The sequence below is a fragment of the Bradyrhizobium sp. AZCC 1588 genome (assembly GCF_036924735.1).
Lineage (GTDB): Bacteria > Pseudomonadota > Alphaproteobacteria > Rhizobiales > Xanthobacteraceae > Bradyrhizobium.
Genome location: NZ_JAZHSC010000001.1, coordinates 230686 through 287061, shown reverse-complemented (window position 1 = coordinate 287061; position 56376 = coordinate 230686). Strand labels below are relative to the sequence as shown.

The 56376-nt window shown below is 62.0% G+C and carries 57 protein-coding genes and 1 pseudogene (1 of these 58 only partly in view); 37 read left to right on the top strand and 21 right to left on the bottom strand.

Annotated elements, in window-relative coordinates; translation table 11 throughout:
- From V1277_RS01290 to V1277_RS01250, 9 genes are all read right to left on the bottom strand, one after another.
- Window positions 1-956 carry the 5' portion of an amidase gene (locus tag V1277_RS01290; RefSeq protein WP_334420257.1) on the bottom strand. Its footprint begins 583 nt before the window's first position, so only the first 956 of its 1539 coding nucleotides appear in the window; it begins with the start codon at window positions 954-956; the stop codon falls past the left edge of the window.
- Window positions 957-1458: 502 nt separating this feature from the next.
- Window positions 1459-1710: a hypothetical protein gene (locus tag V1277_RS01285; RefSeq protein WP_334414724.1), complete on the bottom strand. Its 252-nt coding sequence runs from the start codon at window positions 1708-1710 to the stop codon at window positions 1459-1461.
- Window positions 1711-1968: 258 nt separating this feature from the next.
- Window positions 1969-3147: a 4-hydroxybenzoate 3-monooxygenase gene (gene pobA, locus V1277_RS01280; protein ID WP_334414723.1), complete on the bottom strand. Its 1179-nt coding sequence runs from the start codon at window positions 3145-3147 to the stop codon at window positions 1969-1971.
- Entirely contained in the window at window positions 3144-4202 is a 1059-nt protein-coding gene (locus V1277_RS01275) for a methyltransferase (RefSeq protein ID WP_334414722.1), read from the bottom strand. The genes pobA and V1277_RS01275 overlap by 4 nt, the downstream gene beginning before the upstream one ends.
- Window positions 4203-5181: 979 nt before the next feature.
- A complete protein-coding gene (locus V1277_RS01270; protein WP_334414721.1) occupies window positions 5182-6045 on the bottom strand; it encodes an alpha/beta fold hydrolase in 864 nt (287 codons plus the stop codon).
- Window positions 6042-6323, bottom strand: a complete 282-nt coding sequence (locus V1277_RS01265) for a glutathione binding-like protein (RefSeq protein ID WP_334420256.1) — start codon at window positions 6321-6323, stop codon at window positions 6042-6044. The genes V1277_RS01270 and V1277_RS01265 overlap by 4 nt, the downstream gene beginning before the upstream one ends.
- 67 nt (window positions 6324-6390) lie before the next feature.
- Window positions 6391-6840 carry a GFA family protein gene (locus V1277_RS01260; RefSeq protein WP_334414720.1) on the bottom strand — a complete coding sequence of 150 codons (450 nt, stop codon included), beginning with the start codon at window positions 6838-6840 and terminating at the stop codon, window positions 6391-6393.
- Between the two features lie 165 nt (window positions 6841-7005).
- Window positions 7006-8793 (bottom strand): hypothetical protein, encoded by a 1788-nt coding sequence (locus V1277_RS01255; protein WP_334414719.1) that lies wholly within the window; start codon window positions 8791-8793, stop codon window positions 7006-7008.
- A 773-nt stretch (window positions 8794-9566) separates the two neighbouring features.
- Window positions 9567-10736, bottom strand: a complete 1170-nt coding sequence (locus V1277_RS01250; protein WP_334414718.1) for a mannosyltransferase family protein — start codon at window positions 10734-10736, stop codon at window positions 9567-9569.
- Between the two features lie 1316 nt (window positions 10737-12052).
- On the opposite strand from V1277_RS01250, the gene V1277_RS01245 reads away from it, so the two are divergent.
- From V1277_RS01245 to V1277_RS01225, 5 genes are all read left to right on the top strand, one after another.
- Window positions 12053-12772 carry a response regulator gene (locus V1277_RS01245; protein WP_057843627.1) on the top strand — a complete coding sequence of 240 codons (720 nt, stop codon included), beginning with the start codon at window positions 12053-12055 and terminating at the stop codon, window positions 12770-12772.
- Complete coding sequence (locus tag V1277_RS01240) at window positions 12769-14292, top strand: ATP-binding protein (RefSeq protein ID WP_334414717.1); 1524 nt, start codon at window positions 12769-12771, stop codon at window positions 14290-14292. Before V1277_RS01245 ends, V1277_RS01240 begins: the two co-directional genes overlap by 4 nt.
- A gap of 146 nt (window positions 14293-14438) precedes the next feature.
- The gene (locus tag V1277_RS01235; RefSeq protein WP_334414716.1) at window positions 14439-15158 is read left to right on the top strand and encodes a DUF899 family protein; all 720 of its coding nucleotides are present in this window, start codon (window positions 14439-14441) and stop codon (window positions 15156-15158) included.
- Window positions 15159-15195: 37 nt separating this feature from the next.
- Window positions 15196-15783 carry a GNAT family N-acetyltransferase gene (locus tag V1277_RS01230; protein WP_334414715.1) on the top strand — a complete coding sequence of 196 codons (588 nt, stop codon included), beginning with the start codon at window positions 15196-15198 and terminating at the stop codon, window positions 15781-15783.
- A gap of 263 nt (window positions 15784-16046) precedes the next feature.
- On the top strand, window positions 16047-17036 hold the full coding sequence (locus tag V1277_RS01225; protein WP_334414714.1) for a Bug family tripartite tricarboxylate transporter substrate binding protein: 990 nt from the start codon (window positions 16047-16049) through the stop codon (window positions 17034-17036).
- Between the two features lie 108 nt (window positions 17037-17144).
- Here the strand turns inward: V1277_RS01225 and V1277_RS01220 are convergent, their stop codons facing one another.
- Complete coding sequence (locus V1277_RS01220) at window positions 17145-18392, bottom strand: glycerophosphodiester phosphodiesterase family protein (RefSeq protein WP_334414713.1); 1248 nt, start codon at window positions 18390-18392, stop codon at window positions 17145-17147.
- Window positions 18393-18591: 199 nt separating this feature from the next.
- Between V1277_RS01220 and V1277_RS01215 the strand changes: the two genes are divergently transcribed.
- A complete protein-coding gene (locus V1277_RS01215; RefSeq protein WP_334414712.1) occupies window positions 18592-18906 on the top strand; it encodes a hypothetical protein in 315 nt (104 codons plus the stop codon).
- A gap of 224 nt (window positions 18907-19130) precedes the next feature.
- The gene (locus V1277_RS01210; RefSeq protein WP_334414711.1) at window positions 19131-19466 is read left to right on the top strand and encodes a twin-arginine translocation (Tat); all 336 of its coding nucleotides are present in this window, start codon (window positions 19131-19133) and stop codon (window positions 19464-19466) included.
- A gap of 76 nt (window positions 19467-19542) precedes the next feature.
- Here the strand turns inward: V1277_RS01210 and V1277_RS01205 are convergent, their stop codons facing one another.
- The 3 genes from V1277_RS01205 to V1277_RS01195 form a co-directional block, all read right to left on the bottom strand.
- Window positions 19543-19797: a GCG_CRPN prefix-to-repeats domain-containing protein gene (locus tag V1277_RS01205; protein WP_334374649.1), complete on the bottom strand. Its 255-nt coding sequence runs from the start codon at window positions 19795-19797 to the stop codon at window positions 19543-19545.
- A gap of 98 nt (window positions 19798-19895) precedes the next feature.
- Window positions 19896-20912: an alpha/beta fold hydrolase gene (locus V1277_RS01200; RefSeq protein ID WP_334414710.1), complete on the bottom strand. Its 1017-nt coding sequence runs from the start codon at window positions 20910-20912 to the stop codon at window positions 19896-19898.
- A gap of 124 nt (window positions 20913-21036) precedes the next feature.
- Complete coding sequence (locus V1277_RS01195; protein WP_334414709.1) at window positions 21037-21735, bottom strand: ArsR/SmtB family transcription factor; 699 nt, start codon at window positions 21733-21735, stop codon at window positions 21037-21039.
- 194 nt (window positions 21736-21929) lie between these two features.
- Between V1277_RS01195 and V1277_RS01190 the strand changes: the two genes are divergently transcribed.
- Together V1277_RS01190 and V1277_RS01185 are read left to right on the top strand one after the other, a co-directional pair.
- Window positions 21930-22238 carry an NIPSNAP family protein gene (locus V1277_RS01190; protein WP_334414708.1) on the top strand — a complete coding sequence of 103 codons (309 nt, stop codon included), beginning with the start codon at window positions 21930-21932 and terminating at the stop codon, window positions 22236-22238.
- A gap of 66 nt (window positions 22239-22304) precedes the next feature.
- Entirely contained in the window at window positions 22305-23117 is an 813-nt protein-coding gene (locus V1277_RS01185) for an isocitrate lyase/PEP mutase family protein (protein WP_334414707.1), read from the top strand.
- Between the two features lie 125 nt (window positions 23118-23242).
- Here the strand turns inward: V1277_RS01185 and V1277_RS01180 are convergent, their stop codons facing one another.
- The 3 genes from V1277_RS01180 to V1277_RS01170 form a co-directional block, all read right to left on the bottom strand.
- Window positions 23243-23983, bottom strand: a complete 741-nt coding sequence (locus V1277_RS01180; protein ID WP_334414706.1) for a class I SAM-dependent methyltransferase — start codon at window positions 23981-23983, stop codon at window positions 23243-23245.
- Window positions 23984-24183: 200 nt separating this feature from the next.
- On the bottom strand, window positions 24184-24594 hold the full coding sequence (locus V1277_RS01175; RefSeq protein WP_334414705.1) for a hypothetical protein: 411 nt from the start codon (window positions 24592-24594) through the stop codon (window positions 24184-24186).
- Window positions 24595-24991: 397 nt separating this feature from the next.
- The gene (locus tag V1277_RS01170) at window positions 24992-25222 is read right to left on the bottom strand and encodes a hypothetical protein (RefSeq protein WP_442894436.1); all 231 of its coding nucleotides are present in this window, start codon (window positions 25220-25222) and stop codon (window positions 24992-24994) included.
- Window positions 25223-25593: 371 nt separating this feature from the next.
- On the opposite strand from V1277_RS01170, the gene V1277_RS01165 reads away from it, so the two are divergent.
- The 4 genes from V1277_RS01165 to V1277_RS01150 all read left to right on the top strand — a co-directional run bounded on the left by V1277_RS01165 (window position 25594) and on the right by V1277_RS01150 (window position 30856).
- Window positions 25594-29100, top strand: a complete 3507-nt coding sequence (locus V1277_RS01165; protein WP_334414704.1) for an indolepyruvate ferredoxin oxidoreductase family protein — start codon at window positions 25594-25596, stop codon at window positions 29098-29100.
- A 376-nt stretch (window positions 29101-29476) separates the two neighbouring features.
- Window positions 29477-29980, top strand: a complete 504-nt coding sequence (locus V1277_RS01160; RefSeq protein ID WP_334414703.1) for a DUF4262 domain-containing protein — start codon at window positions 29477-29479, stop codon at window positions 29978-29980.
- Between the two features lie 15 nt (window positions 29981-29995).
- A complete protein-coding gene (locus V1277_RS01155; protein ID WP_334414702.1) occupies window positions 29996-30340 on the top strand; it encodes a hypothetical protein in 345 nt (114 codons plus the stop codon).
- Between the two features lie 189 nt (window positions 30341-30529).
- Window positions 30530-30856 (top strand): GcrA family cell cycle regulator, encoded by a 327-nt coding sequence (locus tag V1277_RS01150; RefSeq protein ID WP_334414701.1) that lies wholly within the window; start codon window positions 30530-30532, stop codon window positions 30854-30856.
- Window positions 30857-31091: 235 nt separating this feature from the next.
- Here the strand turns inward: V1277_RS01150 and V1277_RS01145 are convergent, their stop codons facing one another.
- Window positions 31092-33155, bottom strand: a complete 2064-nt coding sequence (locus tag V1277_RS01145) for a prolyl oligopeptidase family serine peptidase (protein ID WP_334414700.1) — start codon at window positions 33153-33155, stop codon at window positions 31092-31094.
- Between the two features lie 403 nt (window positions 33156-33558).
- Between V1277_RS01145 and V1277_RS01140 the strand changes: the two genes are divergently transcribed.
- The 8 genes from V1277_RS01140 (at window position 33559) to V1277_RS01105 (ending at window position 42376) form a co-directional block, all read left to right on the top strand.
- Window positions 33559-34707, top strand: coding sequence for a thiolase domain-containing protein (locus V1277_RS01140; protein ID WP_334414699.1), 1149 nt, complete (start codon window positions 33559-33561; stop codon window positions 34705-34707).
- The gene (locus V1277_RS01135; protein WP_334414698.1) at window positions 34707-35096 is read left to right on the top strand and encodes a Zn-ribbon domain-containing OB-fold protein; all 390 of its coding nucleotides are present in this window, start codon (window positions 34707-34709) and stop codon (window positions 35094-35096) included. The genes V1277_RS01140 and V1277_RS01135 overlap by 1 nt, the downstream gene beginning before the upstream one ends.
- Before the next feature lie 201 nt (window positions 35097-35297).
- Window positions 35298-36158, top strand: coding sequence for a MaoC/PaaZ C-terminal domain-containing protein (locus V1277_RS01130; protein ID WP_334414697.1), 861 nt, complete (start codon window positions 35298-35300; stop codon window positions 36156-36158).
- Between the two features lie 156 nt (window positions 36159-36314).
- On the top strand, window positions 36315-37193 hold the full coding sequence (locus tag V1277_RS01125) for an SDR family oxidoreductase (RefSeq protein ID WP_334414696.1): 879 nt from the start codon (window positions 36315-36317) through the stop codon (window positions 37191-37193).
- Between the two features lie 27 nt (window positions 37194-37220).
- A complete protein-coding gene (locus V1277_RS01120; protein ID WP_334414695.1) occupies window positions 37221-37673 on the top strand; it encodes a GNAT family N-acetyltransferase in 453 nt (150 codons plus the stop codon).
- A 71-nt stretch (window positions 37674-37744) separates the two neighbouring features.
- Complete coding sequence (locus V1277_RS01115; protein WP_334414694.1) at window positions 37745-38698, top strand: dihydrodipicolinate synthase family protein; 954 nt, start codon at window positions 37745-37747, stop codon at window positions 38696-38698.
- A gap of 4 nt (window positions 38699-38702) precedes the next feature.
- On the top strand, window positions 38703-39503 hold the full coding sequence (locus V1277_RS01110) for an NUDIX hydrolase (RefSeq protein WP_334414693.1): 801 nt from the start codon (window positions 38703-38705) through the stop codon (window positions 39501-39503).
- A 194-nt stretch (window positions 39504-39697) separates the two neighbouring features.
- Window positions 39698-42376, top strand: coding sequence for a PAS domain S-box protein (locus tag V1277_RS01105; RefSeq protein ID WP_334414692.1), 2679 nt, complete (start codon window positions 39698-39700; stop codon window positions 42374-42376).
- A 113-nt stretch (window positions 42377-42489) separates the two neighbouring features.
- On the opposite strand, the gene V1277_RS01100 is transcribed toward V1277_RS01105, so the two are convergent.
- Complete coding sequence (locus V1277_RS01100) at window positions 42490-42840, bottom strand: GrlR family regulatory protein (protein ID WP_334377114.1); 351 nt, start codon at window positions 42838-42840, stop codon at window positions 42490-42492.
- Between the two features lie 235 nt (window positions 42841-43075).
- Between V1277_RS01100 and V1277_RS01095 the strand changes: the two genes are divergently transcribed.
- On the top strand, window positions 43076-43507 hold the full coding sequence (locus V1277_RS01095; RefSeq protein ID WP_334414691.1) for a hypothetical protein: 432 nt from the start codon (window positions 43076-43078) through the stop codon (window positions 43505-43507).
- Between the two features lie 154 nt (window positions 43508-43661).
- Here the strand turns inward: V1277_RS01095 and V1277_RS01090 are convergent, their stop codons facing one another.
- Window positions 43662-44045, bottom strand: a complete 384-nt coding sequence (locus tag V1277_RS01090) for a VOC family protein (RefSeq protein WP_334420255.1) — start codon at window positions 44043-44045, stop codon at window positions 43662-43664.
- A gap of 145 nt (window positions 44046-44190) precedes the next feature.
- On the opposite strand from V1277_RS01090, the gene V1277_RS01085 reads away from it, so the two are divergent.
- From V1277_RS01085 to V1277_RS01075, 3 genes are all read left to right on the top strand, one after another.
- Entirely contained in the window at window positions 44191-44328 is a 138-nt protein-coding gene (locus tag V1277_RS01085) for a hypothetical protein (protein ID WP_334414690.1), read from the top strand.
- A gap of 10 nt (window positions 44329-44338) precedes the next feature.
- Window positions 44339-44941 (top strand): hypothetical protein, encoded by a 603-nt coding sequence (locus tag V1277_RS01080; protein WP_334414689.1) that lies wholly within the window; start codon window positions 44339-44341, stop codon window positions 44939-44941.
- A gap of 138 nt (window positions 44942-45079) precedes the next feature.
- Window positions 45080-45568, top strand: coding sequence for a hypothetical protein (locus V1277_RS01075; RefSeq protein WP_334414688.1), 489 nt, complete (start codon window positions 45080-45082; stop codon window positions 45566-45568).
- A gap of 13 nt (window positions 45569-45581) precedes the next feature.
- Here V1277_RS01075 and V1277_RS01070 read toward each other — a convergent pair whose 3' ends face one another.
- The gene (locus V1277_RS01070) at window positions 45582-45956 is read right to left on the bottom strand and encodes a hypothetical protein (protein ID WP_028345462.1); all 375 of its coding nucleotides are present in this window, start codon (window positions 45954-45956) and stop codon (window positions 45582-45584) included.
- Window positions 45957-46190: 234 nt separating this feature from the next.
- Here V1277_RS01070 and V1277_RS34925 point away from each other — a divergent pair, with 234 nt between their 5' ends.
- The 12 genes from V1277_RS34925 (at window position 46191) to V1277_RS01015 (ending at window position 55611) form a co-directional block, all read left to right on the top strand.
- A complete protein-coding gene (locus tag V1277_RS34925; protein ID WP_442894435.1) occupies window positions 46191-46484 on the top strand; it encodes a cupin domain-containing protein in 294 nt (97 codons plus the stop codon).
- A 506-nt stretch (window positions 46485-46990) separates the two neighbouring features.
- The gene (locus V1277_RS01065) at window positions 46991-47947 is read left to right on the top strand and encodes an alpha/beta hydrolase (RefSeq protein ID WP_334414687.1); all 957 of its coding nucleotides are present in this window, start codon (window positions 46991-46993) and stop codon (window positions 47945-47947) included.
- A 303-nt stretch (window positions 47948-48250) separates the two neighbouring features.
- Window positions 48251-48595: a hypothetical protein gene (locus tag V1277_RS01060; protein ID WP_334414686.1), complete on the top strand. Its 345-nt coding sequence runs from the start codon at window positions 48251-48253 to the stop codon at window positions 48593-48595.
- Window positions 48596-49183: 588 nt separating this feature from the next.
- A complete protein-coding gene (locus tag V1277_RS01055) occupies window positions 49184-49687 on the top strand; it encodes a GNAT family N-acetyltransferase (RefSeq protein WP_334414685.1) in 504 nt (167 codons plus the stop codon).
- A gap of 666 nt (window positions 49688-50353) precedes the next feature.
- Complete coding sequence (locus V1277_RS01050; protein ID WP_334414684.1) at window positions 50354-50707, top strand: ArsR/SmtB family transcription factor; 354 nt, start codon at window positions 50354-50356, stop codon at window positions 50705-50707.
- Between the two features lie 110 nt (window positions 50708-50817).
- Window positions 50818-51309, top strand: coding sequence for an SRPBCC family protein (locus V1277_RS01045; RefSeq protein ID WP_334414683.1), 492 nt, complete (start codon window positions 50818-50820; stop codon window positions 51307-51309).
- A gap of 17 nt (window positions 51310-51326) precedes the next feature.
- The gene (locus V1277_RS01040; RefSeq protein ID WP_334414682.1) at window positions 51327-51944 is read left to right on the top strand and encodes a dihydrofolate reductase family protein; all 618 of its coding nucleotides are present in this window, start codon (window positions 51327-51329) and stop codon (window positions 51942-51944) included.
- Window positions 51896-52507: a toxin-activating lysine-acyltransferase gene (locus V1277_RS01035; RefSeq protein ID WP_334414681.1), complete on the top strand. Its 612-nt coding sequence runs from the start codon at window positions 51896-51898 to the stop codon at window positions 52505-52507. The genes V1277_RS01040 and V1277_RS01035 overlap by 49 nt, the downstream gene beginning before the upstream one ends.
- A 46-nt stretch (window positions 52508-52553) precedes the next feature.
- The gene (locus V1277_RS01030; protein ID WP_334414680.1) at window positions 52554-53447 is read left to right on the top strand and encodes a hypothetical protein; all 894 of its coding nucleotides are present in this window, start codon (window positions 52554-52556) and stop codon (window positions 53445-53447) included.
- A complete protein-coding gene (locus tag V1277_RS01025) occupies window positions 53444-54538 on the top strand; it encodes a hypothetical protein (protein ID WP_334414679.1) in 1095 nt (364 codons plus the stop codon). The genes V1277_RS01030 and V1277_RS01025 overlap by 4 nt, the downstream gene beginning before the upstream one ends.
- A 522-nt stretch (window positions 54539-55060) precedes the next feature.
- A complete protein-coding gene (locus V1277_RS01020) occupies window positions 55061-55327 on the top strand; it encodes a CopG family ribbon-helix-helix protein (RefSeq protein WP_334374686.1) in 267 nt (88 codons plus the stop codon).
- Entirely contained in the window at window positions 55324-55611 is a 288-nt protein-coding gene (locus V1277_RS01015) for a type II toxin-antitoxin system RelE/ParE family toxin (protein ID WP_334420254.1), read from the top strand. Before V1277_RS01020 ends, V1277_RS01015 begins: the two co-directional genes overlap by 4 nt.
- Window positions 55612-55655: 44 nt before the next feature.
- Here V1277_RS01015 and V1277_RS01010 read toward each other — a convergent pair.
- Window positions 55656-56261, bottom strand: a pseudogene (locus tag V1277_RS01010) (LysE family translocator); the annotation flags it as partial.
- Window positions 56262-56376 lie beyond the last annotated feature (115 nt).

Here is a 56376-nt window from a genome sequence, read left to right as displayed (position 1 = left end):
CGGGTCAGGCGCTGCGCCGCCTCGCGCACCATGGCGTCGACATCGGGCTCGGAATTAGGCCAGCCAAACCCTTCCTTGACCATCCCGATTCGCAAGCCGCGGGCGTGTCCGCTGAGCTGCTTGGTATAGGCTTCCGTACGCAGTCCCGCCGGTTGGCGTGGGTCGAAGCCATCGAATCCAGCGAGCACCTCGAGAAGCTGGGCGGCATCACCGGCGGTGCGGGCAATGGGCCCGGTATGATCGAGTGTCAATTCAATCGGGAAGACGCCCGTGTATGGTACAAGCCCGTGAGTGGGCTTGTGGCCAACTGCTCCGCAGAAAGAGCTGGGAATTCGGATCGACCCGCCCTGGTCGCCCCCGATGGCCATGTCGCACTCGCCAGCGACGACGAGCGCCGCGCTGCCACTGGAGGAGCCTCCGGCAGATCGCTTCGGGTCGTGCGGGTTAAGCACGGGCCCGGTGTCGGAGGTATGGCTGCCACCGGAGAAGCAAAGATGCTCACACACGGCTTTGCCGACGATCTCCCCACCGGCATCGAGGATGCGGGTCACAATGGTCGCGTCCACATCGGGGACGTAACCCTCCAGCACGTTGGAACCGTTCATCATCGGGATGCCGGCGACGCACACATTGTCTTTGATGGCGATTTTCTTGCCCGCCAGAGGTCCCGACGTTGCGCCCTTGATCGAGCATCTCCAGTACCAGGCGTTGAGCCGATTGTCCGATGCAGGTGGACGGAACCCCGCGTCTCGCGGGTACTTCACCACCAATGCCGGCTCCGCGAACTGGTCCAGGCGACGGTATGACGCGAGCACACCGTCCATAAGGTTGCGGAACGACGTCAGATCGTCGCGGCTGAGATTCAAGTTGTAGGATTTGGCGACGCGCTCCAGTTCAGGCAGCGGTGGCTTGCGCAGAATTCGCGGCGCCGTCGCCGTCGGGGGTGACGCTTGCATGCTCGCCGCGGCGGCCGCTCGAACGGACGTCGTCGCGGCGACGACGGTTGCCGTTACCCCGGCCGTGCCGGCATGAAGGAAGCGACGGCGCGAATAGTTTGGCGATGCTCTCATAGCATATCCCTCCTTCGACCAATGGGTTGACTTCTCGATTCCCCGCTCGCTCTGAAGTGTCGGGACCGACGGGGTCAGTGGCCCCGACGGTCACTAAACGGAGGCTGCCGACGCTGCGGCCGGCGTGCCAAGCTGCAACATCCCAATGAGCTTTTGCATCCGGACAGGGCTGCGGCGCAGCAGCCGCATGAGATCGGGAAGTGAACATGTGCGGAGCTAAGACCGCTACCGGATGCCTCCAGCATCCACGCGCGACTACGGAGCGACGCGCTGTCCGACAGGCAGATTATCGTGCAGCCAGCGGCGATCTTCAAGAGCTTGTGGCTGTCGCCGCACTCGTGAGCCATGTTGCAGAGCACTCGACCGTCGCGACACACGCAAGGTCAAGCTACGCGCGCGATGTCGCTTCCTGGCCCCAAAGCAGACATCGGCACCATCTCGCAAACAACTCGCCGTGCGTTGTAGGCCGATTGTCGGGGTTGAGCTTGAGGTAGAGCTGAAGACCTCGATCGATTTGCTGCGCGTTCTCCGCGCCCACGCCGGTATAAGGCAACTGAACGCCGACCTTCACCTCCTGCGCAGGTGCCCGGGTGCTGGAGAGGATCAAGGCGGTCGAGGCTGCGGCGATCAGTCCGGTCACCAGACTCCTAGATGCGGCCGGCAGTCGCATAAGACGGCTGTTCTTCTGCACGTGGTCAACAGGCTTCGTGTGCATCACTAGTGTGGCGGTTCAGAAGTCCGCACCATTCTCGCGGCGAGTCGGACATACGGACTTCTGAACCAAGCCACACTGGAATCAACGAGTTGCCAGTGTCCTTCGATTCCAGAGTTCGTGCGGGCCCCGCTGCCGATAAGGCGCTGCGAGCGATCGCGGCAGCGAAGCGTAGCGCTCGCGGCATCAGCTCTCAAATGGCAGGCCGACATACTGCTCGGCGAGCGATGCCTGCGCACGCTCCGACGCAAGAAGGTAATCGAACTGGTTCTCGCGCATGCGCCGGTCGAACGGCGCTTCATTAGGGAACTGGTGGATCAACGTGGTCAGCCACCACGACATGCGCTCGGCGCTCCACACCCGGCGCAGCGCCATATCGGAATAGCCGTCGAGATAGTGGGTGCGGCCGGCCTTCAAGGCCTCGGTCAACGCGCGCGAGAGGTAGAACACGTCGGAGACCGCGAGGTTGAGACCTTTCGCTCCTGTGGGAGGGACAATGTGCGCTGCGTCGCCCGCCAGAAACAGGCGACCATAGCGCATCGGCTCGGCGACAAAGCTCCGTAGCGGCGCGATCGATTTCTCGATCGAGGGACCGGTCACGATGCTGTCGGCCATGTCCTTCGGGCAGCGCGCCTTCAATTCCTCCCAGAAGCGGTCGTCCGGCCAGTCCTCGATGCGGGCGTCGAGATCGCACTGGATGTAGTAGCGGCTCAGCATCGGGCTGCGCTGCGAGGCGAGCGCGAAGCCGCGCGAATGATAGCAATAGCAGATCTCCGGATAAGGCGGCGTCTCCGACATGATGCCGAGCCAGCCGAACGGATAGCCGCGCGCGAACGTGCGCAGCACCGACGCCGGGATCGATTGCCGGCTCACGCCATGGTGGCCGTCGCAGCCAGCGACATAGTCGCAATCGATCCGGCGGGTCTGCCCGCCCTTTTCGTAGGTCACGTGCGGGCGGTCCGACGTCAGCTCGTGCAGCGCGACGTTTGCCGCGTCATCGATCACGACGCCGCCAGCCGCGTCGCGCGCGGCATAGAGATCCTCGGTGATCGCGGTCTGGCCATAGCACATCATCGGTCGGCCGGTGAACTTGCGGGTGTCGATGAAGAAGTGCGGCTTGCCTTCCCACGCGATGCCCGAGCCGTCATGGACACGTCCCTCCCGATCCATGCGCGCGCCGAGGCCGACCTCGCGCAAGAGTTCGATCGTTCCCGCTTCCAGCACCCCGGCGCGGATGCGCTCGAGCACATGGCCGCGGCTCTGCCGCTCCAGCACGATGCTGTCGACGCCGTTGCGGGCGAGCATGTGGGAGAGCAGTAGACCGGCGGGACCGCCGCCGATGATGGCAACCTGCGTTCGCGTCATCGCCGCATGAGGCCTCCCTTGCGGCCGATCACGGTGCCATTCGCGGCGGGTGCGTCGGACCAGACCGTCTCGATGTGCCGGAATCCGGCTTCCTCGAGCCACGTCGAATATTCGGCCGGCGTGTAGTTTCGTCCTTCCGTCTCGATCAGCATGTTGAGGCTCATCAGCGCGGCCGGCGCCGGTCCGGTCTTTTCGTCATTGACGAGAAGCTCGCTGATGACGACGGCGCCGCCGCTCGGCAAAGCCTCGAAGGACCGGCGCAGCAGGGCGCGATTCTTCGCCTCGTCCCAATCGTGCAGGATCATCGACAGGAGATGCACGTCGTGATCCCCGGGAAGCTGCTCGAAGAAGCTGCCGCCTGCAGTCTCTATCCGGTCGGTCAAGCCGGCCTCGGCAATCTTTCCCGCGGCGATCGCGGCCACATGCGGCAAGTCAAACACGGTCGCACGCAGCGCCCCATACTGTTTGCAAAGCTCGATGTCGTACGCGCCCGATCCGCCGCCGATGTCCAGGAGGCGGCGGAAATGTCCGAAATCCACCGCTTCGCCGAGCTTGCGCGCGGTCATCGTGGAAAGCGAATGCATCGCCTCCCAGAAGAGTGCCAGCACCGTCGGATCCTCGCCGTCGAACATGGAGGATTGCACTGCCGGGTCCCACGTGGTTGGCCGGTTCGTGCGCAGCGCCTCTGTAAGCCTTCCCCAGCCCGCGTAGAGTCGCTTGTCGGCCATCTGCACGAAGCCACCGAAGTAATACGGCTTCCCGCGCACGAGATAGGCTTCGCTTAACGGCGTATTGCGATAATGGCCGTCCGTCTTCTCCAGAAGCCCGAGTGCAGCGCAACCGGTCAACAGCATCTCGGCCGGACGTGGATGCAGACCGAGCGCTTCCGCCAGCCCGGCAACCGTGATGCCGGCGCCGCCCGCAAGGCGGCTGAAGAGGTCCAACTCGTGCGCAGCGGCCAGAGTCTTGAAGGCCCAGAAACCGGTCGAAAGCGCCATCAGCGGGACGGCGGAAGGAAGCTCCGGCGTGGCGGCAAGAGTTTTTGTTCGAGGCATTTCGGCCTCCCATGTTCCAGACTACGACCGTGGCTTGCATGACCGTGTTGGCGAACATTGCCATCCTAGTATCGTAAGAAATTACGGGGCTGGTAAAAGTGCCAATTCATGGATTCTCGGCCAGTCCAATTCCGCGGACATCTCTCGTCCTCATGTTCGTTCCTGCCTACCTCGGCCGAGCAATAAGGTTCCCTGCCAGCATCCACTCAGCCTCCTCATGAGGGAACTGGCTCTTTCGTCAAGCGTTGGATTGCTCGGTTGATCGAGTGGTTTCTCGCACCATCCCGCGCCAACAGTGACGAGTGCCGATAACGACCAATGCCGGGGGTGACAGGCGTCCGACGGGACCGACGTCTCCACGGCAAAGGGTCCAAAGGTCAGGGTCCAAACGGCCAGTGCAAAGCGAGCATCAACCCTGCGGCAGCCGCCAGTCTGTCCGCAGCTAACTGGCAACGTGAATGCAAGACGAAAGCCTCAAGGCTTTTAGGACCATCGGTTGTTCCGATGGTCCTTTTTTGCAAAGATTTTCCCACGAAAGCTGAGCCGTCGCTCATAGCTGACGGACGTCGGCCTAAGGCCTTGGCAGACAATGGTGACCAGTGTCCGAGGGCCTGTTTTCGAGGGCCAAGCGGACCACCCCGCAACATCGGGGGATCCACGATGCGTAGTGCTGGATGGCAGAGCAACGCAGACTTGCCAATTGGAGCGCATCGCGGGCTGCAGCATCATAGGGGAATCGCGAGGGAGCAGTGCCCATCTTCGTCGGCCGTGGCGCGCCAAATACAGCCGAATCCAAGATTTCCTGCGCGCCGCCCCGCACGACCACGACGGCAGAAATTCGCTGTCGTAGGAGGGGTGGTGTTCGGTGGCCCTTGGCGTTCGCATGAGTGAATTGCTCTTTGGCGGTCAAATGCCGTGACGGCAAACAAGCGCCAAGACCTGCCGTCACACGGCTCGCAATCCCATGGAGGGAATCTTGTCATCGCCGGTCGACCGCTCGCTTCGAACCCGTGTGTTTGGCGATCGCCTCGACGATCCGGTCCCAATGGCCGGGGTGCAGCTCGTGCCCGCCGCCTTCGAGCTTCAAGAGCCGTGCGCCCGCTACGGCCCCGGAAAGCTGCACCCCGTGCTCCATCGGGAAAACCGGGTCGGCCGTGCCGTGGATCACGAGCAGCGGCGCGCGCAGGTCGCCGAGCCGGCCGCGCCACAACTCGCCGCCACGCAGCAGGACGATGTGGTTGGTTGCGTTTAGGTAGCCGCCGGAGCGGTCGAAATCCTTCTCGACGAAGGCCCTCGTTCCCGACTCGTCGAACCCGTATGCCGTGCCTGCGATCAGGCGCGCATCCTCCACCTCATATGCGACCGTCGCCGCCCGATCCGACCAGTCCACCTCCACGGCCATATGTTGCAGCCAGGCCTCGCCGCTCTTCGGGAGATGAGATCTGTCCATCCCGATCGGAGTGCTGCTGATCACCGTCAGGGAAAGCACCCGTTCCGGGCGCGTGAGCGCCGCACCCTGGCCGATCATCCCGCCCATGGAGAAGCCGACGACATGGGCCGCCGACAGGCCGTAGCCGTCCAGCAGGCGGAACACGTCGTCGACCGCGTCCTCGAAGCCGTAGCTCGGGCGACCGGGGGCGAACTTGCTCGAAAGGCCGGTGTCACGCTGGTCGTAGCGGATGACGAAGCGACCCCGCGCGGCGAGCCGGCGGCAGAATCCGTCCGGCCACCACAGCATGGACGCCATCCCGCCCATGATCAGGAGCATCGGCGGATGGGCCGGATTGCCGAAGCTCTGCGTCGCGAGCTCGAGCCCGTCCGCTCGGATCGTCCGCTCGTTCATGCCAGGCCCTCGCGGCGCAGAGCCGCTTGCACGGCCGGCCGCCCTTCGATGCGTGTAATGTAATCGCGAAGCGGCTCGGGCAGTGGAAATCCGAGTTCCGCCGCGCTGCGCGCCAGCTGGAAGAGATAGGGATCCGCGACAGTGAAGGTCTCTCCGAACAGATAGCCCCGATGCAGCCGGTGCGCGGCGAAGCGGAACCATCGCAGTATTTCCTGGGCGATCGGCTCCCTGACGTCGTCAGGAAGCGCAAGGTAGGTGGGAAAGCGCTTTCTGCACATCGCCACGTATTGAACCTCTCATCCATCCAACCGAGACCCGACCCCAACTGGGCCTCGGCACGAAAGATCAATCGAATTTCTTCTTAGGACCGAAGCGGATAGGCGAGGCACCGTCGCGACCGGTCGTTGCAAACCTCGGCAAGTCATCGAGCGCCTCGAACCAAGGTAGCTGTTCATCAACGAAGACGTGGCAGCTCGGCGAGGCATATTTCGCATCGAGCAGCGACACTGCATATAAGTGAATTTCTCCCTCCATTCGTTCATTCTCATATGTGAGGGGTGACCCACAATTCTCACAGAAACCACGCCGAACGCCCGGCGAGGAATGGAAATAGCGGGGCGCGCCCTTCGTGAACGCGAACGCGCTGCGTGGGACTGAAATCCATGTCGTTATTGGGGAGGAGGTTGCTCGTCGACAACTCTCGCAGTGGCAATGCAACGTCCAGTTCGGTTCCCCGGTGTATTGGAAGACAATCGAGCCGCACAAACATTTGCCAGACACTGAACCGGCATCCATTGCCGCACCTTGTTCCTATAGAGGACTGTTCGATTGTGCCGATTGACCATCGTGTGTCAACGATGTCGCCTACTGGCGCTTGCGATCACCATTCGCACCCGCAGTGGGTGTGACCGCCATTTCCCCACTGCCGTCTTGTCGAAGATGCGGTATTCGGACTTCCCTTTACTGATGTGGCCGCCGAATCGTGGCGCCTTCCTTTCCTGCAATACTGGCCTCGGGACTAACGGGGCCTTTCTCGGCTGACATATCGATCGACGGCACCCAGCGGCTTGCAATGATCACGATGGCGCAAACCGCATACGAGCACACCCCCAGCGCATAGGTCCTGGCGATGCCGAACTGGATCGACAACGCCACACCCAGCACCGACGCCAGCATCGACGTAATTCCGTTGGTGCTCCAGAAGAACGGCAGCAGTTCATGATGACGGCGCCAGTTACCGAGCCCGAGCGGAAACATCATCCCCATGCAGAATGCAGGGGGAGCCAGCAGCAGGACGGACACCACAATACGCATGTCGGTTGATAGTGACCGTGCCCAGGTGGTGACCAGCGGCGTCAACAGCCCTGCCACCACGAGTGTGGTGAGGAGGGCGGCAATCCTGAAGACGGTGACGCGTGATCGGGAGGCATCCGCACCGACCGTGGCGCTGCCAATCCCGCTAAAGAGAAGAATTGTGAATAGCACGACACTCAACCCGTAGACGGGATGTCCGAGAAAGACCATCAGGCGCTGCATCTGCGATATCTCGATCAGCATGAAGCCCATCCCGATCGCGCTGAAATAGGCAACGGGCGGCGTCAGCGTCGCCATTGGCATCCGCCTCGCAAGACGAAGGAAGGGCAGCACGATGTAATATCCGCAAGCGCAGAGCGCTACGATGATGAGCGAGCCGGTGACGCCGATCGCTACGTTGTTGCTCATGATGTCCCAACTTTGCGTGCTCACGAAATCGCTGAAGCGGGACGTATAGAAGAAGAACGGATTGTCGTCGGTTGAAGCAGCGATGTTTTCCGGCAGCGAATCGAAGAAAGCCTGATCCGCCTTGTCGGACAGCAACGTTGAGGTGACGGCATCGAAGGTGATGTCCGGCCCCAACAATATCTTGAAGCCCTGCGCCTGAAGTCTCTCACGCGCGCCTTGCCATTCTGCGTCGCTGAACGCGTCAGGCCGGGTGATCACCGTCACGATGCCGCCGACGTTGACCGCGACGACGTGATGCCGTAACTCCCCGGCCGACACTCCCTTGCGCTGCAGCGCGCTCGCGGCAATCGCGATCAGGCGGTATAGCTCGCCACGGTGCTTCTCGGCATCGTACCAGCGTGATACCGACAACAGCCCGCCAGGCTTGAGCGCCCGGTAAAAATCATCCCACGCCTCCACGGTATATAGACGATTTTCGGTGAGCGTCAGGCCACCGGCCGCCGTCGCCGCCCAGGTGTCGATGAGTGAAATCTGTACCAGGTCGTACCGCTCGGGCGAGTGGTTGATGTAGCTTCGCGCCTCGGCATTGACCAAGGATACGCCGGGCTGGCGATCGAGATGGCCGGAGAAATCGGCGAATTTTTCGGTGAGCACTTCGAAGATTGCCGGGTTGATCTCAATTGCGCGAATCCGGCTGGCGCCGAAGAGCAGACCGGAAAGGATGTCACGACCTCCGCCCACGCCAACGACAGCGACGTCGGCCGCCGGCTGCACGAGGTAGGCTGCATTGATGACATCATCTTTCAGGTAGGCGAGCTTTCCGATGTCGCCATCATACCTGGTGATGACCGTGCCTGCATCGGCATCGATGTCGAGGTAGTGTTGGTCGACCCGGGCATCAGGAGTGCCAACCAGACCCCAGCCAAACGGGACCTTCTCGGCCAACTCGCGCACCCTTACCCGCGAATAGGTATTCCAGCGTTCGAACAGCGTGCCGGTCTGTTCAGCGCCCTTGGCCCAGAACACCCCGAGATGGCTTCGACCGGTCAGGTCAAGGCCGGAGTGCACGGTGGCCGCGACGGCCAGCGTTAGCGCGACAGCCCCGCTCAAACGCACACCGCGGACGTCTTCGCTGCGTCTCACGACGATCCAGCCAACGCCAGCAGCAAGGGCTCCGATCCATAGCGTGGCGCTTACGGGGTCAATCACCAGCAGTATGAAGATCACCCCGAGACATCCAACGGCGGCGCCCATGAGGTCGGCTGCATAGAGCCACCCGCCGCCATATGGCAGACGCGTCAGCAACAACGTTATGCAAACTCCGCCTTCCGTGAACGGAGCTACGAAGGCGATGATCGCCAGCGCCAGGGCGAGGGGCACATTTGCTGCGGATACAGCGAGCGGCACGCACAGGAAGACGATCATTGCGCCAACGCTGCTGAGCGCGAACCATGACGCGTGGCGGGCGAATTCGATTCCGACCCGCTCGGCGGCATAACGGGCGGGTTTGCCGTAGACCTTCATCGCTCCGCGCGTGAGCCCGAGCATGGCAAGTGAAATGGCGGCAAATGCGAAATGATGGTGGAGCATAACGCTGAAGAAGCGCGTTATCAGTATCTGGTAGGAAAGCGTCGCAGACGCCAGCACAAAGATTGCCAGATAATAGCGACCGGGAATCCTCGATATGGATTGCAATGAGCTACCCTCTTGGTGGAGCCTTGATGGGCTCTATTGGGTGCGCTTTGACCAACTCGCGCTGTGTCGCTGCTCAAGCATGTCATCGCGAGTATTTGTAGCGATCAGCCAATCCAAATTCTACGAGCAAACAAGGCGGCGTTCATGAACAAGGACGCGCCGAAGAGTCCTATCACTCCTGCCAAAAGCCACTTTGCTCGCAATCCTAAGCCTGCCAACGTCACAAACAGGGGAAATGAAACGAGATTAAATCGACTCATTGAGACGAAGCCTGCTGGCCCACCGCTGAGTGTTAGATATGGCAGCAACAGGACTGCCATGGCGAACAGTGTCCAGCTTGCGCGCAGTCGAGACCAGCCCACAACAATCAGGGTAATGAACAATAATGTAAACCAGCTATCTTGTCCCCATGGATTCCAATCATTGAGCATCATTCGTGTGAACGGCTCAAGCTTTAGTGCCGCAATCAATCTTGTCGCTAGTGTCGTTCCTTGATGGAATGCCACCTGCCCATCCGCAAAAGCAAACGGAGTTCCGAAAGCGCTCCAGAGGTAGATCATGAATAGCCAGATGCCCGACGTCGCAAGAAGGACGCATGGCACGAGGGCAAGAAGGAGCTTGGTCTGATCGCGATTGGCCCACATCTCCCAAAGAAGGACAGGCAATAGGACAACGCCGGTCGATCGGGTAGAGACTGCCAAGCCTGCAAGCAGTGCTGCCGACAAGTAGTATTTTCGTTTCAAAGCAAGAAAAAACGAGACGATTAGTAGCAGTGCCAAGGGCTCGGTATACCCGGCCGATAGCAAGACCGAAGCGGGAAAAAAGCTGAGCAGCGCGGTTGTGGCGAGAGCCAGTTGATTACCAAATTCCTCGCGAACCAGCTTGAAAAGGAAGACAATCGCGAGCAATCCCGCGACGTTCGATACCAACAGCAATGCATCCGCAGGCGTGAGACCGCTAATCGTCGCCAGGCCCCGTGCGAGCATCGGATACAGCGGGTAAAATACGATGTTCTGTTGAACAGTCGGATCGCCGTTATACTGATAGCCATCTGTGACGATCTTGAAATACCATTCCGAATCCCATTGCAACAACTGGTGGTACCAGATCGGTCCCGCAGACCAGACATCAGCCCTCCCGATGGTCAGATATTTTTGAGAGAATACCAGTCCGAGCGCGACCACCACCCGCGAACAAAAAAATATCAAGATGGCCAAACAATAAGGAAGCCAAGAAGGATCTTTCCAGATCGGATAGCGCATGTCCATGTCCATACTGTCGCTCCGTAAGAGCCCAAGATCAATCGCCCAGGTGTACCGCTTTGACATTTGGCGGGCATGACGCGGCGGACTTCCCGAACGTCCTGCGTTGAGATCGATCTCGGCCAGCCTGAAGATCTGCATCGACTCTTGGAGGACGCGGGCTGTGGCAACCGTGATGTCTGCTTCTGGGGGAAGAGCGAACCTGGTTAGGCCGTCTGAATGTCGCCTACCGGCCCTTCTGTCGACTTCATCATTGCTCCGACCGTCCGCTTTGCGCCAACAGCGGACCTCTTTCCGCTCACGAGGAACGATCGCGGTCTGCCGTCCATTGTTTGAGGCGCTTGCAACCTAGCATCGGCTGGGTCGACGCACTCAGGGATCTGGCCAGCAGCGGCGCCGTACCGGCGAAGCGACGCGTCGCGACTTCAAACCGGCTCGGGCAAGACGTCATCTTGTTTGCGTGCGACGGCAGTCAGGCCGATCGGCCCAGAGGATGAGCTTTCGTGACTGATACGAAGACATGGCCCGCAAGAAGTAAAGTCGGGCACCCTGCACACGAATTTAGGATTCTGCTCGGACGTCAAACGGTCGTCCTCCGTCACGAGGCGCGAAACAGCCGCACGATCTCCACAGTACATCAAATCAAGGGGGGTGGTCGAGGCCGAGGTATTCCGCAACACGAAAACGAGCAGCCAACCTATCCGCACTGCGGCTCTACGAAGAAGCAGTCCCTTCGGTGTAGTGTGGTCTTCATCGCCCTCGGCCGATGAGCTTTTCGAGATTTCCGGAACGGCCCCGCGGGAAACGGCGTGCATCGCATCGTACATGTAACGCTCCTGCTTCGTTGAGCGTGCGCACGATGGGGTCCGGATGTCGCAGAACTTTGCCGACGACCGCCGGGAATTGTCGCGATCTGTCTCAGGAATGCTGCATTGGATAGTTCGCGACAGTTGCGGCCATCGGTGATGGCCACTCCTGTCATCCGCTCTTGAATGACCTTGCTCAATGCGGCTTCTTAAGTTGCATCAAGTCTGAACAGGCATACGGGTTTGCGACAAATTGCGACAAAGATGGCTCACCAGGACAACGTTCTGCGACAGCTTGTGCCTAGATTGTTTCAGCCAGATCGGGGAATCATGCACCTGAGGCCGGTTCCCGCTCGGATCGGCCGGCATCGGGATCCTGCGATCCCGATGCCGCGATGCTGTCAGTGAAGCCAGCCACAAGCATTTGATTTCGCTCGATCATACGCGGCCGATACATTCTGTTACACTTTTTCGATGGGGTGGGTGCAGGACTTCAGTATGATCCTGGACGGAGCAAACTAGATGGACTCGGCACCTCACATCGCCGTAGTGGATGATCATCGCGATATTCGCGATCTGGTCGGCAAATACTTGATGCAGCATGGCTACCGCATCAGTCTTGCGGAGAGCGCCGTTGCACTCCGCCGCTTGCTCGAACGAAGTGCTCTGGACCTGGTGGTTCTTGATGTCATGATGCCGGGTGAGGACGGACTGTCCCTCTGCCGCCATCTGCGCAGCACCACGGACCTTCCCGTTATCCTGTTGACTGCGATGGCTGAGGAGACCGATCGAATCGTCGGCCTGGAAGTCGGTGCCGATGACTATGTGAGCAAGCCATTCAATCCCCGCGAACTCCTCGCCCGCATCAAAGCAGTGCTTCGACGAGTCCAAAGCCTGCCACCGCAAAAGGGCCGGCTTGCGACCAAGGTTGTACGTTTTGATCGATGGACCTTTGACGTCAACCGGCGCGAGTTGACGGGAGACGACGGCGTTGCTGTGCCGCTCAGCACGGCGGAGTTCCGCCTGTTGTGTGCATTTCTCGACCATCCCGGCCTGGTGCTCAGCCGCAATCAACTCCTCGACCTGACGGTCGGCCGGGATGCCGATCCGTTCGACCGGAGCATCGACAATCAGGTCAGCCGCTTGCGGAAGAAAATCGAGGCCGATCCGAAAGTACCAGCCTTGATCAAGACTCACTGGGGCGGTGGATACAGCCTCGCCGCGCAGGTCGAGCAGCCATGATGGGCTTGTGGAAGCGTAGTCTTGCGGCCCGTTTCATCTGTTTCACGCTGCTGTCCTTGGTGCTGTCACAAGCAATCGTGTTCTTCATTTCCTGGGATGAGCACGGGCAGGCGATTCGGAAGGCCGCCAAGGGCGAGATATTCAGCCGGAGCGCCTCGCTCGCCCGGGTTCTGGAGGCGACGCCTCCGTCGCTGCAGACCGATATCCTTAATGCCAGCAACACCAGTTCAGCGAGGTATTGGATATCGACCAACGGACTGAAGGATGCCTCCGCGTGGCGAGAGGAGGCATGGGAGCGCTTGGCGCAGCCATTGCCGCGCATGTCCTTTGCCGGCCACAGCGCGCCCGCCGAGGTGAGACCGGATTTCACCCGAAACACTGCCAGCAGTAGCGGCGCCTCCTCACAATGGGTCGACCTAAGGCCGGAAGCTTGGCCGCTGTCCCGACCAGCGAAATTTCTTTATCTCGATGATGCCACCGGCATGGGATTGGCCGTTCAGTTGGCTAACGGAGCATGGCTGAACACTGCATTTGCCAAGCCCGCGCAAGATGGCTTCTGGACCTCCAAATCCACCTTGGCACTCGGCCTCTCCGCGTTGTCGTTGTCGATCATTGCCGTATTCGCCGCTCGAGGCATCGCGCAACCATTGCGCCGCCTGGCGGTAGCGGCCGAAGCCTTCGGCCGTGGTCAGGAGATCGTACCGCTGCCGGAAACCGGCCCCGACGATATCCGGCGTACCGCCGAGGCATTCAATCGCATGCAAGAGCGCCTGCACCGTTTCGTCGACGATCGCACCAGAATGCTGGCCGCCATCGGTCATGATCTGCGCACACCTCTGACCTCGCTCCGTTTGCGTGCGGAATTCGTGTCCGACGAGGACGTTCGCGAGAAAATGCTCTCCACCATTACCGAGATCCAGACGATGACGGAGGCAACCCTCGCATTCGCTCGCGAAGACGCAACCGCAGAAAACACGCGGACCGTGGACCTCTCGGCTCTAGTGGAAAGTCTCTGCGACGATCTCGCCGAACTCGGTTATGACGTCTCTTTCTCCGAGGGACAGAAGATCAGCTATAGCTGCCGGCCAGACGCACTCCGCCGCGCATGCCGCAACCTCGTCGAAAATGCCATTCGTTATGGCGAGCGGGCGCGCGTCAGCGTGGAGAGACGACCAGATAGTATCGAAATCATCGTCTCCGACGATGGACCCGGGATACCCGATACCGCCAAGGAGCAGGTTTTCACGCCGTTTTTCCGCATGGAGAGTTCGCGGAACCGCGAAACTGGCGGCGTAGGTCTCGGCCTGTCCATTGCCCGGACCATTGTCCGCCGCCATGGCGGAGATATCGTCTTGATCAACAAGGAGAAGGGATTACACGCGGCCATTAGCCTGCCACCGCTGGATGGTGGGCCGCCTCCTCCCTTCAGCCGCCCGGTCGCAGGAGCGAAGGACGTTACCAGCGCTCTCGAAAAGGCAGAGCCTTCGTCGGTGGCCACGCCAACGGCGGCCATTCATTGATCAGAGGTGACGCACGGATAACTGACTGCGAAGGTCAAATTTGTGCAGCGCGTTGGTGTGGTGCGGCAAGCGGGTGCAATAGGGAACTCGCTCCTCACGGATGAGTTTGTTTCTGGGTTCACAGACCTTCAATCCGGAGGGAAGCCATGGAGCATCTCCGCTACCCGAACGAAACCGCCGAGTACCGTGCTGCCCGAAACGCGCTTCTAGACGACGAGATCGCGCTGCGTGCCCACATTGAAGCTGTGGCAGCCAAGCGCCGCGCCTTGCCGCTCGGCGGCAAAGTACCGGAAGATTATGTATTCGAGCGGATAGGCAAGAATGCAGCGCCTGAGAAGGTCAGGATGTCCGAGCTGTTCGGTCCGCATGACACGCTCATTCTGTACAGCTTCATGTATGGACCCGAGCGGGAGCTGCCATGTCCCGGCTGCACGCACCTGCTCGATGGGATCGACGGCGCGGCAAGGCACATCGGCCAGCGAGCTGCACTTTACATCGTTGCGAAATCCCCGATTGCACGTCTTGCCGCGTGGGCTCACGAGCGCGGCTGGGACCATCTTCCGCTGGTGTCTACGGCGGGCAATAGCTACGACGCGGATTATTTTGGTGACACGTCGAAGTTTCCCAAGGGCGTGCGTACACAGCATCGCGTTCCGGACGGCGAGAACTGGGACGAAACGATCTTCAACGTGTTCAAGAAGAGTGGCGGAGCAATCCGTCACTTCTGGGGTTCGGAGATGAGTTTCGCGCCAACCGAACCCAATCAACATCATCGCGCCGGGGATCTGGTCGACCCCGTGTGGGGTCTGCTCGATATGACCCCCGAGGGGCGTGGAGACTTTTTCCCCAAGGTAAAGTACGATTGACCTTGGATCGACGGGGAGTGACCGAGGGAGCGACACTATGTCGGCGGTGCCGGAAGTCATATCCGCAGACGCGAACGACCGGGCAAACGCGATCAGCACCATTGTGCTCGGCTTTGCGGCCGACCCGATGGCGCGTTTTGCTTGGCCCGATCCGTCCGTATACCTCAGAATAATGCCTCGGATGGTCAATGCTTTCGGCGGCGGTGCTTTCGAGCATGGCACAGCCTACATCACCGAAGGGGCCCGCGCTGCCGCCTTGTGGCTGCCACCAGGCGTCGAGCCGGACGAAGCAGAAATGAACGCAATCATGGAGGAGTCCCTGCGCCCGGAGATATCCGGGGATATCGGGGCCATCATGAAAGGAATGGCCGAACATCATCCCCATGAACCGCATTGGTATCTGCCTCTTATCGCCGCCGATCCGAAATGGATCGGGCAGGGGCTTGGCTCGTTGCTGATGAAACATGCGCTTCGACGATGCGACGAGGAGGGCATCGCGGCCTACCTCGAAAGCTCAAACCCGCGTAACATTTCGCTCTATGAACGCCACGGCTTCAAGATCACCGGCAAAATCCAAAGCGGCTCTTCTCCAGTGGTGACGCCGATGCTGCGGCCCGCATCCTGAACGTTAGAGTTGACCGAACCCCGTTGCAGTCAGCGCAGATCGGCCCAACCGCGTGATGCGCGTTACGGGCAATCGCTAGTCGCACATATTTTCCATCTCTCGGAAAATCGCGGGTGCAAATACCATCATCGAGTTAGCGCGCCCGCGCCTCGTGTGCCGAAATCCGCCGAATTTTGTTAAGTGCGCCAATCTGTCCCTCTTTCGCGCGTGGCAGAGGCCGGACGATGCGATACCCTTGTTGAAAAATCAGGGAGGGAAGGAATATGTCAGTGAAATTCAATCGCCGTCACTTCATCGCCGCCGGGACGGCCGCCGCAGCAACGCCTTTCCTCGTGCGTGGCGCTTCCGCGCAAGCCGCGTGGCCGTCGCGGAATATCCGCATGGTCTGCAGCTACCCGGCGGGCGGGCAGACGGATCTGCTCGCGCGCGCCTTCGGCGATTTCATCTCCAGGCAGGTGGGTCAGACCGTCGTCATCGAAAACAAGGCGGGCGCTTCCGGCTCGATCGGCGCGGCGGAAGTCGCGCGCGCGGCGCCGGACGGCCACACCATCCTGTGCTCGATTTCGACCACCTATGTGATGAACCGGGTGATGATGAAGAACCCTGGCTACGACATGGACAGAGACTTGACGCTCGTCAGCATCATCCCGGGCGCCGGGCTGCTGCTGGTCGCGAGCCTGGCGTCCGGCGTCAAAACGCTGGACGATTTCGTCGCGTTCGCACGCAAGAAAGGCCAGGTGAACTTCGGCACCTACAGCGCGGGCTCGGCCCCGCACATGACGATCAACGAACTCAACAAGCAGTACGGCCTCAAGATAGAGCCGATCCACTACCGGGGCGAAGCGCCGATGTGGACGGGTCTGATGGACGGCACGCTTGACGTCGCGATGGGCAGCTACACGGCCGCTCAACCCGTCCTGCAAGGCAACCACGGCGTAGTGTTCGCGGTGCACTCGAAGAGGGTCGCTGCGATCCCGAGCGTCAAGACCCTTCCCGAACAAGGCGCGACATCGAAGTTCTTCACCGTCAGCGGCTTCACAGGCTGGGCGGTACCGAAGGCGACGCCGCAGCCGATCGTCGATCGGCTTTCGGAACTCTGCGTGGCCGCCAACAACGATCCGAAAGTGAAGGAAGTTCTCGCCACGTTCGTGCTCGAGCCTGCGCTCGGCTTCAAGGAAAGCAATGCGTTGTATCAGCGCGAATTGCCGACCTGGATCGAGAGCGCGCAGGCCCTCGGCCTGGAGCCGGCGTAAGCGTTAGGATGTAGGGTGGGCAAAGGCGCATCGCGCCGTGCCCACCATTACCCGCGGAGTGCTGATGGTGGGCACGGCGCAAGAGCGCCTTTGCCCACCCTACAAGCCTCACTTCATCCCCGTACAACTCGCATAAAACGTCGTCGTCGCGGGCCAATCGGAGAACATGCCGCGGATGCCGACCTGCTTGGCCAATATATCCAGCACCGTCAGCGTGTCGCCGTCGCGGTCGATCGCGCTCCTGATCGACTTGTGATAGAAGCCGCCGCCCTTGTTGAGCGGGCCGTCGCGTTCCAGCGACCAGCCGATCAGGTCGAGGCCGGCGGCCTTGGCGGCCTTGGCGTATTCGGAGGGGACGATTTCTTGTCTGTCGTTCAGCGTCAGCATGGTCCAGATCGGCGGACCGAGGATCGCGACGCCTTGCGACTTCAATTCCGCCATCGACGGCTTCCACGTCTCCGGCTTATTGGGATCGAGACCCTGTTTTTCGTAACGCTCTTCAAGATAGACCGCCTGTTTCGCGAATTCCGGTTCGGTCTTCACCCAGTGGAGCACGTCGGCGAGATTAAAGCTTTGCGCAAAGACATCGCTCGGCGGAATTCGGGCCTTCTTGTAGGCCTCCAGCATCTGCGACGCGTATTTCTCCTGGGTGTAATCGCCGTCGAACGGCATCGGCACCTCGGGCGCCTTGAGCTCAGGCGTGAACTTGGCGCCGAGACTTCTGATCAGCGCGATGCTCTCGTCATGGGTCATCAGCGTGCCGGAATTGGCGTAGAGGTCGGTGCGCCAGCGCGGCGTGCCGTTCTGATATTCCTCAGGCGTCTTCGCGTCGGGATTGAAACCGTCCATCTTCGCGCGCAGCCGCCGGAATTCGGCGAGCGTGATGTCTGACGTGCAGCACTTTGCGGAGGCTTTCCTGCCGGTCGCGGAATCAGCCGGGCTGAAGGCTTGCGTGCATTTTGCGGCAAGCTCCGGCACGGTCAGAATGTTGGTGGTGGTGTGCAGGTCGCACTGCGAATGGCGGCACACGAGCTGGCGGTCTTTCGTAAACGTCACGTCGCATTCGATGATGCCGGCGCCCATCCGGGCGGCGGCAATATAGGACTCCCTGGTATGCTCGGGAAATTCCAGCGCGGCGCCGCGGTGGCCGATGGAAAAATCGGTCTTGCGAAAGGGCCCAGTGCACTGCGCAAGCTGCGTCTTCAGCGGTCCGTCCTTCATCTTGTCGACGAGATAGAACGGCCGCGGCCCGATCTGCGGCTCGCGCGGCAGCAGGATGTCCTCGGCCGCGGCGGGAAGGATCGCGGTCAACAGCCAGAGCGCTGAGAGGAGGGCGGAGCGATAGCGGACGGACATGGGTGGCACCTCGGATAACGCATTGCGCGCAGGCTTGATATCACAGAGCATGTGACAGTTGCGTGTTGAAGAGGTTTCGTAGGGTGGGCAAAGGCGCACTTGCGCCGTGCCCACCCTTCTTGCACCGTTGTTGATGGATGGTGGGCACGGCGCTGCGCGCCTTTGCCCACCCTACAAGAGCCGAAGCAGGGAGGATGAAATGCCCGCAGCCTTTTTCGTCGTCCGCGCCACTGTGTCCGATCCCACCAGGCGTCAGGCCTTCGACACCTGGTATTCGCGCGAGCATCTGCCGGACGCGATGAAATCGTTCGGCGCGGTGAAGGCGTGGCGCTACTGGAGCGCGACCGATCCATCACTGCACGAGGCGATGTACCAGTTCACGGACAAGGCTGCGCTCGATCGCGCGATCGAGGGGCCAGAGATGAAACGCCTGGTCGCAGACTTCAACCGCGATTGGCCGGACGTGACGCGGACGCGCGAGGTGCTGGTGCTTGCCGAGGAGCGCGTGGCGTAAGACGCGAGGCGACGTGTCCGCCGTAGAGAAGACGCGTCGTCACAGATGCGGGCAACGCAGAAATACCGCAAAGACGACAAAAGTTCCGCTGCAAACAACAGCACGCGAAAATAATTCTCGATCGACTCCGTTCGCACCAAAGCTGAACACGCAATTCAGCGCGTGTTCATCTCGGCGCCGTGAAACTCTCTTTCTTGCACACAGCAAACGGAGGAAGGGATGTGATGGAACGCCGCCACTTTCTGAAGCTCGCCTTTGGATTTGTCGCGGGCGGTGTCGCGCTCGCAGCGAGCGCGCAGGCCGCGCCGCTGATGCCGGCACCGCTCGCCGACGACGACAAACTGCCCGCCGACAAGGATGCTCAACCCGCCGTCACGTCAGGCGATGAGGTCGATCGCCTCACGCCCGAAGAAGTGGGCTGGGGCCGGGGCCGTCGTCGCGGTTGGGGCCGAAGGCACTGGGGTTGGCGCCGCCGCCGTTGGCGCCGCAGGCACTGGGGCTGGCACCGCCGCCGTCGTTGGCGCCGCCGCTATTGGCGCCGCCGTCGTTACTACTGGTAGGACTTCGCCGCGGATTGTTTAGAAAGCAATAAAAAAAGCCCCGCGTGAGCGGGGCTTTTGTCATGCCTGGGAATTCTCAGTAAGCGCGGCAGCGTCCGTAGCGCCACACGGTGCCGTAGGGGCACACGCGGCCGGGCCGCACCACGACGGTCCGAGCTGGAGGCCGCACCACGACGACCGGAGCCGCCGGCCGAACAACGACCCGGCGATTGGGTTGGCAGCCGCCATAGGGGCCGCGATGCCAGCCGGGGCCGCATCCGCCTGCGGCTTCCGCCGCGCTGAAGCTGGCAACGGTGCCCAGGGCCAAAACTGCTGCGAAAAGGTACTTCATGTTTTCTCCCGTTCTTGGCCGCAAGGCGGCACGTTCGGAACCTAGTCACGAACACCTGAATGGAACATGAATGTCGTGATTTGTAATGTCGTGATTTGTCATGGGGCTACGGCCAAAAATCCGAGCAACAACTCGCCGTATTTCTCCGGCGCTTCCAAAAAGACCAGGTGTCCGGTGTTCGGGATCACCTCGGCCCGGCCGCGCGCCATCTTGGCGGCGAGCGCCTTGGCCAGCTCGGCGTTCTGCCCCATCTTCGGGCGCAGCGCTTCTGGCGCATTGGCTTTTCCCGGCGCGTTATGATCGTCGGCGCCCATCACGAACAGCGTCGGCTGCGTGATCAGCGGAATCTCGTGCGCGACAGGCTCGCGATAGATCATCTGTGCCGAGCTGACGAACGCGCGCAGCCAGCGCGGATATTCGGCGCTGTCCTTGATGTTGAAGCGCGCGTCGATGAAGGGCGTCACCTGTTCGGGCGGCAGTTTGAGGGCGTAGTTGGTTTCGAGCTGTTTGCGATAGGCGTCCGCGGTGAGTTTATCTTCGTTCTCCAAAATCTTCTCGGTCGGCGTGGGCGGGACGTAGAGCCGGTAATCCTCCAGTCCGATCGGAGCCGTCAGCACCAGATGCGCGATCCGGTCAGGGTAGGCGCGTGCGATCCGCACTCCGAGCATGCTGCCGAGCGAATGGGCCACGATGTCGGCCTTTGCGATTTGCAAGTGATCGAGCAGCGCGATCGTGTTGCGCGCCAGCGTATCGAAATGCAAATCGCCTTGCGGCTTCGATGATTTTCCAAAACCGATCTGGTCCGGCACGATCACGCGGTAACCGGCATCGCTCAAGGTCTTGATGACCGGCGCCCAGTAGCTCGATGGAAAATTACGGCCGTGCAGCAACACCACGCTGCGTCCGTTGGGCTGCGCGGGAGCAATGTCCATGTAGGCCATCCGCACCTGCTCGCCGTCGTTGACCAGCGGCAGCAGATGGACCGGGTAGGGATAGGCAAAACCCTCGAGACCAATGCCGTAGGGTTCGCGTTGCGCGGCTTCCGCGGCTCTAGCCGGCAGCAAGGGCTGAATGCAAAGGGCGGCAGTGAGCACGCCGGCAAGAATTGGTCGCATCGCAAACTCCATCTGAAGATGAAGCTGAATTGATGCCGATATCAGGTGCCGTAAAGGCCGCGCAGCTTCACATTTTGCGGAGATCAGCCAGCCTCATTTGGCCTTCAGGTTCAAGCCATCACGACTAAGCTTCGCTGCTGCCAAACAGCGCCGCGAACCGCTTTTCGCCGGTGCGCGTGAAGTTCACGACGCGGCTGCCGGGCGCGGGATCGCGCGCCGCCCAGTTCAATTCGGTGAAGCGGTTCATCACCGCAGCTCCCAGCGTGCCGGCGAGATGGTGCCGCCGTTCGCTCCAGTCGAGACAGGCCTTGCACACGGGTCGACGCGGGTGAGCGAGCATATCCGCGTCGATCTGCAGCGCCTCGGCGATGAAGCGCTTGCCTTCGCCGGTGAGTTCGATCGCCTGTTTGGTTTGCCGGACCAGCTTTTGCTTTCGCATGCTGTCGAGCATCTGCACGCCGAGATCGCCGGCCAGATGATCGTAGCAGATCCGGGCGCGCCGCAGCGCCGGCTCCTTCGGTCCGGTGCGCACGCGCGTGTGTCCGGCGCGCTCGGCAAGGCCCGCCAGCCCTTCGAGCACGCCTGCAACATCGGGGCCGGTGAGGCGGTAATAGCGATGACGGCCCTGCTTCTCCGGCTCGATCAGGCCGCCGGTCTCGAGTTTGGAAAGATGCGAACTCGCGGTCTGCGGCGTGATGCCGGCCTGGTGCGCCAGCTCGCTCGCGGTCAGCGCGCGGCCGTCCATCAGCGCGGTCAACATGTTGGCGCGGGCGGGATCGCCGACCAGGGAGGCGACCATGGCGATGTCAGGACCTGCTTTCATAGTTCGATGATAGCCGAAGCATCGCGGTAGGGCAAGCGGGTAGTCTCGCCTCGAACGTCATTGCGAGGAGCCAACGGGTCGCGCGAATGCGCGCCCGATGACAGGCTCCGCGACGAAGCAATCCATTCCTACGCTTGTGGAGCTATGGATTGCTTCGCTGCGCTCGCAATGACGGGGAAACCTTGGAGAGCATCATGACCGTCACCGTCTTCATCCGCTATCAGCTCGACCCGTTCAAGCCCGCCTTGTTCGAGCAGTACTCGAAAAACTGGCTCACCATCATTCCGAAATGCGGCGGCGACCTGATCGGCTACTGGATGCCGCACGAGGGCACCAACAACATCGCATTCGCGCTGATTTCGTTCGACAGCCTTGCGTCTTACGAAAGCTACCGCGCGCGGTTGCGGGCAGACAGCGAAGGCAAGGCCAATTTTGATTTCGCCGAGGAGAACAAGTTCATCCTCGCCGAGGAGCGGACGTTCCTGCGCAAGGTCGTGGCGTGAGACGTCTGGCGGAGCAGACGCAGCGTTACTATGTAGGCGGCGCCAACAAACCGAGGGGAGCGACCCATGCTGACATCTGCTGACAAACGCGCCGCATTCAGGAAGTTGCACGAGAGCGGATGCTTCATCATCCCCAATCCGTTTGACGTCGGCAGCGCGAAAGCGTTGCAGCATCTCGGCTTCAAGGCATTGGCTTCGACCAGCGCCGGCTTCGCCTGGACGCTGGGCAAGGCCGACAATCACGTCACCGTCGACGACGTCTGCGCCCATCTCGCCGCGATCTGCGCAGCGGTCGATATTCCGGTCAACGCCGATTTCGAGGACGGCTTTGCGCACGAGCCGGACAAGGTCGGCGCCAATGTCGCGCGCGCGGTTAAGACCGGCGTGGCCGGCCTGTCGATCGAGGATTTTACCGGCGACAGCGTAAAGCCGCTGTTCGATCGCGCGTTGGCGGTCGATCGCATCAAGGCGGCGCGTCAGGCGATTGATGCCGACAATAGCGGCGTGCTGCTCACCGGCCGCTGCGAGGCGTTCCTGCGCGGGCAGAAGGATTTGAAGCTCGTGATCGACCGGCTCACCGCCTATGCCGAAGCCGGCGCCGACTGCCTCTATGCGCCCGGCATCGCGACGCCGGAAGAGATTTCGGCGGTCGTGAAAGCGGTGCATCCAAAGCCGGTCAATCTCCTGGTCGGCGCGGCCGGCCCGGCGCTGCAGGCGGCGTCCGATCTCGGCGTGCGCCGCATTAGCGTCGGCGCTTCGCTGGCGCGGATGGCATGGGCCGGCTTCATGAAGGCGTCAAAGGAGATGGCGGAGAAGGGCACCTTCGGCGAATTCGCCAACGGCTATCCCGGCGGCGAGATCAACAAGATGTTCAGCTAACGTCAGGTCCCAAAAGTGGCCGAAGGCGTTAGATGACTGCTGCTTCTCGCGCATAGCGGCCATCGATCCTAGGGTGGTAGTCAATCGCGAGCCGTCCGTGTCGTGCGGCGCGGGTGGCTCTACTCTCAACGCGTTTCTGTCTTTCGCGCTGAGACCAGGAGCATCATCGGCCGCTCCAGCTCTTCGGCCAGTTCGGGCATGCGCTCGATCTGTTCGCGCGTCGGGGCGAATTCCTCGACCCGGCGCAACTCGAAGCCCGCATCAATCAGCGTGTTGAGCGTCGTGCCGAGGGTCCGGTGATACTTCAGCACGCCCTTGGCGAACCAGTCCGCGCGGCGCTCGCCCTCGATCGAGTAGCCGTTGACCGGCCAGGTTTTGCGGCCGTCTTCATCGGCGATCCAATGCGGATGCGCCGCAGCCATGAAGATCGGATGCTCGATCGTGAAGACCAGATCTCCGCCTCCGACCAGCGCCTTGTCGATTATGCGCGCGAGGCGCCGGAAATCCTCGACATAGTGGAAGGTCAGGGCGCTATGGACGAGGTCGAAAGCCGCTTCGGGCAGCTCCAATGTCTCGAGATCGGCGAGCAGATATTCAATGGCCGGGTCCGAGGTATCGACCTTGGCGCGTGCGATCATGTTCTGCGACAGATCGAGGCCAAGCACCGAGACCGCGCCCTGCGCGCGCATCCAGCGCGAGGCCCAGCCGAAGCCGCAGCCCAGATCGGCCACGCGCTTGCCGGTTAGCGCGGGCAGCATAGCCCGGACAGCCGGCCATTCGGGCGCGCCGTCCAGCCCCTGCACCTGGCGAGGTAATCGGCTGTAGCCGGCGAAGAAATCGGGATTGTCGTAGATATTCTGCGCCACGTTTATCTCCATAATGGAGGGAGGGCGAGGCACGTTTCAAAAGCCGAAAGACCTCGTCCGCGAGGGGCGAGGCCAGGGTTGGCCGGTGTGCATGCGCAACCGTTATCCTCTGGCTTTGATCGATCAGTCCTCAGCCTGGACAACGCAAAAAAACAGCGGGCCATTTTGCCCGCTGTACGTAGTTTGGGATTGATCAACCGCTACTGCTTGGAGCGATCGACCTCGGTGCCGGTCGGTTCCTGCGATGGCGGCGTCGGGCGATTGGTCGCGGCGCCCGTGGTCGTGCCAGGATCGGTGTTGGTGCGCGGCGTTACGTCACGCATGCCCGGAGGCGCCGACGGGTTGGCCGGTTGCTGCTGCGCGGCCTGGTTGGTCGACGAGGTACCGGCCTGCTGCACGGTCGTGTTGTTCAGGCCATAGAACAGCGCGCCCAGTACGAGCGCGATGGCAACGGCGAACATCGCGACCTTGGCGCCACTCGGCGGACCCTCGGACAGCGCAGGATCGGGCTGCAGCTCATTGTCGAGACTGTTGAAGCGGGCCTGACGGCGGACTTCTTCATCGCTCAGGCCGGCGCGGTAAGGATCGTTCGGATCGGGTTGGTGTGCCATGAATGGGTTCCTCCGTTAGCATCCCGAAGTCAAGCGCAAGGATAATAGTTGGCCTGCACGGATGTTCCGCGCCAACATTGCAACCCCGTAATGTTGGAACCCGTGATTCTTCCGAATTCCTGAGTGAGGTTTGTGTCTGCGGTAGCCGACGTTCCCCGGATGCTGCGCAGCGCGCCGCTCTTGCGGCGTGATGCGCTGCTGATCCGGGGTCCATTTGTTGCCGCAGCTTGGGTCCCGGCTCTGCGGAGCAGCGTTTCACGCTGCACCGCGTCCGGGACACGATCATTTACGCCGCGCGTTCGCGACTTCCGCCGCCGTCACCAGCGGCGCGGCATTGCCCCAGGCATTGCGGATATAGTTCGTCGCGTCGGCGATCTCCGAAGCGGTAGTTGAACGGCTAGCGCAACCCCGGCGCACGCGGTGCGTTCGTGACCGGTGCCAGCGTCGCCAGATAGGCGTGGATTACCAAAATGTCCTGCCGCGTCAGTTTCGTAAAATTCGGATAGGGGAAGGCGGGATAGTAGCGATCCATTGCGCGCCACGCCGAAGCGGAGCGCGCGGTAGAAGTCGTCATCGCTCCAGGCGCCGAGTCGCCGGCGTCCGTCAGCGCCTTGCCGCGCGATGTCATCGGCCATCGCCGGTTCGCCCTTGGGCTGGGCATGACCTTCGCCGGCCATGAACGCAGTGCACAAAAGCAAGTGCCGCGAGAATCGCCCGCATGGTCGTCCCTGCACCGATTGACCTTCCGGAGCGTTATAGCGCGAAAGTGCACACAGCGGGGGCGTCATGCCATTTCGCGCCGAGGCTTCCGGACGACACAAACCGAAATGCGGCGCCGATTTTCCCGGCACGAAATTGCGAAGTTTGAGGGCGCGGCTTTCTTGCCGAGATTTGTGGTGCGCGGCCCGGAAAAACCGACATAGACTGGTTCTAACGAGTTCAGATGCTTAGCTAAAAAAGCGTCGTCACGATCAAGGCTTACCGCCAAAGAGGGCTGCAATGGGAATTAACCAGGGTCCGATCAGTCTCGATCAGAAGTACACGCAAGGGTCCGGCCACATCTTCCTGACCGGTATCCAGGCGCTGGTCCGCCTGCCGATGGCGCAAATCCGCCGCGACCGCGCCGCAGGGCTCAACACCGCGGGCTTCATCTCCGGTTATCGCGGCTCCCCCTTGGGCGGTTACGACCAGCAGCTCTTCGCCGCGCGCAAGCACCTCGAACAGTACAATGTCAAGTTCCAGCCCGGCGTGAACGAGGATCTCGCGGCCACCGCGATCTGGGGCTCGCAGCAACTCAATCTCTCGCCCGGCGCCGAGTACGACGGCGTGGTCGGCATCTGGTACGGCAAAGGCCCCGGCGTTGACCGCTGCGGCGACGTGTTCCGCCACGGCAACACGGCAGGATCGGCTAAACATGGCGGCGTGCTGTGTCTCGCCGGCGACGATCACGGTGCAAAATCTTCCACCGTCCCGCATCAGTCCGACCACGCCTTCATCTCCGCGCTGATGCCGTATCTCTATCCCTCCAGCATCCATGAAATGATCGAGATGGGCCTGTTGGGTATCGCGATGTCGCGCTACTCCGGCTGCTGGGTCGGCATGAAGGTGATCACCGAGACGGTGGAAACCACCGCCGAGATCGACCTCACCGACGAGATGACGCCGTTCGCGATCCCGACCGATTTCGAGATGCCGCCGGGCGGCCTCAACCTGCGCTGGCCCGACGATCGCTATGCGCAGGACCTGCGCCTGCAGGACTACAAGGGCTATGCGGCGATCGCTTTCGCCCGCGCCAACAAGATCAACCGCATCACCATGGATTCGCCGAATGCCCGCTACGGCATCATGGCATCCGGCAAGAGCTACGAGGACATTCGTCAGGCGCTGCGCGAACTCGGGATCACCGAGGAGGTCGCGGCCAAGATCGGCTTGCGGCTTTACAAGATCGGCATGCCCTGGCCGCTCGAACCGGAAGGCGTGCGCAACTTCGCCATCGGCCTCGAGGAGATCTTCATCGTCGAGGAGCGCCGCGAGATCGTCGAGAACCAGGTCAAGCAGGAGCTGTTCAACTGGCGCGACGACGTCCGCCCGCGGATCGTCGGCAAGATGGACGACCACGACAAACGTTTTCTCACCTTCGCCGCGGAGCTTTCCGTTGCGTCGCTAGCGAGCTCGCTGACCGAGCGCCTGCTTCGACTTAATCTCAACCCCGAAATCGCCGCGATGCTGCGCGCCAAAGCGGACTGGTTCAATGGCCGACAGGCGACCCAGATGCAGGCGGTGGCGCCAGTCACCCGCACGCCGTATTTCTGCTCGGGCTGCCCGCACAACACTTCGACCAAGGTGCCGGAAGGCAGCCGTGCCTTTGCCGGCATCGGCTGTCACTTCATGGCCCTTTGGATGGACCGCAACACCGAGACCTACACCCATATGGGGGGTGAGGGCGTGCCGTGGGTCGGCGTCGCACCCTTCACCAAGGAAGAGCATGTGTTCGCCAATCTCGGCGACGGCACCTACTTCCACTCCGGTAGCCTCGCGATCCGCCAGGCGATCGCCTCGGGCGCCAACATCACCTACAAGATCCTCTATAACGATGCGACCGCGATGACCGGCGGTCAGCATGTCGATGGCGAATTATCGCCACAGCAGATCACCTTCCAGCTTCACAGCGAGGGCATCCGCAACATCTATCTGGTCTCGGAAAATCCCGACGCCTATCCGGCATCCGAGATCGCGCCCGGCGTCAAGACCGCGCATCGCGACGAGCTTCAGGACGTCATGAAGATCTGTCGCACGCTGAAGGGCACTTCGGCGATCGTCTTCGTGCAGACCTGCGCCGCCGAGAAGCGCCGCCGCCGCAAGCGCGGCCTGATGGAAGACCCGGCGCGCCGCGTCATGATCAATCCGGCCGTGTGCGAAGGCTGCGGCGATTGCTCGGTGCAGTCGAACTGCATCTCGGTCGAGCCGCTGGAAACCGAGATGGGCCGCAAGCGCACCATCAACCAGTCGACCTGCAACAAGGACTATTCCTGCCTCAAGGGCTTTTGCCCGTCCTTCGTCACCATCGACGGCGGCAAGCCGCGCCGTCGCGCGCCGGCCAGCCTTGATGGTACAGGCCTTGGCGACATCGGCGATCTGCCGGAGCCGTCCTCATTCCCGTCGCTGGAGCGGCCCTACAATATCGCGGTCGGAGGCGTCGGCGGCACCGGCGTCTTGACCATTGGCGCGCTGCTCGGCATGGCCGCCCATATCGAGGGCAAGGCCAGCATGATCCTCGACATGTCCGGCCTGGCGCAGAAGGGCGGCGCGGTGCTGAGCCATGTCCGGCTCTCGGAGCACACCGCCGACGTCACCTGTTCGCGCATCGTCACCGGCACCGCCGATCTCGTGATGGCTGCGGACGAGGTGGTCGCCGCCGCCAAGGACACGATTACGCTCTGCGAAGCCAGTCGCACCGTCGGCGTAATCAACACCCACGTCATTCCGACCGCCGACTTCATCCTCAACCGCGACTTCAACTTCCAGAGCCGCAAGGTCAACCACGTGCTGGAGACCGAGCTGCGCAAGGATTCCTCGTTCTACGATTTCACCAAGCCGGCCGAAGCGTTGCTCGGCGATTCCATCGCCACCAACATCATGATGCTGGGCTATGCTTATCAGAAGGGCCTGCTGCCGCTGTCGGCAAAGGCGATTCTGCAGGCGATCGAGGTCAACGGCGTTTCGATCAAGATGAACACGCAGGCCTTCCAGCTCGGCCGCCTCGCCGCGGCCGATCCGGCGCGGCTCGAGGCCATGATGAAGGGCCAGGACGAGCCGGTGGTGGCGAAGACGTTGGATGCGATGACGCTGGACGAGATCATCGCCCATCGCAGCGCGCACCTCGCCGACTACCAAAATACCGCGCTCGCCGAGCGCTATCGGGCTCTCGTGAAGCGCGTGCGCGATGCGGCGATCGATGGCGGCTATGGTGAGGCGCTGCCGCGGGCGGTCGCGATCAACTACGCCAAACTGCTCGCCTACAAGGATGAGTACGAAGTTGCCCGGCTGTTCACCGATGGCCGCTTCGAAAAGCAGCTCCGCGACCAGTTCGAAGGCGAGTTCAAGTTCAATTTCAATCTGGCGCCGCCGATCCTCGGCGGAGGAAAGGATGCGCTGGGACGGCCGAAGAAGCGCGCCTTCGGCGCATGGATGATGCCCGTGTTCCGGACGCTGGCGAACTTGCGCTTCCTGCGCGGCACGCCGCTCGACATCTTCGGCTACTCGGCCGACCGCAAGCTCGAACGCGACCTGATCGTGGCTTACGAGAAGGACGTCGAAACCGCACTCGGCCTGCTGTCGCCGATCACGCACGACACCGCCGTCGAGTTGTTGTCCTTGCCCGACCGCATCCGCGGCTATGGCCCGATCAAGGAGAAGGCGGTAGCGGACGCCAAAGCCCGCCACGCGCAGCTAACCGCCGATCTCGCCAGCCCACCGCCCGCGCCGCGGCAGTTGGCGGCGGAGTAAGCCCCGTGTCCCGGACGCGGCGCAACGCTCCCGGCGATACGAAGCATCGTCCGGTGCCGTTGCGCCGCAGAGCCGGGACCCATCTCACCGCATAGGCCCCGGCTCAGCAGCGCACCGCTAGCGCGCTGCGCTGCGTCCGGGGCACGAGAGCCGGGTAGGGTGGGCAAAGGCGCAAAGCGCCGTGCCTGCCTTGCAAAGCTTAAAACCTCATGGTGAGGAGCGCGTCTCGAACCATGCGGCCCCGATCCCACCCGCGGTCATCCATCGAGACGACCGCTTCGCGGTCTCCTCAGGATGAGGTATCTAGATGTGGCTGCGTACGGTGGGTTAGCGAAGCGTAACCCACGGTGTCGCCTATCACACCCGATGTGCATGCATGTTCACTGCCCTTGATGCCGACCCCGAACGGCTTGACCAACACGAACAGAACTTCGTTCGGCGGATTCGCGAACATGGCTGGTTTGGCATGCACGTCATGCCGGACGATAAAGGGCCTGGTTTCTCCTACACAACCGGCTTCTGGCTGAAGTTCAGGTTTCCAGAGGTGTTGTTGTTCTCGATGTCGAAAGAGAACGCCCAGGATACGTTCTGGCACATCTATCGCGAACTCGAAGCCGGGCGACGTTTTCCGGTTGGTGAGCCAACAGGCGAGATATTTGAGAATGCCGCCGCCGTGCTGCTTCCAGTGTCACCCGAGCAGTATCCATCGCACCTCGGGTGGAGCAGGTGGTTTTATGGAAACGACCGTTTTGAATGTCTTCAATTGGTGTTCCCGGACCGAGGCGGAGAGTTTCCGTGGACACAGGGATCGTCAGTGGATTTCCGAGAGGCTCAGCCTGATTTAACCGCCGGCAATTGGGCCGGCCGGCGCGATCGATAGCGCGAGGTAGGCAGCATGGATATGGCTCAGAGGATCGTCGCACAGACGCCGCTCACAGAACTCTGGAACAGCGACGGTCCGCTGGGTGCACGTCGCGTTGCCAATCTGGGAGAGACAGATGTTAAGCGCCTTCTGCAGGATGGTTCGAGCTTCGTGGTCGCCGAGGTAGGGCTGCCCCTGCGGTGGATATCCGAGACTGATCGCTTTGCATTTTGGAAGACCGAGGTGAAGTCTCGGCTGATAGCTCCAGATGCCGATGGCTTCTATCTCGACGATCATCCGGGCAACTACTGCTATGCCGCGTCGATGTGGACGTGCGCGTCCTCCCCACCGATCATTGTTCTGGAAAAGCATCACTGATCCAGTCCGTGGGGTGGGCAATGGCGCAAAGCGCCATGCCTACCGTCTCGCACTCCGCTCGTGATGGTGGGCACGCTTTGCTTTGCCCACCCTACCAACTGCGCGGCATTAACGACGAGACTATCTGCTCGCTCGATCAACGTGAGCAACGACTAGCTTGTTGCTCGCAGTCGATGTATAATCATCTCTATGGGTTGGGATGCGAAAGACGTAGCACTGCTCAAAAAGCTCTGGGCCGATGGCCACAGTGCCGGTCAGATCGCAACTCGGCTAGGCCTGAGCCGCAATGCCGTGAGCGCCAAGTTGCAGCGGATGGGCCAGAAGCGCGGTCGTAAGCCGCCAACCGCGAACCCCAGGATCGTGTCGGTGCCGAAGCGAAGCGTGGCGCCGTTGGCCTGTGCCCGCCCGGCGGACAAGGTCATGTCTCCGCGCAAGCCGACAGCAACAGAGCCCAAGGAATTCACCAAGCGCCAGCTTTACGCCATGCTGGTTGATGCGGTCAGGAATACCGGCTGACGCTTGCTGATTGGTCCGTCGGCAAATCAGCGTGCGCCGACCGTGCGGCGGGCTCTAAAACCCCGTTAGGACCCGCTGCGCCAAAACCAGCCGAAATGCGTGAACCCGCGAATAAGAGCTTGTTGACCGACGGGTTGGGCTGCAGCAAAAGCGGGTGGACGGGTCCGCCTTGCATCCGTTGGCTGACGTATGGTTGCATCGAAGCCATACGTCGCGATGTACCGGTAACGGACTCTCACCGCTCCCAGCCAATTGCGCGTCGGAGAAAGGAAAGTTCGAGCGCCATGAGGGCAGCCTGCTCGCTGTGGTCCTTGCCAGAACTGTGGCCGCCTGTGGCAGGCTCGTAGAAGTGGGCCTCATAGCCCATCGCCTGCAGCTTGGCCGCCATTTTGCGGGCATGTCCCGGATGAACCCGATCGTCACGGCGGCTGGTGACGAGCAGGATCGGTGGGTAGTGCTTGCCGGGGGACGCGACGTGATAGGCCGACATCTGGGCCAGGAACTGCCAGTCTTCGGGTTTGTCGGGATCGCCATATTCATCGATGCACGCCGCGCCAATGAGCAGCTTTGCATACCGGCGCATATCGATGACCGGCACGCTGCAGAGCAGTGCGCCAAAGCGATCCGGATAGCGCGTGAGCATATTGGCGATCAGCAAGCCGCCGTTCGATCCGCCCTCGGCCGCAATGCGGCCGGCGCGCGTGACGCCTCGACGTACGAGATCGGCAGCCACGGCTGCGAAATCGTCATGGGCAAGGCGCCGGCCTTCTCGACGTGCGGCCTCGTGCCAGTCGTTGCCGAATTCACGGCCACCTCGGAGATGCGCAATCACGCTGGTGCCGCCACGTTCGAGCCAGAGCTTCCCGACCGTCGGGTTGTAGAATGGCGGCAACGAGATGTTGAAGCCGCCGTAGCCGTAGAGATGCACGGGCGCATCCCCGGTCTCGGCCGGCGGCCCGACCTGCACATAGGGGACGCGCGTGCCGTCGCTTGATCCCGCTTCGTGGCGTGTAGTCACAAGACCTGTCGGATCGAAAGCCCGCGGGGCCTGCTTGAGCAGGACCGGTGCTGCCGAAGGCTCGACGACGAACAGCGATGGCGGCGTCAGCGGGTCCTGAGCGCTCGCGAGCAAATCCCCGTTCGACTCTTCCGACTCGCGGTCGAAAGGCCAGACATACACGGTGCCGAGATCGGGCAGCCCCGCGACACACTCTCGTGACCAGGCCCCGTCGACAGGGCTGAACACCTCGAAGACGGGCTTGAGGTCATCGAGGATCGACAGGACCAAGCGGCCGCCGCACCAAAAGAAGCCTTGCAACGCGCGCCGGCCACGCGGTTCGAATAGCGTCGTGAAGCGCCGGTCGCCGGCCAGGAAGGCTGCAAAGGAAATGCCTATGACGGCGTCCGTCCCGTAGGTCTTGTCCGCGATGTTCCAAGGGGTGCGCGGCTTCACCGCGAGCCAACCCCGCTGCCAGGACAGCCAAGCGTCGCTGGGGACGTCGAGCCGCGTCTTCGGCCCCGTACGATCGCCAATCCAGATGTTGGACTCGATGATGCCCGGCTTGTCGACGAACCATAAGCGCTGTTGTGAGCTATCCCGGTCAACCCCGGCGTAGACATACACGGAATCGCGCCGCGTTTCGAAAATGACTGGGGCTGACAGCGGGTCGCTTCCCCTGCGCCAAAGTCGAACTGTGCGCGGATAGCCCGACGTGGTTGCCATATCCGGTCCCACCGCCGATATCAGCAAGAGAGTGTCGCGGTCGAGCCAGACGGACGAACTGTGGCCCTCGGGAAGATGGAAGCCATTCGGCACGAAGTCGCGCTTGGCAATGTCGAATTCGCGCAGCACGACGGCGTCGGCTCCGCCGCGCGACAAGCTGAGGATGGCGCGGTCATGCGTGTCGGGTAAGATCGAAGTGCTCGTCAGAATCCAGTCTTCGTTTTCCTGGCGAGCGAGCACGTCGAGATCGAGCAGAACATCCCAAGCGGGAGCTTCACCGCGGAAGCTTTCCAACGTGCATGTCCGCCAAAGGCCACGCTGATTACCGGCGTCTCGCCACAAGTTGAACAACTGTCCGCCGACGCGGGTTGGATAGGGAATGTTGTCGGGGCGATCGAAGATCGACTTGAGCAGATCCCGGTCGGCCGCAGTCTGCCCTTGACCGAAGAGCTTCAGCGTCGCCGTATTCTGCTCCTCAACCCACTCGAGCGCCCGAGAACCCTCGATGTCTTCTAGCCAGAGGTAGGGATCTTCGTCCGGCGCATCGAGCGTTGGACGTGGATCAGGTCTCGACATGGGCGTCGTCTCCAATTCTTTTTGAGCGAAAAGTTCACAAGACAGTCAACGTCCCGAGCGCACAGTATCACCCTACGGAGTATGCTCGTGTGCGCATCTCTTAGCGCTTATTGCACACGAGACCGCGGGTGCTAGCCGTCATCCGGCATTCCCTGCGCCCTCATCATGGAGGGCAGGCGACCATGCACAACTCGGGCGCGTCGCGCCGCGAGAACGCAGCGTTGTGAAATGTGAAGCCGAACGGCGGACGCACGTTCCGGCCTGATAAGATTTCTGCCGATAATCATCCCGACTTGAGTCTAGTCGCTACCCTCTCGCCCGGCGGAATATTTCCGCGCTTGCCAAGGCGGCGGCGACAGGCCAGAAAAACTTTCGGAAAGAAGAAACGCCAACGGAGAACGATTTGACCATCAAAGGCAAAGCCTACATTGCCGGGATCTACGAGCATCCCACCCGGCACGCACCCGATAAATCAACGGCACAGTTGCACGCCGAAGTCGCCAGGGGCGCGATCGAGGATGCCGGGCTCACCAAAGCCGATATCGATGGCTATTTCTGCGCCGGTGACGCTCCCGGCGGCGCCTGGCCGATGGTCGATTACCTCGGATTGAAGGTGCGCCACGTCGATTCCACCGAGACCGGCGGCTGTTCCTATTTGATCCATCTCGGCCACGCCGCCGAAGCGATTGCGGCGGGCAAATGCTCGATCGCGCTGGTGACGCTCGCCGGCAAGCCGCGCACCGGCCCGATGCCGCCGCGTGCCGCCGGCGCAGAGGCTGATTTCGAGGCGGCCTATGGCGCCACCACCCACAATGCGTACGGCATGTGTGCCATGCGCCATATGCACGACTACGGCACCACCAGCGAGCAGCTCGCCTGGATCAAGGTCGCAGCCTCCCATCACGCCCAGTACAACCCGCACGCCATGCTGAAGGACGTCGTCACTGTCGAGGACGTCATCAACTCGCCGATGATCTCGGACCCGCTGCACCGGATGGATTGCTGCGTCGTCACCGATGGCGGCGGCGCGATGGTCGTGACCACGCCGGAAATCGCCAAAAGCCTGAAGAAGCCCTTGGTGCGCCTGATCGGCCATGGCGAGGCGATGAAGGGCCCGCGCGGCGGCAAGGATCTCGATCTTACGTATTCCGCCGGTGTCTGGTCCGGCCCGCGCGCGTTCGAGGAAGCAGGCGTGACGCCGAAGGATATCAAGTACGCCTCGATCTACGACAGCTTCACCATCACCGTGCTGATGCAGCTCGAAGACCTCGGCTTCTGCAAGAAGGGCGAGGGCGGCAAGTTCGTCGCCGACGGCAATCTCATTTCGGGCGTCGGCAAGCTGCCGTTCAACACCGATGGCGGCGGCCTCTGCAGCAATCACCCGGTCAACCGCGGCGGCATGACGAAAATTTTGGAAGCCGTCCGCCAATTGCGCGGCGAAGCGCATCCGAAGGTGCAGGTCAAGAATTGCGACCTCGCGATCGCCCACGGCACTGGCGGTCTTCTCGGCGTGCGTCACGCCGCCTCAACCTGCATTCTGGAGCGCGTGTGATGGCTGAAACGAAAAAATATCCGGCGCCGGTGACCAATCCCGAGACCGCGCCGTTCTGGGAAGCCGCCAAGGCCGGCAAGTTCATGATCAAGCGCTGCACCGCTTGCGGCGAAGCGCACTACTTCCCACGCTCGATCTGCCCGTTCTGTTTCTCGGACAAGACGGTGTGGGAGGAAAGCTCGGGTGAGGCGACGGTCTACACCTACAGCCTGATGCGGAAGTCGCCGACCGGTCCATATGCGATCGCTTATGTGACGCTGAAGGAAGGCCCCTCGCTGCAGACCAACATCGTCGATTGCGATCTAACGAGCCTGAAGATCGGCCAGAAGGTGAAGCTGGTGTGGAAGCCAACCGATGGCGCCCCGCTGCCGTTCTTCACGGCGGCCTAGCCTAGAAAGTACCTTCCCCCCTTGCGGGGGAAGGTGGCGCGAAGCGCCGGAAGAGGGGTTCTCTCCACGAGTGAGATGGATTCGTGGAGGCAACCCCTCTCGCAAGCGAGTTTGTGTTCGACGCCGGTGTAGCCCTCTCCCGCAAGGGGAGAGGGCGCTGTAACGGGCGCCAGCAAAAGAGGTTCGGGGAGAAGAAACGAAATGCCGATCAACTACGAACAGCTCATGGCCCTGAAAAATCTCGGCCAGAAATACGCCTATACCGACCGCGAGGTGATGCTCTACGCCTACGGCATCGGCATGGGCGCCGATCCGATGGACGAGAGCGAACTCGCCTTCGTCAACGAGGGCACGCTGACGCCGCGTCCGCTCAAGGTCGTGCCGACCTTCGCCTCGGTAGCGGCCTGGGGCTCAAGCCCCGGTGAAATGAACCTCAACCGCGTCATGGTGGTCGACGGCGAGCGCGACATCACCTTCCACAAGCCGCTGCCGAGCGCGGCCAAGATCACGGCCGACTCCACCGTGCTCGACGTCTTCGACAAGGGCAAGGACAAGGGCGCCGTCATCCGGCACCAGACCGTGCTGAAGGATGAGAACGGCGACAAGCTCGCAACGCTGGTCGCCTCGCGTTTCGCCCGCGGCGACGGCGGCTTTGGCGGACCTTCCGAAGGCCAGCCCGAACCGCACCAGGTGCCGAGCCGGGCGCCCGACAAGATCGTCGACATCACGACGCGGCCGGACCAGGCGCTGGTCTATCGTCTGTGCGGCGATCGCAATCCGCTGCACTCCGATCCCGAGTTTGCGAAGAAGGCCGGCTTTCCGCGGCCGATCCTGCACGGCATGTGCACCTACGGCATCACCTGCCGCGGCGTGCTGCAGACCTACGCCGACTACGATCCGTCCGCCTTCAAGCAGCACGTCGCGCGGTTTTCCTCGCCGGTCTATCCCGGCGAGACCGTGACGATGGAGATGTGGAAGGACGGCAACATCGTCTCGTTCGAAGCCAAGGTGAAGGCGAGGGGCGTCACGGTGATCAAGAGCGGCAAGACGGTGCTGGGTTAGATCTCGTGCCCCGGACGCAGCGCAGCGCGTAGCGGTGCGCTGCAGAGCCGGGGCCCATTGGCCGGGTGGTACCGGGTCCCGGCTCTGCGACGCAGCGTTGCACGCTGCATCGCGTCCGGGACACGAGAACGGAAAAACAAAGCGGGAGAACACACCATGGGATTGCTCGACGGCAAGGTAGCCATCATCACCGGTGCAGGCGGCGGGCTCGGTGAGGCCTACGCCAAACTGTTCGCGCGCGAGGGCGCAGCGGTCGTGGTCAACGACCTAGGCGGTCCCCGCGACGGTTCCGGCGCCGACGTCTCCATGGCGCAGAAGGTGGTCAATTCCATCAAGGAAGAGGGCGGCCGCGCCGTCGCCAATGGCGCCGACATCTCGACCATGGCCGGCGGGCAATCGGTATTCGACGACGCCATCAAGAATTTCGGCCGCGCCGACATCCTGGTCAACAACGCCGGCATCCTGCTCGACGAGACGTTTGCCAAGGCCAAGGAGGCCAATTGGGACAAGGTGATCAGGGTGCATCTTAAAGGCACGTTCTGCTGCACCCAGCCGGTGTTCAAATGGATGCGCGAGAACGGCGGCGGCGTCATCGTCAACACCTCCTCGACATCGGGCCTGATCGGTAATTTCGGCCAGACCAACTATGGCGCCGCCAAGGGCGGTATCTGGGGACTGTCGAACGTGCTGGCCATCGAAGGCCGCAAGTACAACATCCGCGTCTGGACCCTGGCCCCGGGCGCGCTGACCCGCATGACCGCAGACCTGCCGCGCTATAAGGAGAACCCCGGCGCCGCGCTCGGCCCGGACGGCATCGCGCCGGCCGTGCTGTACATGGTCAGCGATTTGTCGGGCGACCAGACCGGCAAGGTGCTCGGCGTCTCCGGCCCGCGCGGGGTTCGCGAGATGCGGATGATGGAAATGGAAGGCTGGAAGCCGCCGTTCACGGGCTGGAAGGCCGAGGACATCGTGACCCATGCCAAGGAGATCTTCTTCTCCGAGGAGCAGATCAAGATGGGCGCACGCCGGTTCTAGTTCTTCCCGGTAGAGGAGAGGTCCGCCATGCTCGCGTTGCGGCCTGCACGTCCGGAAGAAGGGCCTGCTCTCACCGAGCTGTGCCTGCGCTCCAAAGCCGTGTGGGGATATGACGACACGTTCATGCAAGCCTGCCGCAAGGAGCTCACGCTGACACCGGCGACCATTCTGGCGTCCCAGGTGCAGGTCGCCGAGCTGGACGGCCGTCTCGCGGGCGTCGCGGAGGTGAAGTCCAGCGGCGACACGGCCCAGCTTGAGAAACTGTTTGTCGAACCGGCCTTGCTGCGCACTGGTGCGGGCCGAAAGCTGCTCGATTGGGCCAAAGCCACCGCCCGCGCGGCCGGCGCTACGGCGCTGGTCATCGAGGCTGATCCTGACGCGGCCGACTTTTACCGCCGCATGGGAGCCGTCGACGACGGCCTTGTTCCATCGGGCTCCATCCCGGGCAGGCTCATTCCGAGGCTCAATCTGCCGCTTTGAGGCATAGGTTAGTTGGTGGTATCCATGCCGCAGATGTTCCGTTCCGTTAGCCCCTGCCAAAGAAGGTAATCATGAAACTCACCGCCCAGGCCGCAGGCACCTTCGCGATTGCGCCGACGCCGTTCCACGATGACGGCCGCATTGACGAGAAGTCCATCGACCGGCTGACCGACTTCTACGCCGAAGTCGGCTGCGACGGCGTCACCGTGCTCGGCATTTTGGGCGAGGCACCGAAACTCGATGCTGATGAGGCCGAGCAGGTGGCGATCCGCTTCGTCAAGCGCGCCAAAAACATGCAGATTATCGTCGGCGTCTCGGCGCCGGGTTTTGCCTCGATGCGTTCGCTGGCGAAGGCGTCGATGGATGCCGGCGCCGCTGGCGTGATGATCGCTCCGCCGCCGCATCTGCGCACCGACGAACAGATCACAGGCTATTTCAAGCAGGCGCAGGAAGCGATCGGCGACGACATTCCCTGGGTGCTGCAGGACTATCCGCTGACGCTCAACGTCATCTTCACGCCCGCCGTGATCCGCAAAATCGTGATGGATTCGCCGTCCTGCGTGATGCTCAAGCACGAGGACTGGCCAGGCCTGGAGAAGATCTCCACGCTTCGTAATTTCCAGAAGGACGGCTCGCTGCGGCCACTGTCGATCCTGGTCGGCAATGGCGGACTGTTCCTTGACTTCGAAATGGAGCGCGGCGCCGACGGCGCCATGACCGGCTACGCTTTCCCGGAACTGTTGATCGACGTTGTGAAGCTGTCGAAGGCCGGCAAGCGCGACGCCGCGCACGATCTGTTCGATGCGCATCTGCCGCTGATCCGCTACGAGCAGCAGCCAGGCGCGGGCCTGTCGGTGCGCAAATACGTGCTGCAGAAGCGCGGCATCATCTCCTCCAGCGCGCAGCGCAAGCCGGGCGCGGCGATTACGGCAACAGCAAAGGCCGAAGTCGATTATCTGCTGTCGCGGGTGGCGCGCGTCGACCGCCGCGCCAATCTGCAACCGCAATCCAGCGCGGCGGGCTAGTCATATGGCCGAAGCCGTCGCCCCGCGTCCTGCATCCACGATCCTGCTGCTGCGCGACAGTGCAGACGCCAGGGAAATCGAGGTCTTCATGATGGTTCGCCATTATGAGATCGACTTCAATTCCGGCGCGCTGGTATTTCCGGGCGGCAGTGTCGACAAGGGCGACAAGGCGATCATCGCGCGGCCCGAACTCTATTCGGGCGGCGAGGGGCTCGATGAGGCGACGCTGAGCTTTCGGATTGCTGCGATCCGCGAAACGTTTGAGGAAAGCGGCATCCTGCTGGCGCGGCCCAAGGGGGCGACGGCGCTGATCGATGCCAAGCGCGCCAGTGAGATCGAGGCGGCACATCGCGCCGACCTCTGTGACAGCAAGATCACGTTCCTCAACGTACTGGCCGACAACGGCATGGTGCTGGCGCTCGACGAGCTCGTGCCCTATGCCCACTGGATCACCCCGGAGGGCATGCCCAAGCGGTTCGACACCTGGTTCTTCCTTGCCGCCGCGCCACCCGAGCAGGTCGGCGCCCATGACGGCAGGGAATCCACCGACTCGATCTGGGTGTCGCCGCGCGAGGCGCTGGAGGGCGGCGAGAGCGGGCGCTTCAAGCTGCCGTTCCCGACCACCCGCAACCTGATCAAGCTGGGCAAGCAGGCCAGCGTGAAAGCTGCGCTCGACGACTCCAGAGGCAAATCGGTCGTCACCGTGACACCGGTGATGACCCGGAACAATGGCGGCCGGCAGCTCCGCATTCCCCCCGAGGCCGGCTATGACGGCGAGGTGTTCGAGGTCGGCTCGGTCGGCTGACGGTCCCAAATCGCCTCGGTATATCCGCGGGCGGTCCTGCCGGCCGTCTCCATCGGGAAAGGTTAACGGCCGTTCGCCTTGGCTGGCGCCGCCTCTTTTGGGTCCGGATGGCGAATCCGGCCGATTCCGGCGTGTTCCCTACGGCCCGAAATACATCGTATATTGGCGCCGATTGGAGCCCGGCCCCGACCCACATGACCGCTGAAACGCCGCCGAATTCGCCGCCGCGATCGTTCTCGCTTTCGATCGGCCAACTGACATTCGGCAGTTTCATGCTGGTGCTGGCGGTGATCATCATCACCTCGACCGCCAGCGTCATCGCCATCCGCCACATCGATTCGACCTTTGCCGAGCTGCAGCGGCTGCAGAGCGTCGGCGATCTGGCCGAGGATATCGACCGCCGCATGAACGAATTGCGGCTCGCGGCGCGGGATTTCGTCACCGATCGCGGCAACCAGTCGCTCCAGGTTGGCGAAGCCGCCAACGCGCTGGGCGAGATCCTGAAGAAGACACGGCTGGAGCTGGCGCCAGAACAGCAGGACATGATCGACGGCGTCACCGAGCGCCTGGCGACCTACCGCACCGGCATCGAGCGGATTTCCGCGCTGATCAACCGCCGCGCCGAGATGATCGTCGCGTTGCCGCCCTTGCGCGAGCAATTCGATACGGCGATCGCCGAGGCATCCGATCCCCGCCTTGCGACGGCCCTGGCTCAGACCCAGAGCCGGATCGCCTCGGCGTTGCTGGCGCATAACCCTTCGGCGGCTGAACAGGCTGCGGAAAGCATGCGCTCGATGACGATCACGGACTCAAAGCTGCGTGCGATCGTCGACGATTATGCGCTGGCGATCGTCAACATATCGATCCGCGAACGGCAGATATCTGACATCGACAGGGAAGTGCTCGGAGCGGAGGGCCGCCTGATCCAGCGCGTCACCGAATTGTTGCGCGACGTCAGCGATCGGCGGGGGCGCGTCCTCTCACGCGATTTTGCGCGGACCCTGACGGAAGCGAAATGGCAGAGCATCGTTCTCGGCACGGCCGGCGTCCTGATCGGACTGTTTGCGTCGCTGCTGGTGGTTCGGCGCACCGTGCGTCCGCTTGCCGCGATCGCAACCTCGATCCGCGCGGTGGCCGGCGGCGAGAAGAACGCCTCGATCCCGGCGACCGACGTGGACAACGAGATCGGCGACATCGCCCGCGCCGCTGAAATATTCCGGCAGACGCTGGTCGATGCCGACACCGCACGCGAGGCAGCGGTGCGTGCGCTCGCCGAACAACGGCTTGCGGAGGAAAGTTACCGCAAGCTGTTCGAGTCCTCGGTCGACGGAATTTACGTCACGACGCCCGGCGGCGCGCTGCTGAACGCCAACCCGGCGCTGGCGCGGATGATGGGCTATGCCACGCCGCAGGATCTGATCAACGGCATCGGCGACATCGCGGATACCGTTTACGTTCAACCCGAAGCGCGGGCGGAATACGCGCGGCTGATGCAGCGCGACGGCATGATCCGCGAATATGAGTACCAGGTTCGCACCCGCACTGGCGCGGTCCTCTGGCTCTCCGACAGCGCCAGCGCGGTGCGCAACGAAGCGGGGGAGATCATCCGCTACGAAGGAACGGTGCGCGACATCACCGACCAGAAGCGGGCCGAGGATGCGATCGCCGAAGGCCGCCGCCTGCTGCAAATGGTGATCGACACCGTGCCTGCGGTCATCAACGTCAAGGACAAGCAGCTCCGCTACGTCCTGATGAACCGCTATATGGCCGGCATTTTCGGGGTTGAGCCGGGGTATGCGATCGGCCGCACCACGGCCGAGTTGATGTCGCGCTACGGCGCGGAAAAGACCGACGAGCCCGACAAGCGGGTGCTGGCGGTCGGCAAGGAACTGGGCTTCTACGAGGAAGAATACAAGGACGCGTCCGGCCATATGCGGCAATGGCTGGTCAACAAGCTGCCGATCCTGGATGCGGCCGGCGAGATCGAGAACATCGTGACGGTTGCGCTCGACATCGGGGAGCGCAAGCGTGTCGAATCCGAGATGCGCAAGGCCAAGGATGCGGCGGAGGGAGCGCTACGGAACCTGCGTGAGACGCAGAATTCGCTGATCGAGGCGGAAAAGCTCGCCGCGTTGGGACGGCTGGTGGCCGGCGTAGCCCACGAGGTCAACAATCCCGTCGGCATCAGCCTGACGGTGGCGTCCGCGTTGGAGCGAAAGACGTCGAACTTTGCAGCGGAGGTCGCCCGCGGCGAGTTGCGGCGTTCCAGCCTGAACGATTTTCTCGATACAAGCCGCTCGGCGTCGTCGCAGCTCGTCGCCAATCTCAACCGCGCCGCCGAGCTGATCCAGTCGTTCAAGCAGGTCGCCGCCGACCGCAACTATTCGGACCAGCGCACCTTCGATCTCGGCGATCTCACCGAGCAGGTGGTGATGTCGTTGCGGCCGGGCCTGCGCAAGCACAATCTGACGCTCAACGTCGAGTGTCAGCCGAACCTGATGATGAACAGCTATCCCGGGCCGTACGGACAGGTGCTCACCAACCTGTTCCTCAATTCGGTGGCTCATGCCTTCCCGGACGGCAAGCCGGGCACGGTCGATATCCAGGTGCGGGAGTCCGGCAAGGACAATGTCGAGATCATCTTTTCAGATAACGGCATCGGCATGAGCCTCGATGTCCGCCGCCGCGCCTTCGATCCGTTCTTCACCACGCGGCGCGATCAGGGCGGCACCGGGCTCGGCCTGCACATCGTCTACAGCATCGTGACGACCCGCCTTGGCGGCCGGCTCGACCTCGATTCCGAGCCGGGCGGCGGCACGCGCATCCAGATGATCCTGCCGCGCACGGCGCCGCTGGAGCAGGCGGCGGAATAAGGGCGCGCCCGGCCGCTAAAGCGTTTTCAAGCGAAGTGGACACCGGTTCGCGTCAAGAAAACGCGTCAAAACAAGAATCTAGAGCCCGATTCTGATTCAATCAGAACCGGGCTCTAGTCGATATCAGCCAATTTGTGCAAGGTGGCGCCGAAGATCTGGCTCGCTTTGCCGACGAGCGCGGTTCCATTCATGCTGCCGCGGGTGTCGGTGAAGGTTCCGGACACGCCGATGCCAACCGGGCTGGGGCCGCCGAACAGCGGATTGTCGTTGTCGCGCGGGGTGGTGTGACGCTGCACCAGGACCTCGCCCTTGAAGGTGTCGCCCTTCACGGTGTAGCTGCCGGTGTAAAACAGATAGGCGTCGCCGCCGAGAATCTGGCCATCCCGGAACAGAATAACGCCGCTGCCCTTGCCGGTGCGCCCATCCAGCAGGGTGACGTGGATCGAATAGAGCCCGTTCTTCATGGCGTCCCAGATGCCGGCGTCCGCGCCCACGGAAAGCCGGTCAAGGAGTTATGCCAAAGCGTGGCCTGCACCGTCAACGCGTCAGGTTGCCTGCCAATTCCCGTACAGGATGCAAATCTGGAGCATGCTGCTCGGAGGTGACACGAGAATGACGTGCGGAGGACCGACTCGAGTTGGCCCGCGAAATGCATAGTTGCCTTGCACCGGCCGGCGGGTGCTGGAGCAAGAGAAACAGGTGACCAACTGGATGAATTCAGGCGGCCACGTGCCGCATCGATACGCAGCGAATAGCCGCCATCGTCTGGACCGCTGGAGAGAGTCGCTGATCATCGGCAGCGTGTTGCTGATGTCGCCGTTGGCTTCGGCTCCCAGCGAAGCCCGCGATCTTGACGGCCGTTATGCCAACTCACCGCTGAAGCAGTGGTTCGACAGCCTAAGGAGCGGAAAGGGACCGTGCTGTTCCGACGCCGACGGCAGCGCCGTCAGCGACGTGGATTGGGAATCAAAAGGCGGGCACTACCGCGTTCGCATCGTCGGCCAGTGGCACGACGTGCCTGAAGATGCCGTCATCACCGAGCCGAACCGGGTAGGGCGAACCATGGTCTGGCCGATCCGCGGCTATCAGGGATTGAGCATTCGCTGCTTCATGCCAGGATCGATGACGTGAGCGACTATCAGTCCCTCATCCTTGTGAGGCGCGCCAGCGGCATCTCGAAGGATGTAGGCCCGCCTGTGGCCTCATGGTTCGCCTGGCGATGCGCAGCATCGTCCGGAGACGCGCGTGCCGCGCTCCTCGCCATGAGGATCAAATCAAATGGCGCTCATGTATATTTCTTGTCGCGTTCGAGCAGTTCGATCGAAATGCCCTGCGGCCCACGGATGAAGCAGATGCGAACGCCAGGACGTATGGTGGTCGGCTCCTTCGTGAACTCGACGCCCTTGGCCTTGATCTCGGCGGCGACCGCGTCGATGTCTTTCACCGTCAGGCCAAAATGATCGAGCCCCTGATAGGGCGTCACCGGTGGCGGGTTGACGCCGTCGCTGGCGGCAACGGGTGCGATGAATACGTTGGCGCCGCCGAGTTTGACGTCGAGCCGCCCCGGGGCGCGGACGATCTCGCCGCCCAGAATGTCTTCCAGCCAGGCGGCAGTCGCTTCGGGATCGGGGCTGCGCAAGTGCACATGGTCCCAGGTAACGGTCGGCATCTCGATCGGTCTCCCATTATTGTTGTTGCGGCGCTGAAGGTCGGTTGCGTCGCGCGGCAATGAAGCCGCCAGCCAATCCACAACTCTATCCTGCAAGCCTTACCCTGCAAGCCTTGCACCGCCGCCGCAATATTGTCGAGGTGGCATGAAACCATTCCTGCCCTGGATGATTGTTGACGGCGGCGGGATCCGTACAGCGGCGGTCGTGATAGAAGCCGTACGGGAAAACGCCCGTATGGCTTTTTTCATGCGCGGCACGGCAATCGCCGACGCTGCCGGGTGAGGGCGAGGATATGAGAATCGCCGGGTGGTCGTTCGGAAAAATCGAAGCGCGGCTTGCCGTGCTGCCGGCGATCGCTATCGTTGGATGCGCCATATGGTTGATGCTCCCGCAAGCGAGCGATGCCGAAAGCCATTTGGCGCCGACGCCGTCTGAAGTTGCCGGCGTCACGCAAGGCATTTCCCGCACGGATGATCCGGCCGCGACTCAAGCGCCCCTGCTGAGCCCGGGGCTGGCAGCAGTTTCTACCGATCCCAACCAGGCGGTTGGCGCCGCGGCGCCTCTCGACATCGCGCCGCCAGAGACGGTTGTCTCTGCCACGTCGCCGCTCGACGGCCTGAAAATCATCTCGCAGTCATGGCGAAGGGGCGGGCTCGGCTCGAAGGCGCTGGTGACCTTCACGCTTCGCAACACCAATGACTACGCGGTGAGGGATATCGAGATCGCCTGCAATTTCATCCGCCGGGACGGCAGCCATCTGACCGCCCGCAGGCGGATCATTCCCGATACCGTGAACATGAAGAGCCGGAAGCGATACGCAGGCATGCTGGTTGGGTTCGTCAACGTCCACGCGAATAAGGCGAAATGTTCGCTGGTGACGGCCAGCCGCGCTTAGCCCTGTGCGGCCGAACTCACCTTTCATCTCCAAAATGTGACCTGCGCCTTTGAACCTTGCAAGTTGAGCAGGAACTAAACGCTATATGGCCCGTTGGGCGATTGAACCGCGCGCCGTTCGCGCGGGGGAGTAAGACCTATGCCTGTGGCGCGTTATTTCCTGTTTGTCGGCGGAGTGCTGCTCGCGCTGTTGTTGGCGATCGATGCGTTTGTCCCACAACAGGCGGTCGTGGCCAGCCAGGCCGTTTCTTCGGTCGACAAGACCGTTTCTTCGGCCGACAAGACCATAGTGCGCATTCGTTCCGACCAGAAGCTGCCGGAGCGGGTGGTCTTTGACACCAACATTCCGACCATTGTTCCGCCGCCGTCCGTGACCGCCCAAGCCGTTGCGCCGTCCGCGCCTGCCGCAGCGCCTGCCTCGGCCGACGCCGCTCAGGCCCGAGCGCGGGAGACGTTTGCCCAGTACGTCCCGGCGGAGGCGAAGAAGCCGGAGCCGCCGGTCCAGCGCAAGCGCAAGGTGGCAAGAAGCCGTCCGCCGTCGATGCAGTTCGCGCAGCCGCCGCAAATGCGGGTCGCGCAGCAGTCACAATTTGGCTTCTTCGGCGGCCCGAGCTGGAACACCTGGTAAGCGCCCGCCTGATTTAGCGCGGTAGCTTCGGAATCTTGTCCGCAAAGCCATTGTAGCAGGTCAACCGTTCGTCTTCCTCCTTGACGAAGCGGCAGTCATTGACGCCCTTCGCCGCCGGCGCCTTTGGTTTGGGCTGTGGCGCATAAATGGCGTCGTAGCAATTCAGGCGTTCCTTGGTCGCGTCGTCGATGTCCTGGCAGGCCTGCAACTTTTGGGCGACCGACAACGGCTTTTCTTTCTTGCCCGCCGTCGGATTCTTCGCCCCGACCACAACCAGCGGTTTGCCGCCAATGGTGGGAGGATTGGCCGGGCCGGCCGGGGTACTCGTTCCCTGAGCCAGCGCCGCCGCCGGATACAGGATCGCCAGCGTCAGGATGATCTTTCTCATATGAAATGTCCGAATAGCCGTAAGCTGAACCAGCGCCGCTGGGGAGACCACAACTCCCGACCCTCGGAATCGAAAGTCCCGCTGGGCGCCTGCGTTCTCTAGCATCATCCCCGAGCGTCTGTCTAACCCGTTGATTTAATAGCCATTCAATTGAGACCTGCGACGGTCTGGCGGGAGCAGCCGGGCCCTGACGTTTGTTGCAGGTGCGCTGCGGACGCTGCATTGGCGTCGTCCATGGCGAGGCGGCGCTACCAGACCGAGCGATTGCAGAAGGGCGACGTCGGCTACATTCCGCGCGGCTATGGCCACTCGATCGAGAATGTCGGCAGCGGACCCGCGCGCATCCTGATCGGATTCAATGCGGCATCTACGAGACCATCTGTCGCAATGGATCGCGGCAAATCCCAAGGATGTCCTCGCCACGAATCTCGGCCAGCGGTGGGACTGTTCGGAAAATTCCCCGACCGCGACGTGATCATCGTCCCAAAGGATGGGGCCCGTTGGGGAGAGCGCGTTTTGCGTCCCTGAAAACCCCGCCTGATCTCGCGAACAATCGCATCAGTGGGGTTCAGGTGCAGGTCTAGCGTAGGCGATAGGCGTCAAATGCGTGGGCCAGGAATATGCCGATGCTGACGAAGACGAGGAATGCCGTCACGACCTCGGTCATGGCCTTCCTCCCTGTATTGCCATGCCGGGAAGGGCACGCTTGAGAAATTCGCGATAGATGAGGTTGAGGACCGATACCAACATGATCTAACCCCTTGTTTGATCTTGGGACCCTAGCGGCTCTTTGTTTCCGGAGCGCTTCGCGGCGGAGCAGAATGGTTTCGTCGCGCCGGCCCGCGATCACAGAATCGCGACGGAACCGGAACCATCCGTGTCAGCGATCGGCCCGCCCTTTTCTCGCCATCCTAATTCAGGAGACGTGCGGGGGCGGTGCTACGGGGCAATGTTCCCAAAGGTCCTACGTGATCATCCGACATTTGCAGCAAAACGAGACTTTTAGGTCGCGCCGCGCATTCCTGCGCGGAATTGTGTCTTCGGCCAGCGCGCTTGCGCTCGGCGGATGCGCCAGCCTTGGCGCGACGGGCGCGCGTTACGACGCTTCGTCGCTCTCGGTGGAGCCGACATTGCTCGTCGCAACCACGCGCAAGCCGGTGAGTGGCGGGCGCGCGAAACCGTGGTTCGGGCCGGAGCGGGCTTCGAAGATGATCGTGGCACGGGCGAAGCTGGTGCCGCCCGACGAGAATCGTTTCTCGCTCGCCGCAGCCGGACTTGGCGATTGGCGTCTCGATACGGTGGAGCCGGTATCGGGAGAGGTCGGTGATCTTCTCGGGCAAACCAGCGGCGGCTCGGACGTGCTGATCTACGTGCACGGTTTCAAGCAGACGTTCGAAACGGCGGCGCTCGATGCCGCGCACCTCGCCGACGGCATCAGATTCCGCGGTCAGACGATGGTGTTCTCCTGGCCGTCCAAGGCGGGACTGTTCGATTACGCCTATGACCGCGATAGCGCGATGTACTCCCGCGATGCCTTCGAGCGCGTGCTGCATTCCCTCGCCACTGCCCCGAGCGTCGGCCGCGTTCACATCGTCGCGCACAGCATGGGCACCATGCTGACCCTCGAAGGGCTGCGTCAGCTCTATGCGCGATATGGCGACAGCGTTGCCGGCAAGATCGGGGCCGTGGTGTTCGCCTCACCGGACATCGATATGGATGTGTTCTCTTCGGCGACCCAGAACATCGGACCGCTCACCCGCAAGATCACCGTCGTCGCCTCGACGAATGATCGCGCGCTTGCGTTGTCGGGACGATTGGCCGGTGGAATGACGCGGGTCGGCGCCGCCGAGAAGGCCACCATCGAGCAACTCGGCGTGCGCGTCATCGATGCCTCCGATTCAGGCTGGGGCATCATCAACCACGATCTGTTTCTATCCAATGCCGAGGTACGCAAGGTGATACGCCGCTCGATCGATACCTCGGCCGCGTGAGCTCGGCTTCGGCGCAGCGGCATCGCACGACAACATGATAGCGCCCGTCCATCGCCGGCAAGCGGCCATCACAACGTCACCGTGTTGTCACCCATAATCTCGCCAAATTGACGGAACATTTATTCGTGGCCGGCACCGTGGTGCCCGTCTCGCCTCGAACTACTCAACGCTTGAATTGCTCAACGTGCGCAACGCCGACCGGTTGTCGGCGCACGATGCTTTGCGAGTCGATCGGGGAGATCTGGGCGACAGCAGGCCTTGCCGGTGATCCAATTGTTCAGTTGTTACAGAGGAATAAAAATCATGCGTCAAGCAACATCCAAGGCCGAGGCAGGTTCGAGCGCGAACCGTCGACAGGTGCTATCACTCGCGGCGGGCGTCGCCTTGCTCGCGGGCGTCACTACGGCTCACGCGCAGAGCACGGGCATCGCTTCCTGCGACGACTTCCTGACCAAATACGACGCCTGCGTCGTCTCCAAGGTCCCCGAGGCACAGCGCGCGATGTACAAGACGCAGATCGACCAGACGCGCAAGGCGTGGGTCGACATGGCCAAGAATCCGTCGACCAAGGCGACCATGGAAGCGACCTGCAAGCAGACCCTGGACGCAACGAAGGCATCGCTCACGGCCTATGGCTGCTCGTTCTGATCGGCGCATGCGCCGCTGAAAGGAGTGGCGTCGAATGGGCGCCACTCCTTGAAGGCGGGCGGTACCAGACCGGGAGCAGCCGACGATGCCGGCGAGGCGCTCTTTCGGAATTTGGTCAAAGCGACGTGGGCAGCGCCGGCACACGATTCACGATCAAGCGGCGCGCCTTCAAGGCGCGGTCTGCAAACTTATCCTTGTCTCGATTAACCACTTGTTAACCATAACGCCCCAGCATTGCCGCTTCATAGAGAGTCGCCAAGGACCGTAATCCGAAGGCGCAATTGACCGTTCATCTTGGGGGCGAGCAGAGGCTCGCGGGGCTCCAAGGAGCAACGTCATGTCATCATCTGGCGCACGCCTGCTGTCCGATTTCGTCCCGGCGATTTTCGGCGCACTTGGTTTGGGTATTCCGATTGCGGTCGCGATCATCTGGATTTGTTCCTGATCGCGGTATGCCGCTTGGCTTATTACGGCGCCCGTCTGAGCGGGTGTGGTGCAGCATGGGGTGAGGTCAGTTGGCAGTCCTTGCGACTGGCCGCCCCATCCCCGTGATGCTATCTTCCGGAACCGATCAACAGAGGAGGCAAATTGCTTCCAGAGGTTCTCGACCTTCATGGTCCCCGTTCGCCACGTAACGCATTGCTTTGTCTGAACAATGCAAGCGCCCGCGAGACATCATTACTATCGGCGGAGCGGTTCGAACGAATGATTGGCTCCGCGAGCATCGCGACGTTCATTGAGCCTGGTCAGGCGTTCCTTCTGGCGTTCGAGCAGACAGACGACTACGACGGCATCCACTTCAAATGGTTTCGGAGCCGCTACGACCGGTTTCTGTACGTCGACCGTGTCGTCGTCGCCAAGGAGCGCCGAGGCCAGGGTCTGGCTCGGATACTGTACGCCGACCTGTTCACGCGAGCTGAGGAGCGTGGCCACAACTGCATTGTCTGCGAGGTCAACGTGCAACCGCCGAATCCCGAGTCAGATAGATTTCATTCAGCGCAAGGTTTTCGAGAAGTCGGAAGGGCAACTATCGACGATGGAACGAAGACCGTCCGCTATCTCCTGTGGCGCCGTAATGGCGACCGCAAATGACAATCCGCGGCTCTCGCGCCAGGAATAGAAGCATATGGTCCTGTCCTGCTACGTCGCAAAGGTCGCAACGCGAACTGCCGCTTTACCTGGCTTTCCCGATATGAGGGAAAAATGACGGCGCCTTACAAAATCGTGGTCGCTGGCGGTCGTGGACATACAGGCAGCGCCATCGTTTCGGCGCTTAGCGTTGATCCCGCATTTGTTCACGTTGGCAATCTAGGCCAGCACACCAGTCCTTAGCGCCAAGAGGCGGTTTGCTCCAGCGCGTCGTGGCGTGCTCTGGCCTAGAAATGGCGCTCCAGCGTTGATGAAAGTGATAACTACGTTTCCGCTTCCGCACTCTGATATTCTCGCCAACGACGCGCAATTCCGACCGCGAATATCCAGGCACGCCAAAACCATTACGACCATCTGCTGAGCACGGCGGCTTCGTCGGCCCCAGTTCGTTCGGTCCGTGACCGGCGAATGCTCGTCGTCCAGCGGTCCCGCGTAGCAGCGATGCTACCGTCATCGAGCATATGATTGGGCTGCGGCTTCCAAAAAAACCGAGCGTTCGGCAATTCGCTAGCTTACGTCGTCACAGGCGGCGCCTCCTTCCGCACAATTAGTAAGCCAGACGGATAACTATTATTGACAGCCCCTCGGCGCGCAAATATAGTTAGCCGTATGGATAACTTATCATCGAGTCTCGACCTTGTGTTCGGCGCGCTTGCGGACCCAACCAGAAGAGCGCTCCTTGAGCGTCTGGGCGAGGGCGAGGCCTCGATCGGGGAGCTCGCCGAACCATTCGACATGGCGCTGCCGAGCCTTATGAAGCACGTCCGGGTGCTTGAGGCCGTCGGTCTCGTGGAATCTCAGAAGAGTGGGCGCGTTCGCACCTGCCGGTTGAAGCCGGCCGCCATGATCGATGCTGAACGTTGGCTGGCCGAGCAGCGTGCGGTTTGGGAGGCACGCCTGGATCGGCTCGAGGCCTATGTGAAGACAATTGAGAAGAAGTCCCGGAAGCGAAGGTTGAAATAATTGAATTCCGCAAACGGCGGGCGCCCCCTCGCTGCGGCCACGATCTCCGGGAGTTCGAAAGCGTCGTTGACACCACCGTCACATGCCCATCCCAATCAAAGGATTTGATCATGACCTCTTCCACCAACGCCGCGCTTTCGCAATGGGCGCTCGATCGCGAAATCGTTCTCTCGCGGGTAATTGATGCGCGACGCGACGTTGTGTTTTCTGCCTGGACTGACTCGAAACATCTGCCGAGCTGGTTCGGGCCAACCGGTTATAAAATCGAGACCAAGGAGATCGACATATGTGTCGGCGGTCTGTGGCGCTTCGACATGATCGCGCCTGATGGTCAGCTCTTCCCCAGCCGGATGCAATTTCGTCGTATTGAACCACCGACATTGATCGAGTTCGATCACGGAGCGGACAGCGATGACGATCCGGGGCGGTTCCGGACAACCATCACGTTCGACGAACAGGGCGATAGCAAGACCGTGATCACATTGCGTCAGTTGCATCCAACCAAAGCGCAGCGCGACGCGGGCATCGGCTTCGGTGCAGTCGAATATGGTTACCAGACGCTCGAAAAGCTCGCGCGCCATGTCGATGCCCTGAAGGGCTGAAGCAGAGGAGAGACGCAATGAGACGTTTGGTGGTTTGGAACGTGATGACGCTCGACGGCTATTTCGAGGGTAAGAGCCCGTGGGACCTCGGCTTCCTTGAGACGATCTGGGGAGACGAGTTGGAGGCGTTCTCGCTCGAGCAGGGCAGGGAGATCGGCACGCTGCTTTTCGGACGGCGGACCTATGAGGGCATGGCCAGCCACTGGGCCACAGCGACCGGGGTGGTGGCCGACATGATGAACTCGGTCGAAAAGGCGGTAGCGACCCGCACGCTCGACAAGGCGACGTGGAACACCACGCGACTCCTGAAGGGCGATGCGGTCGAGGCGGTCAGGGGTCTCAAGGCGGAGGACGGCAGTGGGGCTGTTTCCGACACCTACGACAGGAACAATACGCCTGTTTTCCCGTTTCGGCCGGTCAGGTCGAATGGGGAGGGCGAGGCGCGTGGAACCATGCGGGTGAACGGTTTTCTCGTGCCGGCACATCGGCGGCCCGGACGGGCCGCAGGCCGCTGCGGCAGGCTCACATCCCCAATGATCACGACACGCCCCGTTGGGCGGATTGAAACTTGCGGGAGGACAGGCCTGTGGCGAAGAATGCGAACGAGAAGGCGGCAGCCGGCAAGCCGGCGCTGAACGGGATCAACGGCGGGGCTGCGGCCGAGCAGGCGAGCCCGACGGATCGCGCGCTCGATCCGGAGTTGCTGGCGCAGATCAGCGCGTTCAAGACGAAGATTCAGGCTGGCGTCGGCGAGGTGGTCCTCGCGATGCTGAACCTGCCGCGCTACCGCAACCAGACCCTGGCCGACGTCATGCATCTCGTCGTCGAGCCGATGACTCGCGACCGCATCGCCATCGCCAAGGCGGGCGGCGAGGGCAAGGTCGAGGAGACCGCCGGCATCGCGATCTGGGCCAGCGTGTCCGAAGAGGTCGACGCCAAGATCCGCGAACAGATCCAGGCCCGCGTGTTTCCGATCCGCCTCAAGGCCGATGACTGGACCAGCGGCGAGACCACTTGGCTGCTCGACGTCATCGCCCCCTCGCAAAAGGTCGCCACCGCCGTGCTCGCCAACTTCAAGCAGGTGGTGAAGGACAAGCCTGTGCGGATCCACCCGATCGTCAGCCAGCTCGTCGATCCGGCAGTGCTGGAGAAGATGAAGGTGCGGCCGGTGGGGGAGGCAGGGGGCAAGGGAGCGTGATCGGTGACTTCGTGGGCATCAGTTCAAATGAGATGATGGCAACAGCATGAGCCAGCACACCGACGATACTTTGGTTCGAGATATCACCGACGCGGTGAGCGCCATTCTGAACGATCCTGCAATGAGCAGGATTGTCCGAGGCGCGGGCGAGACCGCACCGCTTTCCGACGAGGACGAGGGCGCTCTTTTTGATTTCGTCAGCGCACAACCGTTTATGGAGCGTTTCAAGGCGAAGTATTTCGAGTCAGAATCCGAATTTGATCGAACGATACTCGAACCATCAAATCGGCGGCATCTGGCGAGGCTCTGCAACACCTGCCTTACAATTGCGATGGCGCGTCGGATAGCTGGCGGGATCTATCGGAGCGTCGACGACGAGGGCGTGCAAAGGGAAATCGCCAGGAACGCGGTTCCCAGCGAAATTCGGCACGACATAGTCAGGCATCAGGATAGCTGGGTATCCCCCAAGATAACATTCCAAGAGTACTATCAAATTCTCAAGGAAGCCTCCTCGGAGCCGAATTTCAATCACGCCGCGCGAAGAGCGATCGACGCAATGAAAGAGGTCGGCGGCGACTACCATGATCGTACCGTGTGGGGCCCGGCCCGGGATGCGCTTGAGCACATTCCCTACAAGTATTTGCGAAGACTATTTGCGAAGACGAGGGCTGTCTTCGAAGCCACGGTTCTGGGAGCCGATCATGGCCCTGGTGGAGAACGGAATAGACATCAGCGACGAAGAGCAGGTGCGTCGGTTTCTAACCAGGTTCGACTTTGCTGGCTTCTGGGAGACGGAATCGTGAGCGCTGCACCTAGTACGGTTCTTGTTGATGCCGGCGTGATCGAGAATCTGTTCACGGCCGGAATGACACGATCAATGGCGGCGATGGCACGGATACGGCCTATTACAACGGCGTCGGGTCGACCTACTCGATCGTGACGACGGCCGGTACCATCCAGGTCACCGACAACCAGACGACGGCGAACGGCAACGATGGGGTCGATACGCTATCGAGCATCGAGAAGCTCATCTTCCGCAACGGCGAGACCGTGACCCTCGCCGCGCCGATCATCCTCGATCTGGATGGCATGGGCGTCGAGACGAAGACCGCTACCCAGTCCTCGGCGATGTTCGACATCGACGGTGACGGGATTGCCGACGACACCAGCTGGATCGGTGCTACGGAAGCCTTCCTGTTCCTCGACCGCGACCGCAATGGCACCGTGAGCGGCATTGCGGAGCTGAGCTTCATCGACGACGTCGCGGGCGCCCACTCCGATCTTGAGGGCCTGCGCGCGTTCGACAGGAATGGAGACGGTGTCCTCGCGACCAATGATGTCAGGTTCTCGGACTTCCGGGTGTGGCAGGACCGCAATGGCGATGGCATTGCCCAAAACGCGGAGATCCTGTCGCTGCTGGAAGCGAATGTGCGCTCGATCAACCTTGTGGCATCCGCAACGGAAGCTGCATGGGCATTCGGCAGCACGGCGATCGTCAATCGTGGGCTGTACACCCGCACCGATGGCACCACGATGGAATATGTGGATGCAGCGCTGACCCACGCGTCCGCCCCGCAGCCGCCGGCGGCCGCCGTACCGCGCTTCCCAGAGGCACCGGTCAACAGCCTGGCTTCGGCGCTTGAAACTCTGGCCGCGGGCCTCCCGGGTTCGATCGGCGATTGGCTCGGGCAGACCGCGCATGGGCGGGCGCTTGCGGACATGCCCGGAGGAGCGATTACCGCAGGTGATCGGGCACCCCCTTCATATGCTGGCGCTAGCGACAATGGCTCGACGACTGCTGGTCGTGCCGACACCCGGGGCGCGCATCCGCCCACCATAGGCGATGCGGACCAACTCCTCGCACTGATGCGCCAGGATATGTCCGCGTTCGGTTCCAAGGTTGGTGAGGCCGATCTCAACTGGCGGCAAGGCCGAAACATCGCGGCCGATGGACTTCTTCGCCTGATGAGCCTCAGGACGAACCGCAATTGCAGGGCCGCAGAAACGCGACCTTGCGATTGCCCGGTCTGATCTTCCAGCGCTCCGGCAACTTGAGGCGTGACCTCAACCGGGCAATGCAGGCCCTCAGATTCTCGCCTGTACGCGCGACAACCATGGGACGCAGAAGATCGTTCGCATCTCATTTCTGTCGAATCATGAAGGTGCCTGCGCCGGACGCGCGGTTTGATCTAAACGCGCCGGATCCATCGTCGGTGCGTTTTGATCAATGCGAACACCGTCGCGAAGGCTGGTTCTTATTTCGATTGAGTGCAAATTGTTCTCGGCGTTTCATCGCGCCGCTCACGCTGCGATGTGACTGGCGCACCACGGCCGATGAAGATGGGCACTATTGCTTCGCCGTGGCGCTATGAAGGAGTAGCCGATCATGCGCTCAAGCCGGCGAGACTGCGATGGACCGCGATCTCGTGCTCCGCTTCGCGCCCGGTTCCCTTCATGATTTTCGCAGGAAGTCCGTGAGGTCTCGATTGTGCATCTCCGATGTCAGTACTATATTGTACACAACCGTACACAACCACTCACACAGGGTCTCTCATGAAGTCGACAACCTTTACGGTGCGCGTCGATACGGGCGTGAAGAAGCGGCTGGAGCGATTGGCCAAGAGTACTGGTCGCAGTCGTTCCTTTCTCGCCGCCGAGGCCATCAACGAATATCTCGAAATCAATGAATGGCAGGTGGCCGGTATCAAGCGCGCTATCGCCTCGCTCGATCGCGGCGAGGGGATTCCGCACGACCAGGTTAAGGATTGGGTCGCTTCTTGGGGAAGCGTAAGCGAGAAACCGGCGCCCAAGAGTTCATGAACCCCATCTGGTCGCCAGAGGCGATTGCCGACCTCGCGGCGTTGCGGGCTTACATCGCGCAGGACGATCCTGCGGCGGCGCAACGAGTTGCGCTCCATATCATCCGCAATGTTGAGACGTTACTTCCCAATAGCCCCGAAATGGGGCGGCCGGGTCGAGTTCCGGGGACGCGGGAGTTCGTGATCCCGAGGACGCCATACATCGTGCCGTACCGTCTGGTCGGCAACACGATCCAAGTCCTGCGGGTCTTCCACAGTGCACGCCGGTGGCCCGACGCTTTTTGAGACGTGTCAGCACACCGCCGCGCTTGGATACCGGCACCGAGGCCGATGAGAACTACGCCCATCACTGCATCAATCCATCGGCGCGCGCGCTTGTAGGCTTGGCGGATCGGGTTCGACGCGAAGAATAGAACTACGCTCATCCACCAGATTGCCGACACCCCGAGCGCCGTTCCAACCGCCGCGGCGAAAAGCCAGCACGACGCATCGGACGGCAGCATCACGACAAAGATGCTGGAGTAGTACGCCATCGATTTGGGGTTCAGGATATTCGCCAGGAAACCGGATCGCACAGCTTCCCGCGCCGACACCGGTAGATATTGATGATTCGCCAGGGTCTCCCGCTGGCGCAGCGCGGTCATGAGCATCCTGACGCCAAGCCAGACCAGATAAGAAGCGCCAGCCACCTGCAAGGCAGTGTAAATCGCCGGATTGCGCGCAATGACTACCCCAAGGCCGATGGCCGCCAGCAGGGCCCACGCCATCGTCGCCAGCAGGACACCGCAGACCGCCAGCAACCCCAAACGCCGAGAACCGGCTATCGACGCGCTAGACACGATCATGAATTTGGGGCCAGGGCTGGCAGCATCCAGGAGTTGAACAACGGCAATGCTCAGCAATACTCCAATGCCGTCCACGCGATGGCTCCTCATCGATCAGTTGCGGTGTTGCTCAGCTGTCCTGCCCACTCGCGTCCATATACCACGTTGAGATCGTAGCCGAGCATTGCTCCGGGAATTTCCGCTTTGGAGGTGGCGAACCTAGCCT

What these genes read in the sequence shown, in the direction of transcription:
- pobA (WP_334414723.1), bottom strand. Translation starts at nt 3,147, where the DNA reads ATGACGCGAACGCAGGTTGCCATCATCGGCGGCGGTCCCGCCGGTCTA.
- V1277_RS01215 (WP_334414712.1), top strand. Translation starts at nt 18,592, where the DNA reads ATGCCCGCAGCCTTTTTCGTCGTCCGCGCCACTGTGTCCGATCCCACC.
- V1277_RS01030 (WP_334414680.1), top strand. Translation starts at nt 52,554, where the DNA reads ATGAGCCAGCACACCGACGATACTTTGGTTCGAGATATCACCGACGCG.
- V1277_RS01170 (WP_442894436.1), bottom strand. Translation starts at nt 25,222, where the DNA reads ATGACATCGCGCGGCAAGGCGCTGACGGACGCCGGCGACTCGGCGCCT.
- V1277_RS01080 (WP_334414689.1), top strand. Translation starts at nt 44,339, where the DNA reads ATGAGAATCGCCGGGTGGTCGTTCGGAAAAATCGAAGCGCGGCTTGCC.
- V1277_RS01050 (WP_334414684.1), top strand. Translation starts at nt 50,354, where the DNA reads ATGGATAACTTATCATCGAGTCTCGACCTTGTGTTCGGCGCGCTTGCG.
- V1277_RS01020 (WP_334374686.1), top strand. Translation starts at nt 55,061, where the DNA reads ATGAAGTCGACAACCTTTACGGTGCGCGTCGATACGGGCGTGAAGAAG.
- V1277_RS01165 (WP_334414704.1), top strand. Translation starts at nt 25,594, where the DNA reads ATGGGAATTAACCAGGGTCCGATCAGTCTCGATCAGAAGTACACGCAA.
- V1277_RS01210 (WP_334414711.1), top strand. Translation starts at nt 19,131, where the DNA reads ATGGAACGCCGCCACTTTCTGAAGCTCGCCTTTGGATTTGTCGCGGGC.
- V1277_RS01245 (WP_057843627.1), top strand. Translation starts at nt 12,053, where the DNA reads ATGGACTCGGCACCTCACATCGCCGTAGTGGATGATCATCGCGATATT.
- V1277_RS01115 (WP_334414694.1), top strand. Translation starts at nt 37,745, where the DNA reads ATGAAACTCACCGCCCAGGCCGCAGGCACCTTCGCGATTGCGCCGACG.
- V1277_RS01090 (WP_334420255.1), bottom strand. Translation starts at nt 44,045, where the DNA reads ATGCCGACCGTTACCTGGGACCATGTGCACTTGCGCAGCCCCGATCCC.
- V1277_RS01085 (WP_334414690.1), top strand. Translation starts at nt 44,191, where the DNA reads ATGAAACCATTCCTGCCCTGGATGATTGTTGACGGCGGCGGGATCCGT.
- V1277_RS01135 (WP_334414698.1), top strand. Translation starts at nt 34,707, where the DNA reads ATGGCTGAAACGAAAAAATATCCGGCGCCGGTGACCAATCCCGAGACC.
- V1277_RS01150 (WP_334414701.1), top strand. Translation starts at nt 30,530, where the DNA reads ATGGGTTGGGATGCGAAAGACGTAGCACTGCTCAAAAAGCTCTGGGCC.
- V1277_RS01200 (WP_334414710.1), bottom strand. Translation starts at nt 20,912, where the DNA reads ATGCGACCAATTCTTGCCGGCGTGCTCACTGCCGCCCTTTGCATTCAG.
- V1277_RS01155 (WP_334414702.1), top strand. Translation starts at nt 29,996, where the DNA reads ATGGATATGGCTCAGAGGATCGTCGCACAGACGCCGCTCACAGAACTC.
- V1277_RS01100 (WP_334377114.1), bottom strand. Translation starts at nt 42,840, where the DNA reads ATGAAGAACGGGCTCTATTCGATCCACGTCACCCTGCTGGATGGGCGC.
- V1277_RS01040 (WP_334414682.1), top strand. Translation starts at nt 51,327, where the DNA reads ATGAGACGTTTGGTGGTTTGGAACGTGATGACGCTCGACGGCTATTTC.
- V1277_RS01190 (WP_334414708.1), top strand. Translation starts at nt 21,930, where the DNA reads ATGACCGTCACCGTCTTCATCCGCTATCAGCTCGACCCGTTCAAGCCC.
- V1277_RS01205 (WP_334374649.1), bottom strand. Translation starts at nt 19,797, where the DNA reads ATGAAGTACCTTTTCGCAGCAGTTTTGGCCCTGGGCACCGTTGCCAGC.
- V1277_RS01120 (WP_334414695.1), top strand. Translation starts at nt 37,221, where the DNA reads ATGCTCGCGTTGCGGCCTGCACGTCCGGAAGAAGGGCCTGCTCTCACC.
- V1277_RS01195 (WP_334414709.1), bottom strand. Translation starts at nt 21,735, where the DNA reads ATGAAAGCAGGTCCTGACATCGCCATGGTCGCCTCCCTGGTCGGCGAT.
- V1277_RS01185 (WP_334414707.1), top strand. Translation starts at nt 22,305, where the DNA reads ATGCTGACATCTGCTGACAAACGCGCCGCATTCAGGAAGTTGCACGAG.
- V1277_RS01230 (WP_334414715.1), top strand. Translation starts at nt 15,196, where the DNA reads ATGTCGGCGGTGCCGGAAGTCATATCCGCAGACGCGAACGACCGGGCA.
- V1277_RS01070 (WP_028345462.1), bottom strand. Translation starts at nt 45,956, where the DNA reads ATGAGAAAGATCATCCTGACGCTGGCGATCCTGTATCCGGCGGCGGCG.
- V1277_RS01075 (WP_334414688.1), top strand. Translation starts at nt 45,080, where the DNA reads ATGCCTGTGGCGCGTTATTTCCTGTTTGTCGGCGGAGTGCTGCTCGCG.
- V1277_RS01130 (WP_334414697.1), top strand. Translation starts at nt 35,298, where the DNA reads ATGCCGATCAACTACGAACAGCTCATGGCCCTGAAAAATCTCGGCCAG.
- V1277_RS01045 (WP_334414683.1), top strand. Translation starts at nt 50,818, where the DNA reads ATGACCTCTTCCACCAACGCCGCGCTTTCGCAATGGGCGCTCGATCGC.
- V1277_RS01110 (WP_334414693.1), top strand. Translation starts at nt 38,703, where the DNA reads ATGGCCGAAGCCGTCGCCCCGCGTCCTGCATCCACGATCCTGCTGCTG.
- V1277_RS01240 (WP_334414717.1), top strand. Translation starts at nt 12,769, where the DNA reads ATGATGGGCTTGTGGAAGCGTAGTCTTGCGGCCCGTTTCATCTGTTTC.
- V1277_RS01225 (WP_334414714.1), top strand. Translation starts at nt 16,047, where the DNA reads ATGTCAGTGAAATTCAATCGCCGTCACTTCATCGCCGCCGGGACGGCC.
- V1277_RS01220 (WP_334414713.1), bottom strand. Translation starts at nt 18,392, where the DNA reads ATGTCCGTCCGCTATCGCTCCGCCCTCCTCTCAGCGCTCTGGCTGTTG.
- V1277_RS01015 (WP_334420254.1), top strand. Translation starts at nt 55,324, where the DNA reads ATGAACCCCATCTGGTCGCCAGAGGCGATTGCCGACCTCGCGGCGTTG.
- V1277_RS01105 (WP_334414692.1), top strand. Translation starts at nt 39,698, where the DNA reads ATGACCGCTGAAACGCCGCCGAATTCGCCGCCGCGATCGTTCTCGCTT.
- V1277_RS01235 (WP_334414716.1), top strand. Translation starts at nt 14,439, where the DNA reads ATGGAGCATCTCCGCTACCCGAACGAAACCGCCGAGTACCGTGCTGCC.
- V1277_RS01125 (WP_334414696.1), top strand. Translation starts at nt 36,315, where the DNA reads ATGGGATTGCTCGACGGCAAGGTAGCCATCATCACCGGTGCAGGCGGC.
- V1277_RS01250 (WP_334414718.1), bottom strand. Translation starts at nt 10,736, where the DNA reads ATGGACATGGACATGCGCTATCCGATCTGGAAAGATCCTTCTTGGCTT.
- V1277_RS01270 (WP_334414721.1), bottom strand. Translation starts at nt 6,045, where the DNA reads ATGAACGAGCGGACGATCCGAGCGGACGGGCTCGAGCTCGCGACGCAG.
- V1277_RS01060 (WP_334414686.1), top strand. Translation starts at nt 48,251, where the DNA reads ATGCGTCAAGCAACATCCAAGGCCGAGGCAGGTTCGAGCGCGAACCGT.
- V1277_RS34925 (WP_442894435.1), top strand. Translation starts at nt 46,191, where the DNA reads ATGGCGAGGCGGCGCTACCAGACCGAGCGATTGCAGAAGGGCGACGTC.
- V1277_RS01275 (WP_334414722.1), bottom strand. Translation starts at nt 4,202, where the DNA reads ATGCCTCGAACAAAAACTCTTGCCGCCACGCCGGAGCTTCCTTCCGCC.
- V1277_RS01265 (WP_334420256.1), bottom strand. Translation starts at nt 6,323, where the DNA reads ATGTGCAGAAAGCGCTTTCCCACCTACCTTGCGCTTCCTGACGACGTC.
- V1277_RS01175 (WP_334414705.1), bottom strand. Translation starts at nt 24,594, where the DNA reads ATGGCACACCAACCCGATCCGAACGATCCTTACCGCGCCGGCCTGAGC.
- V1277_RS01260 (WP_334414720.1), bottom strand. Translation starts at nt 6,840, where the DNA reads ATGGATGCCGGTTCAGTGTCTGGCAAATGTTTGTGCGGCTCGATTGTC.
- V1277_RS01145 (WP_334414700.1), bottom strand. Translation starts at nt 33,155, where the DNA reads ATGTCGAGACCTGATCCACGTCCAACGCTCGATGCGCCGGACGAAGAT.
- V1277_RS01160 (WP_334414703.1), top strand. Translation starts at nt 29,477, where the DNA reads ATGTTCACTGCCCTTGATGCCGACCCCGAACGGCTTGACCAACACGAA.